This is a genomic window from Bradyrhizobium sp. MI1.3, from assembly GCF_055811695.1.
The window spans coordinates 1-49,822 of sequence record NZ_JBVVPQ010000057.1 but is presented as its reverse complement, the minus strand read 5'-3'; the positions used below and the strand labels follow the sequence as shown (position 1 = coordinate 49,822).

Annotated in this window: 50 protein-coding genes; 24 read left to right on the top strand and 26 right to left on the bottom strand. The window is 64.2% G+C overall.

Annotation, left to right across the window (positions count from 1 at the left end; all coding sequences use genetic code 11):
- Window positions 1–207 precede the first annotated feature (207 nt).
- Genes AC0L3A_RS30595 through AC0L3A_RS30585 form a run of 3 tightly spaced genes read right to left on the bottom strand, consistent with a single transcriptional unit; the run spans window position 208 to window position 1,433 of the window.
- On the bottom strand, window positions 208–624 hold the full coding sequence (locus AC0L3A_RS30595; protein ID WP_007602439.1) for a GFA family protein: 417 nt from the start codon (window positions 622–624) through the stop codon (window positions 208–210).
- Window positions 625–636: 12 nt separating this feature from the next.
- Window positions 637–1,101 (bottom strand): SRPBCC family protein, encoded by a 465-nt coding sequence (locus AC0L3A_RS30590; protein WP_007602441.1) that lies wholly within the window; start codon window positions 1,099–1,101, stop codon window positions 637–639.
- Window positions 1,098–1,433: an ArsR/SmtB family transcription factor gene (locus tag AC0L3A_RS30585; protein ID WP_007602444.1), complete on the bottom strand. Its 336-nt coding sequence runs from the start codon at window positions 1,431–1,433 to the stop codon at window positions 1,098–1,100. The genes AC0L3A_RS30590 and AC0L3A_RS30585 overlap by 4 nt, the downstream gene beginning before the upstream one ends.
- Window positions 1,434–1,542: 109 nt before the next feature.
- Between AC0L3A_RS30585 and AC0L3A_RS30580 the strand changes: the two genes are divergently transcribed.
- From AC0L3A_RS30580 to AC0L3A_RS30550, 7 genes are all read left to right on the top strand, one after another.
- Complete coding sequence (locus AC0L3A_RS30580) at window positions 1,543–2,238, top strand: TetR/AcrR family transcriptional regulator (RefSeq protein ID WP_007602445.1); 696 nt, start codon at window positions 1,543–1,545, stop codon at window positions 2,236–2,238.
- Window positions 2,235–3,176 (top strand): HlyD family secretion protein, encoded by a 942-nt coding sequence (locus AC0L3A_RS30575; RefSeq protein WP_007602447.1) that lies wholly within the window; start codon window positions 2,235–2,237, stop codon window positions 3,174–3,176. The genes AC0L3A_RS30580 and AC0L3A_RS30575 overlap by 4 nt, the downstream gene beginning before the upstream one ends.
- On the top strand, window positions 3,173–4,105 hold the full coding sequence (locus AC0L3A_RS30570) for an ABC transporter ATP-binding protein (protein WP_007602449.1): 933 nt from the start codon (window positions 3,173–3,175) through the stop codon (window positions 4,103–4,105). The genes AC0L3A_RS30575 and AC0L3A_RS30570 overlap by 4 nt, the downstream gene beginning before the upstream one ends.
- Window positions 4,102–5,265: an ABC transporter permease gene (locus AC0L3A_RS30565; protein ID WP_007602451.1), complete on the top strand. Its 1,164-nt coding sequence runs from the start codon at window positions 4,102–4,104 to the stop codon at window positions 5,263–5,265. The genes AC0L3A_RS30570 and AC0L3A_RS30565 overlap by 4 nt, the downstream gene beginning before the upstream one ends.
- Window positions 5,266–5,296: 31 nt before the next feature.
- The gene (locus AC0L3A_RS30560) at window positions 5,297–6,604 is read left to right on the top strand and encodes an adenylate/guanylate cyclase domain-containing protein (protein ID WP_007602452.1); all 1,308 of its coding nucleotides are present in this window, start codon (window positions 5,297–5,299) and stop codon (window positions 6,602–6,604) included.
- Between the two features lie 384 nt (window positions 6,605–6,988).
- On the top strand, window positions 6,989–7,213 hold the full coding sequence (locus tag AC0L3A_RS30555) for an amidohydrolase family protein (protein WP_473255748.1): 225 nt from the start codon (window positions 6,989–6,991) through the stop codon (window positions 7,211–7,213).
- A gap of 210 nt (window positions 7,214–7,423) precedes the next feature.
- Window positions 7,424–8,338 (top strand): PhzF family phenazine biosynthesis protein, encoded by a 915-nt coding sequence (locus tag AC0L3A_RS30550; protein WP_007602456.1) that lies wholly within the window; start codon window positions 7,424–7,426, stop codon window positions 8,336–8,338.
- 115 nt (window positions 8,339–8,453) lie between these two features.
- Here the strand turns inward: AC0L3A_RS30550 and AC0L3A_RS30545 are convergent, their stop codons facing one another.
- On the bottom strand, window positions 8,454–8,915 hold the full coding sequence (locus AC0L3A_RS30545; protein WP_007602457.1) for a DUF488 domain-containing protein: 462 nt from the start codon (window positions 8,913–8,915) through the stop codon (window positions 8,454–8,456).
- Window positions 8,916–8,937: 22 nt separating this feature from the next.
- Window positions 8,938–9,759, bottom strand: coding sequence for a DUF72 domain-containing protein (locus AC0L3A_RS30540; protein WP_219684948.1), 822 nt, complete (start codon window positions 9,757–9,759; stop codon window positions 8,938–8,940).
- A gap of 115 nt (window positions 9,760–9,874) precedes the next feature.
- Here AC0L3A_RS30540 and AC0L3A_RS30535 point away from each other — a divergent pair, with 115 nt between their 5' ends.
- The 4 genes from AC0L3A_RS30535 to AC0L3A_RS30520 all read left to right on the top strand — a co-directional run bounded on the left by AC0L3A_RS30535 (window position 9,875) and on the right by AC0L3A_RS30520 (window position 13,480).
- Entirely contained in the window at window positions 9,875–10,255 is a 381-nt protein-coding gene (locus AC0L3A_RS30535; RefSeq protein WP_007602461.1) for a hypothetical protein, read from the top strand.
- A gap of 88 nt (window positions 10,256–10,343) precedes the next feature.
- A complete protein-coding gene (locus tag AC0L3A_RS30530; RefSeq protein WP_007602463.1) occupies window positions 10,344–10,547 on the top strand; it encodes a hypothetical protein in 204 nt (67 codons plus the stop codon).
- A gap of 290 nt (window positions 10,548–10,837) precedes the next feature.
- Window positions 10,838–11,971, top strand: a complete 1,134-nt coding sequence (locus AC0L3A_RS30525) for a glycosyltransferase family 2 protein (RefSeq protein WP_007602465.1) — start codon at window positions 10,838–10,840, stop codon at window positions 11,969–11,971.
- Between the two features lie 6 nt (window positions 11,972–11,977).
- Window positions 11,978–13,480: a glycosyltransferase family 39 protein gene (locus tag AC0L3A_RS30520; protein ID WP_007602466.1), complete on the top strand. Its 1,503-nt coding sequence runs from the start codon at window positions 11,978–11,980 to the stop codon at window positions 13,478–13,480.
- Window positions 13,481–13,506: 26 nt separating this feature from the next.
- On the opposite strand, the gene AC0L3A_RS30515 is transcribed toward AC0L3A_RS30520, so the two are convergent.
- Both AC0L3A_RS30515 and AC0L3A_RS30510 read right to left on the bottom strand, forming a co-directional pair.
- Window positions 13,507–15,396, bottom strand: coding sequence for a CHASE2 domain-containing protein (locus AC0L3A_RS30515; RefSeq protein ID WP_219684949.1), 1,890 nt, complete (start codon window positions 15,394–15,396; stop codon window positions 13,507–13,509).
- 76 nt (window positions 15,397–15,472) lie between these two features.
- Window positions 15,473–15,997, bottom strand: coding sequence for a FecR domain-containing protein (locus AC0L3A_RS30510; protein ID WP_219684950.1), 525 nt, complete (start codon window positions 15,995–15,997; stop codon window positions 15,473–15,475).
- A gap of 647 nt (window positions 15,998–16,644) precedes the next feature.
- Between AC0L3A_RS30510 and AC0L3A_RS30505 the strand changes: the two genes are divergently transcribed.
- Window positions 16,645–17,718: a DUF2778 domain-containing protein gene (locus AC0L3A_RS30505; RefSeq protein WP_219684951.1), complete on the top strand. Its 1,074-nt coding sequence runs from the start codon at window positions 16,645–16,647 to the stop codon at window positions 17,716–17,718.
- Between the two features lie 31 nt (window positions 17,719–17,749).
- Here AC0L3A_RS30505 and AC0L3A_RS30500 read toward each other — a convergent pair whose 3' ends face one another.
- From AC0L3A_RS30500 to AC0L3A_RS30490, 3 genes are all read right to left on the bottom strand, one after another.
- Window positions 17,750–19,102 (bottom strand): caspase family protein, encoded by a 1,353-nt coding sequence (locus AC0L3A_RS30500; RefSeq protein WP_219684952.1) that lies wholly within the window; start codon window positions 19,100–19,102, stop codon window positions 17,750–17,752.
- A 111-nt stretch (window positions 19,103–19,213) separates the two neighbouring features.
- Window positions 19,214–19,852 carry a glutathione binding-like protein gene (locus AC0L3A_RS30495; RefSeq protein ID WP_219684953.1) on the bottom strand — a complete coding sequence of 213 codons (639 nt, stop codon included), beginning with the start codon at window positions 19,850–19,852 and terminating at the stop codon, window positions 19,214–19,216.
- A 13-nt stretch (window positions 19,853–19,865) separates the two neighbouring features.
- Entirely contained in the window at window positions 19,866–20,459 is a 594-nt protein-coding gene (locus AC0L3A_RS30490) for a cysteine hydrolase family protein (protein WP_219684954.1), read from the bottom strand.
- Window positions 20,460–20,591: 132 nt separating this feature from the next.
- Here AC0L3A_RS30490 and AC0L3A_RS30485 point away from each other — a divergent pair, with 132 nt between their 5' ends.
- Both AC0L3A_RS30485 and lepB read left to right on the top strand, forming a co-directional pair.
- On the top strand, window positions 20,592–21,425 hold the full coding sequence (locus tag AC0L3A_RS30485; RefSeq protein ID WP_035995675.1) for a LysR family transcriptional regulator: 834 nt from the start codon (window positions 20,592–20,594) through the stop codon (window positions 21,423–21,425).
- Between the two features lie 107 nt (window positions 21,426–21,532).
- A complete protein-coding gene (gene lepB / locus AC0L3A_RS30480; protein WP_219684955.1) occupies window positions 21,533–22,279 on the top strand; it encodes a signal peptidase I in 747 nt (248 codons plus the stop codon).
- A gap of 237 nt (window positions 22,280–22,516) precedes the next feature.
- Here the strand turns inward: lepB and groL are convergent, their stop codons facing one another.
- Together groL and AC0L3A_RS30470 are read right to left on the bottom strand one after the other, a co-directional pair.
- Window positions 22,517–24,157: a chaperonin GroEL gene (groL, locus tag AC0L3A_RS30475; protein WP_007602475.1), complete on the bottom strand. Its 1,641-nt coding sequence runs from the start codon at window positions 24,155–24,157 to the stop codon at window positions 22,517–22,519.
- A 44-nt stretch (window positions 24,158–24,201) separates the two neighbouring features.
- Window positions 24,202–24,516, bottom strand: a complete 315-nt coding sequence (locus tag AC0L3A_RS30470; protein WP_007602476.1) for a co-chaperone GroES — start codon at window positions 24,514–24,516, stop codon at window positions 24,202–24,204.
- A 377-nt stretch (window positions 24,517–24,893) separates the two neighbouring features.
- On the opposite strand from AC0L3A_RS30470, the gene AC0L3A_RS30465 reads away from it, so the two are divergent.
- Both AC0L3A_RS30465 and AC0L3A_RS30460 read left to right on the top strand, forming a co-directional pair.
- The gene (locus AC0L3A_RS30465) at window positions 24,894–25,181 is read left to right on the top strand and encodes an usg protein (protein WP_007602477.1); all 288 of its coding nucleotides are present in this window, start codon (window positions 24,894–24,896) and stop codon (window positions 25,179–25,181) included.
- A gap of 148 nt (window positions 25,182–25,329) precedes the next feature.
- Window positions 25,330–25,869 carry a cupin domain-containing protein gene (locus AC0L3A_RS30460; RefSeq protein WP_007602478.1) on the top strand — a complete coding sequence of 180 codons (540 nt, stop codon included), beginning with the start codon at window positions 25,330–25,332 and terminating at the stop codon, window positions 25,867–25,869.
- A gap of 12 nt (window positions 25,870–25,881) precedes the next feature.
- Here the strand turns inward: AC0L3A_RS30460 and AC0L3A_RS30455 are convergent, their stop codons facing one another.
- Window positions 25,882–28,008 carry an O-linked N-acetylglucosamine transferase, SPINDLY family protein gene (locus AC0L3A_RS30455; RefSeq protein WP_473255745.1) on the bottom strand — a complete coding sequence of 709 codons (2,127 nt, stop codon included), beginning with the start codon at window positions 28,006–28,008 and terminating at the stop codon, window positions 25,882–25,884.
- 121 nt (window positions 28,009–28,129) lie between these two features.
- Window positions 28,130–29,089 (bottom strand): LysR substrate-binding domain-containing protein, encoded by a 960-nt coding sequence (locus tag AC0L3A_RS30450; protein ID WP_473255744.1) that lies wholly within the window; start codon window positions 29,087–29,089, stop codon window positions 28,130–28,132.
- A 114-nt stretch (window positions 29,090–29,203) separates the two neighbouring features.
- Between AC0L3A_RS30450 and AC0L3A_RS30445 the strand changes: the two genes are divergently transcribed.
- Complete coding sequence (locus AC0L3A_RS30445; protein ID WP_219685645.1) at window positions 29,204–30,124, top strand: amino acid ABC transporter substrate-binding protein; 921 nt, start codon at window positions 29,204–29,206, stop codon at window positions 30,122–30,124.
- Between the two features lie 27 nt (window positions 30,125–30,151).
- Window positions 30,152–31,222 (top strand): threonine aldolase family protein, encoded by a 1,071-nt coding sequence (locus tag AC0L3A_RS30440; protein ID WP_007602486.1) that lies wholly within the window; start codon window positions 30,152–30,154, stop codon window positions 31,220–31,222.
- 126 nt (window positions 31,223–31,348) lie between these two features.
- Here AC0L3A_RS30440 and AC0L3A_RS30435 read toward each other — a convergent pair whose 3' ends face one another.
- Complete coding sequence (locus AC0L3A_RS30435) at window positions 31,349–32,599, bottom strand: NupC/NupG family nucleoside CNT transporter (RefSeq protein ID WP_007602488.1); 1,251 nt, start codon at window positions 32,597–32,599, stop codon at window positions 31,349–31,351.
- Window positions 32,600–32,757: 158 nt separating this feature from the next.
- On the opposite strand from AC0L3A_RS30435, the gene AC0L3A_RS30430 reads away from it, so the two are divergent.
- Window positions 32,758–33,996, top strand: a complete 1,239-nt coding sequence (locus AC0L3A_RS30430) for an MFS transporter (protein WP_219685650.1) — start codon at window positions 32,758–32,760, stop codon at window positions 33,994–33,996.
- Between the two features lie 154 nt (window positions 33,997–34,150).
- Here AC0L3A_RS30430 and AC0L3A_RS30425 read toward each other — a convergent pair whose 3' ends face one another.
- From AC0L3A_RS30425 to AC0L3A_RS30405, 5 genes are all read right to left on the bottom strand, one after another.
- On the bottom strand, window positions 34,151–34,909 hold the full coding sequence (locus AC0L3A_RS30425) for an SDR family oxidoreductase (RefSeq protein WP_007602492.1): 759 nt from the start codon (window positions 34,907–34,909) through the stop codon (window positions 34,151–34,153).
- A gap of 26 nt (window positions 34,910–34,935) precedes the next feature.
- Window positions 34,936–35,694: a proteasome-type protease gene (locus AC0L3A_RS30420; protein WP_219685646.1), complete on the bottom strand. Its 759-nt coding sequence runs from the start codon at window positions 35,692–35,694 to the stop codon at window positions 34,936–34,938.
- A 123-nt stretch (window positions 35,695–35,817) separates the two neighbouring features.
- On the bottom strand, window positions 35,818–36,666 hold the full coding sequence (locus tag AC0L3A_RS30415; RefSeq protein WP_219685647.1) for a transglutaminase family protein: 849 nt from the start codon (window positions 36,664–36,666) through the stop codon (window positions 35,818–35,820).
- 109 nt (window positions 36,667–36,775) lie between these two features.
- A complete protein-coding gene (locus AC0L3A_RS30410; RefSeq protein ID WP_007602499.1) occupies window positions 36,776–37,720 on the bottom strand; it encodes an alpha-E domain-containing protein in 945 nt (314 codons plus the stop codon).
- A 4-nt stretch (window positions 37,721–37,724) separates the two neighbouring features.
- Window positions 37,725–39,143 carry a circularly permuted type 2 ATP-grasp protein gene (locus tag AC0L3A_RS30405; RefSeq protein ID WP_007602500.1) on the bottom strand — a complete coding sequence of 473 codons (1,419 nt, stop codon included), beginning with the start codon at window positions 39,141–39,143 and terminating at the stop codon, window positions 37,725–37,727.
- A gap of 277 nt (window positions 39,144–39,420) precedes the next feature.
- On the opposite strand from AC0L3A_RS30405, the gene AC0L3A_RS30400 reads away from it, so the two are divergent.
- The 3 genes from AC0L3A_RS30400 (at window position 39,421) to AC0L3A_RS30390 (ending at window position 41,444) form a co-directional block, all read left to right on the top strand.
- The gene (locus AC0L3A_RS30400) at window positions 39,421–40,158 is read left to right on the top strand and encodes a competence/damage-inducible protein A (protein ID WP_473255741.1); all 738 of its coding nucleotides are present in this window, start codon (window positions 39,421–39,423) and stop codon (window positions 40,156–40,158) included.
- A 33-nt stretch (window positions 40,159–40,191) separates the two neighbouring features.
- Window positions 40,192–40,719 (top strand): xanthine phosphoribosyltransferase, encoded by a 528-nt coding sequence (gene gpt / locus AC0L3A_RS30395; RefSeq protein ID WP_219685723.1) that lies wholly within the window; start codon window positions 40,192–40,194, stop codon window positions 40,717–40,719.
- Window positions 40,720–40,826: 107 nt separating this feature from the next.
- The gene (locus AC0L3A_RS30390; RefSeq protein ID WP_007602506.1) at window positions 40,827–41,444 is read left to right on the top strand and encodes a hypothetical protein; all 618 of its coding nucleotides are present in this window, start codon (window positions 40,827–40,829) and stop codon (window positions 41,442–41,444) included.
- Here AC0L3A_RS30390 and AC0L3A_RS30385 read toward each other — a convergent pair.
- Window positions 41,441–41,704 carry a hypothetical protein gene (locus tag AC0L3A_RS30385; RefSeq protein WP_245286113.1) on the bottom strand — a complete coding sequence of 88 codons (264 nt, stop codon included), beginning with the start codon at window positions 41,702–41,704 and terminating at the stop codon, window positions 41,441–41,443. The genes AC0L3A_RS30390 and AC0L3A_RS30385 overlap by 4 nt on opposite strands.
- The gene (locus tag AC0L3A_RS30380; RefSeq protein WP_219685718.1) at window positions 41,673–42,695 is read right to left on the bottom strand and encodes a methionine synthase; all 1,023 of its coding nucleotides are present in this window, start codon (window positions 42,693–42,695) and stop codon (window positions 41,673–41,675) included. The genes AC0L3A_RS30385 and AC0L3A_RS30380 overlap by 32 nt, the downstream gene beginning before the upstream one ends.
- A gap of 110 nt (window positions 42,696–42,805) precedes the next feature.
- Between AC0L3A_RS30380 and AC0L3A_RS30375 the strand changes: the two genes are divergently transcribed.
- Both AC0L3A_RS30375 and AC0L3A_RS30370 read left to right on the top strand, forming a co-directional pair.
- Entirely contained in the window at window positions 42,806–43,414 is a 609-nt protein-coding gene (locus AC0L3A_RS30375; protein ID WP_219685719.1) for a 2-hydroxychromene-2-carboxylate isomerase, read from the top strand.
- Window positions 43,414–44,391 (top strand): NADPH:quinone oxidoreductase family protein, encoded by a 978-nt coding sequence (locus AC0L3A_RS30370; protein ID WP_219685720.1) that lies wholly within the window; start codon window positions 43,414–43,416, stop codon window positions 44,389–44,391. The genes AC0L3A_RS30375 and AC0L3A_RS30370 overlap by 1 nt, the downstream gene beginning before the upstream one ends.
- Before the next feature lie 105 nt (window positions 44,392–44,496).
- On the opposite strand, the gene AC0L3A_RS30365 is transcribed toward AC0L3A_RS30370, so the two are convergent.
- From AC0L3A_RS30365 to AC0L3A_RS30350, 4 genes are all read right to left on the bottom strand, one after another.
- A complete protein-coding gene (locus AC0L3A_RS30365; protein ID WP_377789178.1) occupies window positions 44,497–45,387 on the bottom strand; it encodes a crotonase/enoyl-CoA hydratase family protein in 891 nt (296 codons plus the stop codon).
- A gap of 98 nt (window positions 45,388–45,485) precedes the next feature.
- On the bottom strand, window positions 45,486–46,907 hold the full coding sequence (locus AC0L3A_RS30360) for an amidase (RefSeq protein ID WP_219685707.1): 1,422 nt from the start codon (window positions 46,905–46,907) through the stop codon (window positions 45,486–45,488).
- Entirely contained in the window at window positions 46,900–48,072 is a 1,173-nt protein-coding gene (locus AC0L3A_RS30355) for a M20 aminoacylase family protein (RefSeq protein ID WP_473255737.1), read from the bottom strand. The genes AC0L3A_RS30360 and AC0L3A_RS30355 overlap by 8 nt, the downstream gene beginning before the upstream one ends.
- A 13-nt stretch (window positions 48,073–48,085) precedes the next feature.
- Window positions 48,086–49,591 (bottom strand): M81 family metallopeptidase, encoded by a 1,506-nt coding sequence (locus AC0L3A_RS30350; RefSeq protein WP_354128111.1) that lies wholly within the window; start codon window positions 49,589–49,591, stop codon window positions 48,086–48,088.
- Between the last annotated feature and the right edge of the window lie 231 nt (window positions 49,592–49,822).

Genomic DNA, 49,822 nt, shown 5'->3' with positions numbered 1-49,822 from the left:
GCCGATATGCCATCCCCAGATCCTCTTCAGATGTCTCTTAGAGAATCGCAGATTCGCGATTTACGCAAAGCCCTCGCTTGCGGGAGAGGTCGCGCCAAAGGCGCGGGTGAGGGCTCTCTCCGCTTGGGGATTGTCCCGTTGCGGTGGCACCCTCTCCCCAACCCTCCCCCGCAAGCGGGGGGAGGGAGCGCACCGTTTGCGCGGCAGCTATCCCCCCAGCGGCATGCCTGCGAACTTCGGCAGGTCGGGATCGAGGCGATCCCAGGCATGTCCGCGCGCGGCATAAGTCACCACTTGCGGCTCGTAGCGGGCGGGTTCGTCGAGGCTTGCGGCGCGGATGGTGAAGATGTCGGGCATGGCCGCGAAGGTCAGGTAAACAGGCAAGCCGCACTGGGCGCAGAAACCGCGCGTCTTCAAATTGCCGCTGTCGCCAACCATGTCCCAATGCTTCGCTTCGCCCGTCACGGTGACGCCGGCGCGCGCGAACGTCATGTACGAGCCGTGGCCGCTGCCGCTTTCGCGCTGGCAGTCCCGGCATTGGCAGTGATTGCTGAACAGGGGCTCACTGGCGATCGAATAGCGGATTGCGCCGCAGGCGCAGCCGCCGGTAAACGGTTTGGTCATTGCGATAACTCCTTACCTGTCTTCGCCGCTGATCTCGTCGAGCTGGCGGACGACCTTCTTCCAGCCGCCGCTCATGCCCGTGTAGGCGGATTCGTTCCTGGGTATGACGAAGCCCGCATGGACCAGGCGGATCCGCGTGCCGGCCTCGACCGGGGTGAGGGACCACGTCACGACAGTGTCGAGCGGCGCACCGTAGCCGGTGTTGCGCTCATTCCCGCCCTTCCAGGCGTAGACGAGGCGCCGGTTCGGCATGACTTCAAGGACGCGGCAATGGATGACGCCATCCCAGGCGCCGCCCGGCGTGGTCTGATAGGTGAAGGTGTTGCCTTCGACAGCCTCGAAACCGCTCGGCGGCATCAGCCAGCGCGCGATCAGTTGGGCGCTGGTCAGCGCCTTCCAGATCGTCTCCGGCGCGTGTGGGAGCACCTCGTCGATGACGATGTCCTTTATTTCGGCTTTCAATTCGGCAGCACTCACGGATCGATCTCCTTCAAGAGGTCACGCAGGTTCTGGAAGCGCTCGCGCCAGAACACGCCGTAATGGTCCATCCAGGAGACCAGCGGTTCGAGGCCTTGCGGCGCGGCACGGTAATAGACGTTGCGGCCCTCGGCACGCTCGGCGACGAGGCCGGCCTGCTTGAGGGACTTCAAATGTTGCGAGATCGCGCCTTGCGTCACGCCGCTTCCCCGCGTGAGCTCGGCGACGCTGATCTCCTTGCTCTCGAACACGCGCTCGAACACGGCGCGGCGGGTCGGATCGGCAAGGGCGCGCATCACGGTGGTCATGGGATTTGGGGCGGCTTCAATCATGAGTGTTAGATTAGTGCATGCTAATGAATTAGTCAAGACTAATTTGTTGGTCAGATTGGGTCTGCCGTGTTGTCTTGACTATGACTGACCGGTCAGTCATATCGTGTAGATGGCCAGAAAGCCCACCAAAGCCGCCACGCCGCCCGCAGTTCGCGCCAACGCAAAGGACTCTGCGCACGCTGGCAACGATGCGGTGCCCGCGTCGAGCCGCGCCACGCGTGCGGCGGAACGGCGTGCGGCGATCGTGGACGCCGCGATGGAGGAATTCATCGCGCGCGGCTTTGCCGCCACGCGGCTCGACGACATCGCCAAGCGCGCGGGTGTCGCCAAGGGCACCATCTACCTGCACTTCAAGGACAAGGAATCGATGTTCGAGGAGCTGGTGCGGACGGTGATCGTGCCTGTCGTGACGCGGTTGACGGCATTGCCGCCGCCCGCGGGCTCGGTGCGCGATCTCGTCGAGACGTTTGCCAGCAACTTCCTGAAGGAGGTGATCGGCACCAGACGCGGCGACCTCGTGCGTCTGATCGTGGCCGAGGGGCCGCGGTTTCCCTCCGTGGCCGATTTCTACTACCGCGAGGTGGTTTCTCGCGGCATCGCCGCCATGCGCTCCCTGATCGAGCTCGGCATCGCCCGCGGCGAGATCCGCCAGAAGAACCTGGCGCATTACCCGCAGATCCTGGTCGCCCCCGCGATGATCGCGGTGATCTGGCAGAGCCTGTTTGCACGGCACGCGCCGCTCGACGCGCAGGACATGCTGCGCGTCCATCTCGATTTGATTTTTGGCGAACGGAGCACGACATGAGGTCGTCCCAAAACATCCCTCACCTCATCCTGAGGAGCGCGGCATGCGCGTCCCGAAGGATGAAGGCCCGGCTTTGGCCCTTCGCCCTTCGAGACGCCGCTTCGCGGCTCCTCAGGGTGAGGGATCGACGACCGTGGCTGCCGCCAAGCGCGATCCAGTTTTTGCCGCGCCTCTGTTCGATCGCGGTTCTGGTCCTCGCGACCGGGCTTGCCGGGTGCAAGGACAAGCGTGAGCCCGGCTTCCAGGGCTGGGTCGAGGCCGACATGATCTTCGTCAGTCCGGACGAGGCGGGCCGCGTGATCAAGCTCAACGTCCGCGAGGGCGACGAGGTCAAGGTCGGCGATCACCTCTATTCCGTCGACGACGATCTCCAGCTTGCCGATCTCAACCAGAACAAGGCGACACTTGCCAATGCGCAGCAGACCTATGACCGCGCGGCCTCGCTGAGCAAAACCGGCTCGGGCACGCAAGCCAATCTCGACTCGGCCGTCTCCGCCCTGCGCGTTGCCGAGGCGCGGGTGGCGACCTCGGAGACGCGGATGGCGCGGCGCAAGGGCTTTGCGCCCGTGGCCGGCACCATCCAGCAGATCTATTTTCGCGAAGGCGAGATGGTGGCGGCGCAGCGGCCGGTGCTCTCGATCATGCCGCCCGGCAACATGAAGCTGCGCTTCTTCGTGCCGGAGACCGAGCTGCCGAAGCTTGCGATCGGCGATACCGTGCGGATCGCATGCGACAATTGCGCCGCCGATCTCACCGCGAAGATCTATTTCATCGCAACTTCGGCCGAATACACACCGCCCGTCATCTACAGCCTCGAGGAGCGCAACAAGCTCGTCTATCTGATCCAGGCGCGGCCATCGCGCCCCGATGCGCTGCGTGTCGGACAACCCATCGACGTCCATCTCAATCCAAAGACTCCGGTGGCGGACAAGCGATGAACGGCGGCAATGGCATCGCGATCGACGTCAAGGGCCTGACCAAGTCGTTCGGCGGCCGCGAGGTCGTGCACGATTTGTCGATGCAGGTGAAGCGCGGTTCGATCTACGGCTTCCTCGGCCCGAACGGCTCGGGCAAAACGACGACCATCCGCATCCTCTGCGGCCTGCTCACGCCCGACAGCGGCGAGGGCACCTGCCTCGGCTACGACATCAGGCGCGATGCCGAAAAGATCAAGCGCCAGGTCGGCTACATGACCCAGCGGTTCAGCCTCTATCAGGATCTCTCTGTCCGCGAAAACCTCGAATTCGTCGCGCGGCTGTACGGCCTTCGCGATGCACGCGGCGCCGCGCGCGACATGATCAAGCGGATCGGGCTCTCGGGGCGCGAGGAACAGCTCGCCGGCGAACTCTCCGGCGGCTGGAAGCAGCGGCTGGCGCTAGGTGCCTGCACATTGCCCAGTCCGAAGCTGCTGCTGCTTGACGAGCCGACCGCCGGCGTCGATCCAAAAGCGCGGCGCGATTTCTGGAACGAGATTCATGCACTCGCGGCCGACGGTCTCACCGTGCTGGTCTCGACCCACTACATGGACGAGGCCGAGCGCTGTCACGAGATCGCTTATATCGCCTATGGCCATCTGCTCGTGCACGGCACCGTGGACGAGGTGATCGCGAAATCCGCGCTGACGACCTACACCGTGACGGGCGAGGACCTGAACGAGCTCACGGCTGCGCTCACCGGCAAGCCGGGAATCGACATGGTGGCGCCGTTCGGCACGTCGCTGCACGTCTCCGGCCGCGACGTCGCCGCGCTCGAAGCCAGCATCGCGCCGTGGCGCGAAAAAAGCGGACTGCACTGGCACAAATCATCGCCGTCACTGGAAGACGTGTTCATCGAATTGATGAGTCGTTCCAAGGACAATTTCCAATGAGCGCGGTCGATCGTCACGAACCCCAGCACGCGATCCGGGAGCGCTTCGGCTTCTGGAGGCGCTCCTATGCGATGCTGATCAAGGAGTTCATCCAGCTCAAGCGGGACCGTGTGTCATTTGCGATGATCGTGATGCTGCCGGTGATGCAGCTGCTCTTGTTCGGCTACGCCATCAACACCACGCCGCACAATCTGCCGAGCGCGGTGCTGCTTCAGGAGGATTCCGATCTCGCACGCTCGATCCTGAAGGCGCTGGAGAACACCGCCTATTTCCGCTTCCTCTATGAAGTCCACGACGTCGAGGATTTCGATAATCTCCTGAAATCCGGCAAGGTTCTGTTCGGGGTCGAGATCCCGCGCGGCTTCGAGCGGGCGGTGCGGCGCGGCGATAAGCCGGCGCTGCTGGTCGCGGCCGACGCCACCGATCCAGTGGCGGCGAGCGCGGCGATCGGCTCGCTCGGCATGGTCGTGCAGACCGCGCTCAAGCACGATCTCTACATCGGAGATCCCCCGGAGATGCCGTTCGAGATCCGCGCGCACGCCCGCTACAACCCCGCCGCCGCGTCGAGCCTCAACATCGTGCCGGGCTTGGTCGGTACCATCCTCACCATGACCATGCTGATCTTCACCGCGCTTTCGGTCACGCGGGAAGTCGAGCGCGGTACCATGGAGGCTCTGCTGTCGATGCCGATCAGGCCGGTCGAGGTGATGTTCGGCAAGATCATTCCCTACGTGCTGGTCGGGTTCGTGCAGGCGTTCCTCATCATCGGCATCGGCGTCGGCCTGTTCGGCGTGCCCGTGCTCGGCAATCTGTTCCTGCTGGCGCTGCTTTCGACGCTGTTCATCACGACCAATCTGGCGATCGGGTATACGATCTCGACGCTGGTGCAGAACCAGCTCCAGGCGATGCAGATGTCGATGATGTTCTTCCTGCCGAGCATCTTGCTGTCCGGCTTCATGTTCCCGTTTGCCGGGATGCCGGCCTGGGCGCAATATGTCGGTGAGTGCCTGCCGCTGACGCATTATTTGCGCATCGTCCGCGCCATCATGCTGAAGGGCGCGAGCATGCAAAATTTGCGTTTCGACGCGTTGGCGCTGGCGGTGCTGATGCTGCTCGCCATGACCATCGCCGTGACGCGCTTCCGCCGCACGCTGGATTGAGGCAAGATGCCCCTGGAATCAAGGGGGCGGAATGGTCAGCTTTGCGAGCAGGAAGGCCCGGCAGCATGCCGTGATGTCCGAAGACTTCGAGCGCGAGCTGACGCGGGAGGTGCTGCGGACCGAGCTGTTGCGGGTGAGGGCGTTGATCATCACGGGCTGCGTCATGATCCTGTTTCTCACCGCAACCTATCTGATCGACCCCGCCATCGTGAACCGGGTCTGGCGCGGGACGGAGGGCCTGGTCCGCGAATACGGTCTCTTGGCAGGCTTCGTCCTCTTCGAAGTCTGGGTCCACAGCCAGATCAGGCGATACCTCAAGCTCGATCGCGACCTTCCGGTGATAAGGCGCTATATCGGCGCAACAATCGAAACGTCGCTGCCAACGATCATCCTGATCCTGCAGATTCACAGCATGGGCGCGAGCCAGGCGCTCGGGTTCGTGCTGCCACTGGCCTATTTCATCTTCATCATTCTTTCGACGCTGCGGCTTGATTTCTGGCTGTCCACCTTCACGGGATTTGTGGCCGCAGCCGAACTCCTGGCTGTCGCGCTGTATTACAACTCGGTCAGCGAGTCCGGTGAACCCCTGATCTACTTTCACGCGGTCCGCAGCACCATCATCCTGATTTGCGGCGTGCTGGCGGGCGCCGTCGGCGCGCGATTGCGGCGGCAATTTGCGGCGAGCATTGCGGCAGCCACTGCGCGCGACCGGGTGACCAACCTGTTCGGCCAGCACGTCTCGCCGCAGGTTGTGGAGCGGCTGATGACGGAGGGGACGGGTGCCGCCGGCGACCTCCGCCGAGTCGCCGTGATGTTCGTCGACTTCCGCGGCTTCACCGCCGGCGCGCAGTCGCGTACTCCCCAGGAGGTGGTCGACCGGCTCGACGGCGCCTTCGCCGTGCTGGTCGACATTCTCGACCGCGAGGGTGGCATCGTGAACAAGTTTCTGGGCGACGGCTTTCTCGCCCTGTTCGGTGCGCCGCTCGAGGCCTCCGACGCCGCGCATCGCGCAGTCGCCGCGGGCCGCGAGATGCTGACCGCGATGGAGCGCATCAACGCGCAGACGAGCTGGCCCCTCAAGATCGGCATCGGCATCCATTTCGGCGAGGTCGTCGCCGGCAATATCGGCTCGCCCCGGCGCAAGGAGTACACTGTGATCGGCGACACCGTGAACTTCGCCTCACGGCTAGAGGCGCTCAACAAGGAGTTCGGCTCGCAGCTCCTGATCTCCGCGTCTGTCCGCGACGCGCTGGGCGCCGACGGCGACGATGCGGTCTCGCTCGGCGAGGTCGAGGTGCGCGGCTACGAGCAGAAGGTGGCGGTGTTTCAACTGGGGTGAGGGCCGCCTCCTGCGCCTTCACTTGTGAGTCGCGTTTCGTTGAAGCGGCTCGCGTTTCGTTGAAGGCGCGTGATGAAATATCCTTGGTAGCTTTTGGGTCTTGCACGGTGGAAGCCGAAAATCTCAGCTTCCCTTTGTCACCCGGAGAAAGCCAATGACTCGATCGATCCCTGTTGCAGCCGCCCTGATCGCCGCTGCTGTCACCCAAAGCCAGGCCGCATCGGCGCGGGACAGCGTGCCGCGCCGCGCCGCAACTCACGTGGCGACCGACTGCGTCAGGGCTCCCGCAGCAGGCGCGTATGCCTCTGCGCCTTACACGCAGCCGCCTTGCCTCCCCAATACGGCGTCCGCGTACTAACTCGCTGCAGAGACGAAGCCGGGCCGGTGAAGTCCGCCAGCCCGGCGTTGCGAACGCTGATGGCGGACTCCGCGGGATCTCGCGCTGGAGGTAGCCGAGTAGATTCGGCGCCGTATCGCAACGGCGCGGCCGGCGAAGATTTTGCGAAGACGGCCTACCCGCTGCTGCGCAACGCGTACGGCCTTGATCGACTGCTCTGGGGCAGCGACTGGCCGCACACGCAGTTCGAGAAGGCGCAAAGCTACGCGTAGAACCTGCGATTTATCGATGGGCTGATCGTCGATCAGAGTGAACGCGCGCAAGTGCTAGCATCGCCACGTTCGCTCTGCCGCTTTTGATCCGTCTTCCGCGATTGCTCCGATTGCACTCTATTTTGGGGCATGACGGGCGATGTCGCCGGCTTGTAGAGTGCCGGCGATGCAGCCGACCGCGGCTGCGCTTGCGTGAAGAGGAAGCGAAAGATGCAGCGCCGCTACATCACCATCGACGTGTTCACCGACCGCGCCTTCGGCGGCAACCAGCTCGCCGTGGTGCTCGATGCCGGCGGGCTCTCCACACAGCAGATGCAGGCGATCGCGACCGAGTTCAACTATTCGGAGACCACCTTCGTGCTGCCGCCGCGCGACAGGGGCAACGACGCCGAGGTGCGCATCTTCACACCGGTGAGGGAAATGCCGTTCGCCGGCCATCCCAATATCGGCACCTCCTTCGTGCTGGCGAGCCTCGCGAAAGAGCCGAAGCCGCGCCTTTTGTTCGAGGAGAAGGCGGGGGTGGTGCCGGTCGATATTTTTCGGGAGCAGGGAAGGGTCATCAGCACCGAACTCACCGCGCCGCAGCCGCTGTCGCGATTGGCGCAGGTTTCCGCCGCTGACGTTGCGGCCTGCATCTCCTTGACCGCTGATGACATCAGGATCGATCACCACGCGCCGCAGGTCGTCGGCGTCGGAACGCCGTTCCTGGTGGCGGAGGTGCATTCGCGCGATGCGCTGAAACGGGCCAGGCCCGACGCGGCCGCGTTCGGCAGGGTCTTGCCGCGCGACGACGCCCGCTCGGTGTGGTTCTATACACGCGACGTGCCCGCGGCGGAGGCGCCGTGCGAACGGCAGGCGCGCATGTTCATGCGCGGCGCCAGCGGCCTCACCGAGGATCCCGCCACCGGCAGCGCCACGGTTGCAGCCGCCGCGCTGTTTGCCGAGCTCGATGCCACGCGAGATGGCGAATTGAAGCTCACGGTCGGCCAGGGCTTTGACATGGGTCGGCCGAGCCTCCTGCTGACGCGCGTGCGCAAGCAGGACGGCAAGATCGTCTCAGCCCATGTCGGCGGGTGCTGCGTGCAGATGATGGAAGGAACGTTCAGGCTCGCGGGGGAGGGGTAATGGTCATTCCGGGGCGCGCGTGGCGCGAGCCCGGAATCCATTCATCCACCAACTCTGCGGCCCGATGGATTCCGGGCTCGCGCCAAGAGGCGCGCCCCGGAATGACGGTCGGAGGTTAGATCTGCCGTCCCGCCAAATTCTTCACCGTCACGCCGTTACGCTCCTCGATGATCTCAGCGATCATCTGGCGATGGCAGTGGGTGTGATCGCGTTCATAGCAAAGCAGACAGACCGGACCTGCTTTCTTCACCAACGCGGAGAGCTCGTCCATCTGCTCCCGGGCCTCCGGCGTCTTCAGGTGCTTTGAGAAAATCTTCTCCAGCACATCGTATTGCCCGCTGCGGGCGGCGAGGCGGCCTTCCTTCGGCGTTCCGAGCGCGGCGAGGTGGACATAGGCGATGCCGCGTTCGTCGAGGCCCGCGGACAACTGCTTCTTGGAAAAGCCGGGCCGGCGCGACGACGTCACCGCGCGCACATCGACGACCAGCTTGACTCCGGATTGCTCCAGCTCGTCCAGTACGGCCTTCGGCGGCGTCTGCTCATAGCCGATGGTGAAAAGTTTTTTCAGCTTTGCCATGACAGACCTTTAGCGAAACACCTCAGCTCACCCGCGCGATCAGTTCCATGGCGCCGGCCGGCGCGCGCACCTTGCCTTCGTGGATGACATAGGCGAACACGTCGCGCGGCTCCTTCTTCGGCTTGGACTTGTCGACCTTCGGCAGGTCGTCGGGTTCGCTTCCCTCGGCCCAGTCCTGAAAACGCCTGGCCCAGGCATCGAGTTGCTTCGGCGGATAGCAGGTCTTGATCTCGTCATTGCCTTTCTGAAGCCGGGCATAGACGAAATCGCCGGCGACGTCGGCAATCGCCGGATATTTGCCGTGCTCGGCGAACACGACAGGCGTCTCGAATTCGCGGATCAGCGCGACGAAATCCGGCGTGCAGAAACTGTCGTGACGGACCTCGACGACATGGCGCAGCGCGCGTCCCTCGAGCTTGCGTGGCAACAGCTCGAGGAACTTGCCGAAATCGGCGCCGTCGAATTTTTTGGTCGGCGCGAACTGCCACAGCACCGGCCCAAGATGATGGCCGAGTTCCAGCACGCCGGAATCATAGAAACGCTTGATGGAATCGCCGGCCTCGGCCAGCACGCGCCGGTTGGTGGCGAATCGCGGCCCCTTGACCGAGAACACGAAGCCATCAGGCACCTCGCTCGCCCATTTGCGAAAGCTCTCCGGTTTCTGCGAGCCGTAATAGGTGCCGTTGATCTCGATCGAGGTCAGCTTCGAGGCGGCGTAGGACAGCTCCTTGGCTTGCGTGAGCTTCTCCGGATAGAACACCCCACGCCATGGTTCGAAGGTCCAGCCGCCGATGCCGATGTAGATGTTGCCGGATTTTTTAGACGCGGTTTTTGCTTTGGCCACGGGAGGATCTCGGATGCGGGAGGAGGGCCTCCATCCTAATCAAACCAGTTGTGATTGGCCAGTTGCGACGTCCCGTCTAAGCTCGCGACGGGATCTGCGAAAAAAGGAGAACAAGATGCGGATGCTGGTGGTGGGAGCGGCGCTCGTCATGATGACATCTGCTGCCATGATATCTTCAGTCATGGCCGACGATGACGATGCCAAGGGTGCGCAGAAGCTCGCCATGCAGGGCCGCGACGATTATTGGCATTGCCTGGCGCGGGAATATTCGCGCGACGGCAATCAGGGCCTGTCGGAACAGGACTTTGGCCGCTCCGTCGCCGGAGCCTGTCCGTCAGAGCGACAATACTACCGGGTGGCACTGCTCGATTATCTCACCACGCAATATCCGGGTATCGATGCCGGCGCTCATCTCGCGACCGCGAACAGAGCGGTGGAGGCGGCGCAGAAGGACATCGTGACGGCCTTCGTCAAGCACAAGCCGCCGCAGAAATAGCCCATCGACCCGTGCGTCCGGCAAGCCCTTCCGGCAGCGCGCTCATCCATGGTATCACTGGGCGCATCTGGAACAGGAATGGGTTTCCATGTCGTCTGAGTCGGTGGGGGGCATTTTGGGCGCGATCGTCGCGGCGATCGTGCTTGCGGTCGCCGTCGTCTTCGGGCCGATCGGCCAGTACGGCAAGCCGCCCAAGCCTGCGAAGGCCGATCCGGCCGCCATTACGGCGCCGGCGGCCCCTGCCGCGCCCGTGCCGCGAGGGCCGGTGATCAAGGAAGTCCCCAACCAGTAAGGGCATGAAAAAGGGCCTCTTTCGCTCCTTGCAAAGCGGCTTTGTCGTTCCTATTTAGCTTCTAACGGCGACGTTGAGCGAAAACTCCGGCGCTGGAACGACCTTGGAATAGCACAGGCTGCGCCGGATGTACGCGCCGCCCGCCGTTCCGGGGTCGTTGGCATTTTAGGGCCCCTTTTGGGCCGCCCCCCAGAGAAACCCCGGCTTGCCAGCGCAAGTTCTTGGCAGCACAAGTTCTTGGCAGCACAAGTTCTTGGCAGCACAGGACGCGGCGGATATACGCTGCCGTCATGAATCAAGCGATCAGACCGGGCTCCGATACCCCACAGGCGGCTTCGCCGGCGCCGGAATTGTCGGTCGTCGTCCCGACCTTCAACGAGCGCGACAATGTCACGGTGCTGTACCGGCGGCTGGAGGCCGTGCTGGCCGGCATCGCCTGGGAGGTCGTGTTCGTCGACGATAATTCGCCTGATGGCACCTGGGATGTCGTGCGCGCGCTGGCACAGCGCGACAGCCGCGTGCGCTGTGTCCGCCGTATTGGCCGCCGCGGCCTGTCGGGGGCCTGCATCGAGGGCATCCTGGCTTCCAGCGCGCCCTATGCGGCCGTGATCGACGCCGATCTTCAGCACGACGAGACGCAACTGCCGAAGATGCTGTCGCTGCTCGCGAGCGGGCAGGCCGAACTCGTGGTCGGCAGCCGCTACATCGAGGGCTACAAGAGCGAAGGCTTCAACAAGCAGCGCGCCGGCGCCAGCGCGCTGGCAACGGAACTCGCCAGGAAAGCGCTGCGGGTCGAGATCGCCGATCCCATGAGCGGCTTCTTCATGGTTCGCCGCGACCGCTTCGAGCAGCTGGCGCCGAAACTTTCCGTGCACGGCTTCAAGATCCTGCTCGACCTCGTCGCCAGCGCCAACGGCACCTTGCGCGCCATCGAAATTCCCTACACGTTCGGCGAGCGCCAGCACGGCGAAAGCAAGCTCGATTCGATGGTCGCGCTGGATTTTCTCGGCCTGGTGCTGGCGAAGTTCACCAACGATGCTGTCTCGTTACGTTTCCTGCTGTTCGCGATGGTCGGCGGGATCGGCCTCGTGGTGCATCTCACCACCTTGTTCATATCGCTCGAGCTGTTCAAGGAGCCGTTCGCGGAAGCGCAGGCCTCCGGCGCCATCGTCGCGATGACCAGCAATTTCGTTCTCAACAACTTCCTCACCTATCGCGACCAGCGGCTGAAGGGCTTTGCACTGCTGCGCGGGCTGATCGCGTTCTACATCGTGTGCAGCGTCGGCCTGCTCGCCAATGTCGGCGTCGCCTTTTCGGTCTACGACCAGGAGCCGATCTGGTGGCTTGCCGGTGCGGCCGGGGCGCTGATGGGCGTGGTGTGGAACTACGCGATGTCCGGACTGTTCGTCTGGCGCAAGAAATAGCTCACGATGGGCGGGACTGACGCGCGGATCGTCCGCAATACGGCGTTGGTAATCATTGCGCTGGTCGGCTTGCGGCTCGTCGCGGCCGCCGTCACGCCGATCACCTTCGACGAAGCCTATTACTGGATGTGGTCGCAGAACCTCGCCGGGGGATATTACGACCACCCGCCGATGGTTGCCTACGTCATCCGCGCCGGCACCCTCATCGCCGGCGACACCGAACTCGGCGTCCGCCTGGTCTCGATCCTGCTCGCGCTGCCGATGAGTTACGCGATCTATCGCTCCGCTGCGATCCTGTTCGGCGGTGCGCGGGTAGCGGCGACCAGCGCCATCCTGCTCAACGTGACGCTGCTGGCCTCGGTCGGCACGCTGATCGTCACGCCCGATGCGCCGCTTCTGGTTGCCTCCAGCTTCGTGCTGTTCTTTCTCGCCAAGGTGCTGGAGAGCGGCCGCGGCGTCTGGTGGCTCGCGGTCGGCGCAGCCGTCGGCGCGGCGCTCCTGTCGAAATACACCGCTATGTTCTTCGGGCTGGCGATCCTGATCTGGATCGCGGCCGTGCCGAAACTGCGGCACTGGTTTCTCTCGCCCTGGCCGTATCTCGGCGGTTTCGTTGCGCTCGCGCTGTTCTCGCCGGTGATCCTCTGGAATGCCGATCATCAATGGGTCTCGTTCGCCAAGCAGCTCGGGCGCGCCAGGATCGAGGATTTTCGTCCGGTCTTCATTGCCGAACTGATCCCGACCCAGATCGCGTTCGCAACCCCGCTGGTGTTCATCCTCGGCGCGATGGGGCTGCACGCGCTGACCTGGCGCCGGGCCGGCGCGCTGGCCTCGCGCGTGCTGATCGAGACGATGTTCTGGACCATCGTCGCCTATTTCGTCTGGCATTCGCTGCATGCCCGCGTCGAGGCCAACTGGTTCGCGCCGGTCTATCCGCCTTTCGTCGTCGCCGCGGCCGCCGCCGCCAATCTCGTGCAGTGGAAGCCGCGCCAGCGGCGCCTCGCGGATTTCTGCCTGCGCTGGGCCGCACCCACCGGCATCGTGATGTTTGCCGCGCTGATCGTGCAGGCCAATACTGGCTGGCTGTCCGGCTATCGCCGCGATGCGACCGTGCGCAGCGTCGGCGTCGGCTGGCGCGAGCTCGCTGCCGAAATCGAAGCGGTGCGCGTCCGCAATGGCGCGACCTGCGTGCTTGCGCCGGACTACGGCACGACAGGCTGGCTCGCCTTCTATCTGCCGCGCGGCAGCTGCGTGGCGCAGCAGAACCAGCGCATCCGCTGGGCCAACATGCCCGAGCCGGATCCAAAGCTGCTTGCGGGCAAGCTGATCTATGTCGACGAGCTGCGCTCTGACGGCCATCCCGCCGTCCACGACCTCTTTGGGAAGGTGACGCAGGTCGCGCAATTGCAGCGCAAGCGCGGCCCGCTCGTGATCGAGACTTACAGCATGGATCTGCTCGAAGGCGCCAAGGGCGACGTCCTGGACCGCTCGCCACCGCCGGAAGCGCGGTAGCTCTTCCTCGGAACGACGACGAAGGTTCAGTCGATCATCTCGGCCTTGGTCGCGGCCTGGTTCGGCCTGTCCTGGTCGCGCCAGAACCAGACGGTCACGACGCCGGAGCGGCCGCGGACCTGCGTGAGCAGGGGGCCCGACAGAACGCCGTCGGGACCGCTCTGAAAGTCGGCCGCATCCAGCAGCGTATCGCTGAGCGCGAGCCGCGCGCCGTTCTGGGCGGCGACCTCCATCAACCGGCTCGCCACGTTGACGGTGTCGCCTGTCGCCGTGATGTGCTGATGACTTTCGCCGAGGCGGGAGGCGACGATCGGGCCGAAATGCGCGCCGATCTTGAAGCCGAGCTGATTCCTGATCGCGGGCGGCAACGATGCGATCCAGCGTTCAACGCCGCGGTGCAGGTCGATCGCGCATTTCAGCGCGCGTGCGGCGTCGTCGGGCATTGCGCCGGGCAGGCCGAACAGGATCATGGCGCCGTCGCCGAGAAAGCCGCTGATCATGCCGCCGCAATCGATCGCGGTCTTCTCGATCAGCGCGTGAAACGCCTTTAGAATGTCCTGGAGCTCGCTTGGATCAATCCGCTCGCTCAACGCCGTGAAGCTGGAGAGATCGATGAAGACCATTGCTGCGTCCTGCCGGACGGGTGTCGACAGGAAATTCGGATCGCGCGCCAACCACTCCTGCACGGCCGGCGCCTGGAATTGCGCGAGCGACCGGCTCTTGGCTGCGAAATATTGCGTGCGGCGGCCTCCCGCCCACAATTGCACGCCGGCAAAGACCGCAACCGGCGGCACTGCTGCGGCGAGCGTGGTCGCGGCGTTCAGCCAGGCGCCGTGCGTGAACGCGAACAGATTGAAGCCGGCCCAGGCGATCATCACCGCGGCCGCGGTGACGATGCCAAGCGCGCTGCGCCGCCAGGCGAGCAGGCCTACCAGCAGCATCGGCAACAGGATCGCGATGAGCGCGTCGGCGATGTGGACCTTGCGGTCGCGCACGATGCTGTCGCCGGCGACGAGATGGGTGATCGCGGTGGAGACCACTTCGACGCCGGGCATCAGGGAATCGAACGGCGTTGGGTAGAAATCACCGCCGCCGGCGACCGAGGCCCCGATCACGACGATCCGGTTCTCGATCGCCGCGCGACTTAACGTGCCGTCGAAGATGCTCTGTGCGCTGACGGTGCGGATGGTCCGGCGCGGGCCGTAATAGGTGATCGGCAGCGCGAAATCGGTATCGGTCGGCACCGCGCGGTCGCCGAGCATCAGATGGTCCGGCGCGATCGTCAGAGACCTGTCGAGCGCGCGCGCCGCGACCCGCAACGGAAAGGACAGCTCGACCTTGTCGCTGGTCCGGAACAGCATCGGCACCGAGAGCGGCGAGCCTGATTGTCCGGTCGCAACGTTAACGACGCCGACCTCGGCATGATCGGCGAACGCCGGCAGAGGCAGCAGGAAGCGCTCGGCCTGCGGCAGGGCGGCGAGGGGGCCTTGGCCGCTGGTCTCCACGGTCTCGCTGGCGGACGGGAAGATCGCCGCGGCGGCAAGGACGATGGGACCCGTCGCCAGCGTATTTGCCAGCGTGGCGTCGCCGATCGCAGCGCTGCGGTCGACCAGCAGCAGGTCGATCGCGACGACCTTCGGCTTGAACTGCACGATGGTGTCCACGACGCGGGCGAGATCGGCGCGCGGCAGCGGATAGCTGCCGCCGCGCTTCACGACGGTGTCGTCGATCGCGACGATGGTGACGAGATCGGGCGGAACCCGCACGCCGCGGACCTGCGTCCGCCAATCCGTCAGCGTCGCCTCGAGGCGATCGAGAAAGCGCAGATGACCGTTGGCATGGCCGGCATAGATGCTCACGCCCCACAGCGCGGTGAGGACGAGTGCCACGAGGATCTGAACGCGTCGGCTACTCATGTGGTCGTGTTGCAATTCTCTCTATCGTCCAAATGCTGTTGGCCGAGCCCCGGTGACCCGAACTTATCGGCCTAGTCTATTGACCTAGTCTTGTCATCAACGCGTCGACGCGCGGCTGACCCCATGTCTTCACCGTCAACGGGCCTGTCGCTTCCACGTCGACGCCTTCGCCGCGGCCTAGTACCACGCCGCGCCCGCCGCTCCTGCGGCTCACGCCGACACGACCGTCAGCCACGAAGACGGAGGTCTTGGCCTCTGCGACATCGACCGCCCATTTCGTGCCGCGCACCGCGGCGATCGCTTGCGGCGTCAGCACCTTGAAGGGATTGCCGCCGGGCTTCTTGGGCACCTCGACCAGCAGCGCTTTGCTGCTCAACTCCACCGAGTCTATATGTCCGTCGCGGTTGGCGTCCTTAAGTTCAAATCTGGCGCCGTTTTCCGCAACGATGGTGATGCCGTTATCGCAGCGCCAGGTCTGCGTACCGGCAGCGGATGGCGATGCCGTGCAGCCAACATTGGCAGCGGGCTGGGCAATCGCATGTCCGGTCAACAGAAGCGACCCCGCCAGAGCGAAAAACCCCGCGCGCGCGAACTCTCTCATGCCAGCCTCCGTTTGCGTGCCAGGCACAGTTCAAGGCGATGTTGATACGGTACCGTATCACACGCAGAGGCTGCTGAAAAGTGCCGACATCGCAGCTATTTTCTCGGCGCGGGCTTTGCCAGACCGGCTCGATCAACTTTCGGTCAGGGCGCCGTGCCGTGCGAGGGCCCTGTGCGATGCGTAAGCGGCGTGCCACGAGACGTGGAAGCGGGCTATTGCACACCAGCCTCGCGCAATGATTCCCCGTTAACGTCCGGGTATTGAAGACCACGAAAACGACTTGGTTGGTGCGTCTAGAGAGGCGGCCAAAGACGTTCGCCGACCGCAGCGATCCGGCCGAGAATTATAGTTAACAGACGCGCCTAAGTCCGTAGTCCTGCGGGCTTTTTCCCAAAATGGGACGACCCGAACGGGTTGCCCCACATCCGCCCGAACTTAATCCGCATTTAACTAAAAGTGGCCTTAATGACGCTCCGACCCTCTGCGAGATGCTGTTCCCGGATCGTGACCAGCGGCGCTTCGAAGGGGGACTGAGTGACACCGTTCTGGACGCAAGGCGAATGAGTACGAGTATCGCTGCGCAAGGCATCGCGGCACGAAAGTCCAAAGGATTCTCGAGCACTTCTTATCGGAAGCCTTCCCGGAAAATGACCACGCAAAACGTGCTTGGCGCCGCCGCGATCGGCTGCGTCGTGCTTGGCGCCGGCTGGACCATCTACAGCAACATCTTTGCCGCCAGCGTCTATCCGACGGTCGGCAGCAGCGGCTACGACGAGCCCGTGATCAAGCGCGCGCCCAGGGTCGCGCTGCGCGAGGCCGGTGAGGCCGTCAAGGAAGCCTTTGCGCTCTTGCCCGACCGGTTGCAGGTGGCAGCGCCGATCTCACGCGAGATGTTCAACGATCGCTTTGCCGCGGCTGCGACCCAAGGCGTGACATCGAATGCGGCGAGCGCCGCGCCCGCAGCCAAGATCGCGGAAGCCAAGGACGCGCCGAAGCCGAGCGTGATCGCGAGGGTCGCGGAGGTCCTGAAGCCAAGTCCCGCCAAGATCGCTGACGCTGCGAAGTCCAAGCGCGGCGCCGACGCGCCGGTGCAGCTTGCCTCGGCAGATCCGGCCGAGATCGTGCCGGCGCCTGAGGCGAAGCCAAAATCGATCGCCGATCGCGCCAAGGCTGCAGTGATGTCGATCACCGGGCCGCGTCAGTCGATGGTGGAAAAGCTCTGGGGCAAGCGCGAGCCCTCCGGCGGACTGCTCGCCTATGCCTCGGCCGACGCCAGCGTGACCGCTTCCATCGCGCCGAAGGAGCAGAATCCCATGCTCGGCGGTTCGGCGCCCTACGACCGCTCCACCGCGGTTTACGACATCAGCGCGAAGACGGTGTATCTGCCTGACGGCACCAAGCTCGAGGCACATTCCGGCCTCGGCTCCAATCTCGACGATCCCCGTTCCTCGCGCATCCGCATGCGTGGCGTGACGCCGCCGCACATCTACGACCTGAAGCCGCGCGAAGCGCTGTTCCACGGCGTTCCGGCGCTGCGCCTGACCCCGATTGGCGGTGAGAGCGCGATCTACGGCCGCGACGGCCTGCTCGCGCACACCTTCATGCTCGGGCCCAATGGCGATTCCAACGGCTGCGTGTCCTTCAAGGATTATTACGCGTTCCTCGACGCCTACCGCAACAAGGGCATCCGCAAACTCGCGGTGCTGGCGCGGGTGGAGTGAGGCGCAATGCGCCTCACCGCTTTTTGCACGATCAGCGCTTGACGAAGACCAGGCCGCAGGCGCGCGCCTCGTTGCGCTTGCCGGTGCCTCGGGTGCGATCGAACTGCGCATCGACCGTAAAGGCGTAGGGCGAGCCGGGCGCGAGATTGTTGAGGGTATAGGTGCTCGCCCCCGTCGTTCCGCGCGCGCTCAAAGTGGTCTTGCCGTCCGCGGGGATCTGGCCATCGATCTCCAGGCGATTGACGGCGCCCTGGCTCTGAGCGTCAGCGTGAAACACGCCGTTCGCAACCGTGGCAGACAGAGCCCGGGTGAAGCCCTGCGCCTTGCCGGTAGGCGGGCAGTTCAACGTCACGTCCCAATTGCCGTCGAAGTCCTTCGCGGTACGGGCGTTGCCGGTTGCCGGCGCGAGCGCCACCTTCTGCTTCAGGCCCTCGATCCGAGCTTTGGCGAGCGTGGCGAAGATGCAATTCGGAAATCTCGCGAGGTGATCCTCGAAAGCACCGAGCGTGCCGATGCCGTCCGCGGCCTTCCAGTGCGCTTCTGCGGCGGCGCAAGGATCAGGCCGAGGTGCGGCTTGCGGCGCGGCCGGGGCCACCGTGACCGACACCGGCCCGTTCAGATAGAACTTGCCGATGATCGACAGCGACAGCTCCGGGAGCTGGGTCCTGCCACTGGAATCGTAGACGTCGCTGCTGATGTCGCGAAAGACTTCGCCGATCTCCTGCGGCTCCTCGATGTGCTTCAGGAACGCCGTCGTGTAGGGGCTGTTGCGGCCGCTGCCATCGGCCGCGGTCTGCCCGGACTGGGTTGAGAACGACACGATCGTGCCGCGCGGTGCTTCGACTTTCGATAGGCCTCGACCGATCGAGGCGCCGCGCGTCATGCCGGCGGAGCGTTTCAAGGATTCGGCCAGCGGATTGTCGCGACAGGAATCGAGGATGAGGATGCGCAGGTTCTTGGCCTGCTGCAGATCGTTCACGATGTCGTCGACCCGCACGAAGCGCTTCAGGTCGGCTTCGTCGCTCAGCACGGCGTCGACAGGCATCAGATAGTTCACGCCGTTGTACTGCATCGCATGGCCGCTGTAGTAGAACATGGCGACGTCGGCTTTGCTCGCGGCGCGCGCGAAGCGGATGGTGAGGTCCTGCATGTCGGCCTGGCGCAGGTCGATGCCCTGGAGCACCTCGAAGCCGCTGCGCTTGAGCGAGGCGGCGACGTCTTCGGCATCGTGCGACGGATTGAGAAGCTTCGCCGTACTGGCATAGGCGCCGTTGCCGATCACCAGCGCGACCCGCGTTTCCGCCGATGCAGGCTCGGGGCATAGCCACCACGCGAAGAGGGCGACGCAAAGTTTGGCGAGGCAAAAACTGGAAAGAGCACGCATGAATGCCTTCCAAGGAAATGTCGAAAAATATCCCTCCAGATTAGCGCATGCCGCGCCGACATCAATGCCCTGCCGGAGACAACGCTCAGGTTTCGCGGCCGTGACATCCTGTCACGCCGGGCTCGCCGCCATCGTCTTGCGCACCGCCATTTCGGTCGCAATCGCATCCCGCACGGTGGGCCGGGCCTGCATGCGCGCGAGATAGGCCGATAACGATGGCCATTGCGCGATGTCGACGCCTGCGGGACGGAGCAGCAGCAAAGCCCAGGTGAGGTGGGCATCTGCCACGGTGAAGCTGTTGCCGACGAGGAATTCGCGGTCCGCCAGATGCGTGGCAGGGATCGATAAGCTCTGCGCTATCCTTGTACGCGGCTTGGCAAGCGAGGCGTCGTCCTTGTACCAGAAGGTCGGAAACAGGAACGCCTTGTGGATCTCGGCCCCGATGAAGCTGAGCCATTCCTGGAGCCGATAGCGATCGGGATCTCCGAACGCGGGTGCAAGCCCCGCCTGCGGCTTCAGATCGGCGATGTATTGCAGCACCGCGGCGCATTCGGTCAGCCGCTCGCCATTCTCCAGCACCAGGACCGGCACCGCGCCCTTTGGGGAAACGCCGAGGAAGTCGCTGCCGTCGTCCACGACCTGCTTGGTCTGGAGATGGACCGGATGATAGCGGGCATCGAGGCTCGCTTCCATCAGCGCGATGCGGCTCGCAAGCGAGCAGGCCATCGGGGAAAAATAGAGTTGCAGCATCGCCCACGCTCCTTCAGGTCAGCGCCTCGGTTTGCGCGATGATCGCAAACCGGTCCGACAATTCGGCCAGGGCGACCTCGTGAATGGTCTTCGCGGAGAGCGCTCCGCCGCGGCCATCGGGAAGATCGCGTGTCGCACAGGCATCGGCTGCGATCGTCGTGCGCAGGCCGAGGTCGAGCGCGGCGCGGGCCGTCGAGCTGACGCACATATGGGTCATGAAACCGGCCAGCACGATGTTCGTGCGTCCGGTTGCGGCCAGCCGGACCTGCAGGTCGGTGCCGGCAAAAGCGTTCGGCAGCGCCTTTTCGATCACGGCTTCGCTGGCGAGCGGCGCCACGTTCTTGACGATCGCGCCGCGCGCGGCCTCGCGGTCGAACAGGCTGCCGGCACGTCCCTTGTGCGCGATATGGAAGATCGCAGCGCCGCTCGCCCTCGCGCGGGCGAGCAGGCGCGCGGCGGCGGCGATCGCGGGCTCCGCATCCGGCAAGGCGAGCGGGCCGGCGCAATATTCGTTCTGGATGTCGATCAGCACGAGGCAGGAATCGCCGAGCCCGGGCGGAGTGAGATCGGCGCCGGACAATTCAAGCAGGGTTTTAGGGGCGGTCATGCGGGTCGGGCCTTCCTGGGGAATATCGGATGGCGCGACAGTAGCGCGGTGGCGGCCTGCTAATGTGCAGGACTATTGCAGCATGTGGCTGCAAATTTGCAGGATTCGGTCGTGCCTGCTAGGTTCATCGCCATGAACTGGGACGATCTGCGCATCATCGCCGCGGTGAGGGACGAAGGCACCTATGCCGGCGCCAGCGCGCGGCTGCGCATCGACGAGACCACTGTCGGACGCAGACTCGCACGCATCCAGCGCGATCTCGGGGTGCCGCTGTTCGATGCGGTGGACGGTCAGCGCCGGCCGACGCGGAGTTGCGAGGCGGTGCTGGCGCATGTCGAGGCGATGGCCGCACATGCCGCCGAGATCGGTCGCGTCGGCGAGAGTCTGGCAGGTCCGGTGGGACGCCTGCGTATCGCTTCCACCAACACGGTCGCCGAGGAGGTTCTGTCGCCGCGGGCGAGCGACTTCCTGCGCACCAATCCCGGCCTGACATTGCAATTCCTCACCTCGAGCGAGAACGTCAAGTTCTCGCGCTGGGAAGCCGATCTCGCCATCCGGCTGCGCAAGCCCGACAAGGGCGACTTCGCGATCTCCAGGCTCGGTGACGTCAAGCTCTATTATTTCGAGCCTGTTACGACGGAGGGCGAGCCGATGCTGTGCGCCTATCCCGACGAGCTCGGTGCCATTCCCGAGATGCAATTCCTGCGCGCGAAGAAAGCCCGCGCGCGCTGCGTCACCGACAATGTTCGGGTCATCCGTAACCTGATCCGCGCGCATCAGGCCGCGGGCGTGTTACCGGAGCACGTCTGCGCGGACTTGCTCGGCGATCGCCGCCTGCGCGCCACGCTGCTGCCTGGCCGCCGCGACGTCTGGCTGCTGGTGCAGAACCACCTCAAGCGGGATCCGGCGACGCGGCTCACCATCGAATGGATCCGCCGTTGCTTCAGCGATCTCGCGCGCGGCTGATTGCGGCGTGAACGCGATCCGTGCGCGGCGCGACCAAGTTATGGGATTGCGCGCGCGCAAAGGTTGCGTAATCTCGCAACGAGCACGGGCTTGATCGGGGCAGGCGCATGAGCACTCTTCAGGAAACCATCCACCCGCAGGCCAAAGTGCGGGAATGGAAGGCGATCGTCGTCCTGATCCTCCTGACTCCGGTGCTGTGGTCGCCGCCGTTCCTGTTTCGCATCTTCCTGTTTCAGCCGTTCAACATCCCGTCCGGCTCGATGACGCCGACGCTGGTGGTCGGCGATTACGTCTTTGCCGCAAAATATGCCTATGGCTATGGCCGCTATTCGTTTCCCTTCGCGCCGTCATGGATCTCCGGGCGTTTCCGGGCCGCTGAGCCCGAGTATGGCGACGTCGTCGTGTTCCGGACGCCGAAGGACACCTCGGTCGACTATGTCAAGCGCGTGGTCGGGCTGCCCGGTGATCGCATCCAGATGCGGCAGGGCCAGCTCGTCCTCAACGACCGCCCGGTGACGCGCGTCGCTCTGAAGCAGGTATTCGCCGGCTCCAGCTGCGGCGTGGACGCCGCTGCGAAGGCCAAGCGCTGGCGCGAGACGCTGCCGAACGGCGCCTCCTACGTCACGCAGGACTGCGTCGACAACGGCTACTACGACAACACCGACGTCTACACCGTGCCGCCAGGCCATTTTTTCGTGCTCGGCGACAATCGCGACAACTCGAGCGACAGCCGCGTGATGTCGTCGATCGGATTCGTGCCGATGGACAATCTGGTCGGCAAGGTGACGCGGATATTCTGGTCGCTCGACCAAGAGGGCGAGCCGCACATGGAGCGACTGGGGAAGGTGTGGTGAGGCCGCTCCGCCATTCCCGGGGCAGTGCGCGGCGCCTGCATGAATTGAGTTCGTAGCCTGGATGGAGCGCAGCGTAATCCAGGAGACTGCTCGCGCCGGATACGGTGCCCCGGATTGCGCTCCGCTCCTTCCAGGCTACGGACTATGATCGCGGGGCGCGTGAAGCGATCCTCCAAAAACAAAACCCCGGCATCGCTGCCGGGGTTTCGCATTTTGTCGTTTGCCGGAATGGCTGGATCAGAAATCCATGCCGCCCATGCCGCCGCCCGGGGGCATCGCCGGACCGGCGCCGCCCTTCTTGGGCAGCTCGGCGACCATGGCTTCCGTGGTGATCAAGAGAGCCGCAACCGAGGCTGCGTTCTGGATCGCGGTACGGACCACCTTGGTCGGGTCGATGATGCCCTTCTTGACGAGGTCGACATATTCGCCGGTCTGGGAGTCGAAGCCGTAGGCGTACGACTTGTTCTCGAGGACCTTGCCGACGATCACGGAGCCGTCTTCACCGGCATTGATCGCGATCTGGCGAGCGGGCGCGGAGAGCGCCTTGCGCACGATCTCGACGCCGGTCTTCTGGTCGTCGTTCTTGGTGCGCAGGCCCTTGAGCTGCTCGGAGGCACGGAGCAGGGCGACGCCGCCGCCCGGGACGATGCCTTCCTCGACCGCGGCGCGGGTCGCATGCATCGCGTCATCAACGCGATCCTTGCGCTCCTTCACCTCGACCTCGGTCGCGCCGCCGACGCGGATCACTGCGACGCCGCCAGCGAGCTTGGCAAGACGCTCCTGGAGCTTCTCACGGTCGTAGTCCGAGGTGGTTTCCTCGATCTGCGCCTTGATCTGAGCCACGCGCGCTTCGATGTCGGCCTTCTTGCCGGCGCCGTTGACGATCGTGGTGTTCTCCTTGTCGATCATCACCTTCTTGGCGCGACCGAGCATGTTGAGCGTGACGTTCTCGAGCTTGATGCCGAGATCTTCCGAGATCGCCTGGCCGCCGGTCAGGATCGCGATGTCCTGCAGCATGGCCTTGCGGCGATCGCCGAAGCCCGGAGCCTTGACGGCCGCAACCTTGAGGCCGCCACGGAGACGGTTCACGACCAGGGTCGCAAGCGCTTCGCCTTCGACGTCCTCGGCGACGATGACCAGCGGCTTACCGGTCTGCACCACGGCCTCGAGCAGCGGCAGCAGCTCGTTCAGCGAGGAGAGCTTCTTCTCGTTGATGAGGATGTAGGCGTCGTCCATCTCAACGCGCATCTTGTCGGCGTTGGTGACGAAGTAGGGCGAGATGTAGCCGCGGTCGAACTGCATGCCCTCGACGACGTCGAGCTCGGTCTCGAGCGACTTGGCTTCCTCGACGGTGATGACACCCTCGTTGCCGACCTTCTTCATGGCGTCGGCGAGGAACTTGCCGATCTCCGCGTCACCGTTGGCCGAGATGGTGCCGACCTGGGCGATCTCGTCGTTCGAGGTAACCTTCTTGGAGTTCTTGACGAGGTCCGCAACGACGGCTTCGACCGCGAGGTCGATACCGCGCTTCAGGTCCATCGGGTTCATGCCGGCGGCAACCGACTTGGCGCCTTCGCGCACGATCGCCTGGGCCAGCACAGTGGCGGTGGTGGTGCCGTCGCCGGCCGCGTCAGCGGACTTCGAAGCGACTTCGCGCACCATCTGCGCGCCCATGTTCTCGAACTTGTCCTCGAGCTCGATCTCCTTGGCGACGGTGACGCCGTCCTTGGTGATGCGGGGAGCGCCGAACGACTTGTCGAGCACGACGTTGCGGCCCTTCGGACCGAGCGTGACCTTCACCGCATTGGCGAGAATGTCGACGCCGCGGAGCATCTTGTCGCGCGCATCAACGGAGAATTTAACTTCTTTTGCTGCCATCTGGATTTTTTCCTTAGGTGTTTAGCTGGATAAGAGAGGGGCTCTTAGGCCGCCTTCTTCTTGGAAGCGGGGACGTCGAGGACGCCCATGATGTCGCTTTCCTTCATGATCAGCAGATCGATGTTGTCGATCTTGACCTCAGTGCCGGACCACTTGCCGAACAGCACGCGGTCGCCGACCTTCAGGTCGATCGGGATCAGCTTGCCTGCTTCGTCGCGGCCACCCGGGCCCACGGCGACGATCTCGCCCTGCGAGGGCTTTTCCTTGGCCGTGTCGGGAATGATGATGCCGCCAGCGGTCTTCTCTTCTGCGTCGATGCGCTTGACCACGACGCGGTCGTGAAGCGGACGGAATTTCATGCAGTTCTCCTAAGCTTTTGCACGAGTTGGGAATTTGGGGTTGTTAGCAGTCTGCGCCCGCGAGTGCTAGCACGGGCACAGCTGAGATAAGGCAGGATTTTGGCGGGAGCAAGGGCTTGTAGCAGAAAAATAGCACTCGGAAGCGCCGCCTGCCAAAATCTCTTCCCATCGTTAATCGCGCCGGCGCCCGTATTAGCACGGAGCCGCATCTGCTGCTAACGCATTGAATTTCAACAGCTTGTTAAACTTTTGGGCTTGAGATGGATTGTCAGTTTGCGTCACATTTCACTCATGTGAGCGCATCTCCGCCGGGTGGCTCGTAGGGCGCGTACCGGAAAGCCATCCCTTGAATATGCGCTCCTGCAAAGGAGGTTGGCATGGTCTCGCGAGTTGGGGTTGTTTCCGACGACTTCCGGAAACAGGTGCTGGGTTACGGGCTGACGACGGCCGAAATTCTCTACCGGATGCCGGATCATCGCTCGCTGCTCCAGACCTATGTCTGGCAGAACTACGACATGTTTCCGAAATTTCCCGCGCTGACGGATTTCCTGGCGTTCTGGCAGAAGAAGCTCGACGGGCCGCTATTCTCGGTCACCGTCGCGCATTCCAAGCTGATCAAGCCGGCCGAGCTGCGCGCGGTGGACGGCGTGTTCCGGCTGCATTGAAGGCGGAGCTGTGGGGTGGGTTAGCGTCAGCGTAACCCACCATGCTTCAACGGTTGCGGAAAGAAGAGGTGGGTTACGTTCGCGCTGACCCACCCCACGATTTCGCTTCTGTGCTAGCCTCTCCCCATAACAACAGGGGAGGCCGCTCATGGCCAAGAAAGCAAAATCGCGTAGCGCATCGCAGGCGGCGGTGAAGAAGCAAAGCGGGGCCAAACCCGCAGCACGATCCACGGCGCGCAAGGCGGTGAAGGCAAAAGCCCCCACGACAACGGCCAAGTCATCCGTCAAGAAAACCGCGCGGCCCAAGCAGCGCATCGCGATCAGCCATCACCGCGAGGAAGATTTCAAGGCCGACGGCCTGCGCACCTACGCGAAGTATCGCGATCTCGGCATCGCCGCCGCGAGCCACGGCCTCGCGCAAGCGCACGTGATCCGGCTGCAAGGCCCCTGCAATCCGGACGAGGTGTCGAAGCTGCACTTCCACGACGTCGAATTCCAGATGGTCTACGTGCTCAAGGGCTGGGTGAAGACCTATATGGACGGAGAGGGCGAGACGCTGATGAAAGAAGGCAGCGCCTGGACCCAGCCGCCGAAGATCAAGCACATGATCCTCGACTATTCGGACGACGTCGAACTGCTGGAGGTGATCCTGCCGGCGGAGTTCAGGACGGTGGAGTTGAAGGCGTAGGCGACGCGCAGATCAGCCGCCGTCGTTGCAATAGCGTTTCCACATCGCGCGATAGGCATCGTCCACCGCTTGCGCGTATGAGACGGGGTTGCCGGCGGCGGCAGCCTTGATTTGTCCGGGCAGTTCGCCGCGCAACTTATCGAGCTCGCCGATCTGCGACCCACGGCTCGCTGCGATTTCGACATACGCCTCATCGCTATCCGCGACCCAGTCCGGCAGGCCCAGCGCGGCAAGGATGGAGGCGGCAGCACGGCTCGGCAGGCTATGACCGAGCTTCGCCACCACCGGCACGCCCATCTGCAAGGCTTCCCAAGTGCTGACGCCGCCATTCTGCGGGAATGGGTCGAGACCAATATCGACCCGATTGAACGTTGCCAGATGTTCGTCGCGCGACGTGGCTCCGAGCAGATCGACGCGTTCGGCCGGCAATCGGCAAGCGGCAAACCGCGCCAGCAGGTTGTCGCGGACCAGCTGAGCGTCCAGCGCGGTATCCTTGATCAGCAGTCGCGAACCCGGCACCCGCTCGAGAATCCTGGACCAGACTTCCACTGCCTCGTTCGAAATCTTGCTGATGCGGTTGAAGACACCGAACGTGACGAAGCCGTTCGCAATCGCCGGCGTCGGCGCCCGCGCAATCCCCGCCGGCAGCGGCGCCAGCGTCACAAAGCACGGCAGGTCAACGATGGTCTCCGCAAACAGATGCCGAACCGCGACAGGAATCGCGACCGGGTCTGAGAATAGATAATCGATCGTCGGCAGCCCGGTGCCGGTACCGTGGCCCCAGCCATGCGCCTGAACAGGTGCGGGCTTGCGCGCAAACACACCGAGGCGGTTTCCGCTGGTATGGCCGGACAGATCGATCAGGATATCGACGCCATCGGCGCGGATCTGAGCGGCGAGACGATCGTCGGACCATTGCGAGGCGTCGCGCCAGCGATCGGCGATCCCCTGAAATTCGCGGGTCGTCGCATCCGCTTTCGCTGAACACGCGTAGCACACGATCTCGAACTGTGCCCGATCATGGTGCTGCAAGACCGGCTTGAAAACGAACGCCGCCGAATGTGCGTGAAAATCCGACGAGACATAACCCAGCACCAGACGGCGATCCGGATCGCGGCTGTTATCATGCGGTCCCGCCGCTGCTGAGGCGATCTTCGCACCGATCTGCTCCCACCATACATGTCGCGCTTGCTGATGCTGCGCAACGCTGGCGTCGGCCACAAAATCGAGGGTGAATATCTTGCTGGAGATCGTGCTCTGATCAGGCTCGATGTCGAGAGCTCTGTCGAAACTGGCGAGGGCTTCGTCAACCCGGCCAAGTGCCGCGAGACATTGGCCGAGCAGGCTGTGGGCCTGAGAGAAGCCGGGATCGGTCGCGAGAGCCATCTCGCAATCGGCCAATGCTTCAGCAACTTGCCGGGTCAGGAGCAGGATGCTGGCCCGCCGGAGCCACCCATTCGCGTCATCGGGTGCCAGGGCGATTGCTCGATTGCAATCCGCCATGGCTTCGTCAAATCGCTGAAGTTCCCGCAATGCAACGGCGCGGGTCGACAGCGCCGAGGCATAGTCAGGCTTGATCGATAGCGCGCGGTTTAAGCTTGCGATAGCCTCGTCATAGGCGCGCAGACGGCAGAGCGCCCAACCCCGGTCGTTATGGGCTTCGGAAAGTTTTCCGTCGATTGCGAGCGCCTTGTCGTAGCTCTCGAGCGCTTCCTGGTAAAGTTCAAGGGCCGCGCTCGCGTTCCCGAGATTGGACAGGGCTAAGGCGTAGTTGGGTCGGAAGGCGAGGGCCTTTCGATAGCTCTCGCGGGCCTCATTGTGACGTTTGAGCCCGTTGAGCGCGACGCCCAGGCTCATATGAGCTTCGGCAGATCGCGGATCCACGGCAACCGCTCGGCTCAGCAGAACTTGCGCTTGCTGATAGTTTTTGGCTTCAGACTCCAAGACGCCCAGCAAATGAAGCGCGATGAATTGGTTGGGCGCGAGCTCCAGGAGTTCGCGATAGGCCGCCTTGGCCTCGCGGAGAAGTCCCGCTTTGTGCAGCTGGAGGGCGCGCGCGAGCAACGGCGTCACCTCGGCTTTTTGCCGTTTCTGAAGCCGGGCATTTTGAAATGCCCGCTGGCCTGCGCTGTTGCTCATGAATCAATTCCACCCGAATCTCCTGAAGAGATTAACATGGAAGGATTGTCCGGATTGCGCTGCGCTCTATCGGAGCTGCGACGGCACCAGCCTCACACAAGCTTCACGCCGGATCGACCCACTACCGCTTGAGATAGCCCAATTCCGCGCTCATGACCTTGCGAGCATATTCGCTGAAGGCATCAATCAACCGGGCGCGCGCGGCATAAGGCGGATAGAGCAATGCGATCGTAACGGGGACAGCCGGGTTGAAGGGGCGCGTGACCAGAGCCGCGCCAGAGCTTTCGTCATGCGCGGCAATCGGGTTGATAATGCTGATGCCGAGGCCCGCCGCGACCAGGGCACAGACCGACGCGCCCAGATCGGTCTCCGCAACAATGCGGCGCGCGACGCCCGCCTGCGCGAAGATCGTATCGATGCGATCGTATAGTGGGCTCCCCGTGGCGAAGGAAATGAAGGCCTCGTCGGCGAAATCGGCGGGACGCAACGTCTTCTTCTGCGCAAGACGATGCGCCTTCGGCATGATCGCGACGCAACGGGTCTTGAGCACCGGCTCGACATGCACCCCGGCAACCTCGCCGTAGAGCATCGCCAATCCGGTGTCGCAAAGCCCGGAACTGACCCAGTCGTGCACGGCGCTCGCCGTGCCGGATCGGATCGAGATCATCACATGCGGATAGTCCACCTTGAAGCGTGCCGCGATGCGCGTCAGCAGGCCGCCGGCCAGGCGCGGCATCGCCGCAACGCTTAACCGACCCATACCGAACGAGCGGATGCTGGCTGCGCTGGCCTCCAGTCCTGCCAAGGCGATGAAAGTCTTCTCGACCTCCTGGAAAAAGCGCGATCCGTCCACCGTCGGGCGGAGGCGGCCGCCACTGCGGTCGAACAGCGGGAATTGTGTGATCGCTTCCAGCTGTCCGATCAAGCGGCTGATCTGGGGTTGCGAGGTATGCATGCGCTGAGCCGCCTGCGTCATCGATCCCGTCACGAAGACCGCCCGAAAAGCCTCCACATGCTTCAGGCCCATGCGTCTGGTGGCCATATCAAATCCGTATAGGAGAGTATGAAACTGGAATTTCATCAGATCGGGCTTTTCGACGATAGTCCAGAGCATGAAGCCGTTCGTACGGAGCTGTCCTGTGGTTGCTCACCCGCCGTGGAGGGCGTCACCGACATTCGCGACAAGAGGGGACATATGAAAGCGACAATGATCAAGGCACTGGCCGCGGCGACCGTCGCTGGTGTTCTTCTTTCCAGCGAGGCCATGGCCCAGGGTGCGAGCAGGCTCGACAAGATCCGTGAGAGCGGCTCGATCACATTGGGGTACCCCGAGACCTCGGTGCCCTTCGCCTATCTCGACGGTAACCAGAAGCCGATCGGTTACACCGTGGAAATCTGTGAACAGGTGGTGCAGGCGATCAAGACGGCCCTCAAGCTCCCGAAGCTCGAGATTCGCTATAACCCCATAACCTCGGCGACACGGATTCAGCTGCTCGCCAACGGGACGATCGATCTCGAATGCGGCAACACGACCAACAATGTCGAGCGGCATAAACTCGTTGCCTTTGCTCCCACCACCTTCGTTGCGCAGGTTGTCCTCGTCGCGCGCAAGGATGGGGGGGTCGATGTCAACGAGCCGGCTTCGTTTCGCGGCAAGGCCATCGCCGCCCAAGCCGGCGGCCAGACTTTCAAGGTGATTACGCTGATCAACGCCAGGGACAATCTCGGCATCACGGTGGTGCCAGCCAAGGACACCGCCGAGACCTTCTTGTTGGTGTCGACGGGCCGTGTGGCCGGCACCGCCAACGATGACGGTCTCGCCTATGCCACGGTCGCATCGTCCAGAACGCCGGATGACTTCCTGATCGGTAGCAAGAGTCTCGAGACGGCGCCCTATGGTATCGTCCAACCCAAGGATGACCCTGCTTTCAAGAAGATGGTCGACGATGCCGTGATCGATCTGATGAAGAGCGGGCAGGTTGAGGCGCTCTACGACAAATATTTCAATTCACCGATCCCGCCGCATGGCCTCAACCTGAAATTTCCGATGAGCGCCGCCCTGAAGCGGGCGCTGGCCAACCCGACGGATTCCGGCGACCCGGCAGTCTACGAATGACGCGACAAGCGCTCTAGAGGTCTCGCAATGGCACATCAACACGACACGAGTCCGGCGGGCGCCGGGTTGCCACCCATCGACCTGCGCAGCGATACTGTCACCAAGCCGACCGAGGCGATGTATGGCCGCATGGCCTCTGCGCCGCTCGGCGATGACGGGCTGGACGGTGACCCGACGGTGCAAGAGCTGGAGGCCGTCACAGCTGCGGCGTTGGGCAAGGACGCCGGCCTGTTTGTGCCGAGCTGCACCATGGCCAATCTGCTGGCGACGCTGGCGCAGTCGCAGCGCAGCGAACAGATCGTGCTGGAATCGAATGCCCATATGTACACCTCGGAACGAGGGGCGGCGACGTTTACCGGGCAGTTCTATCTTGCAATAGCCGGCACCGCCGGAGCTATGGACCTGAATTTGTTGGAGGACGCCCTGCAGGGCGAAGGGCTCAAGCTCGGGACCGCTCTTGTCGCAATGGAAACCTCGCACAACAACGCGAGCGGCGCCGTATTGCCGCTGGATCATATGCAGGCCGTGCACGCCATGGCCTCAGCCCGCGGTGTGCCGGTGCATCTCGACGGCGCGCGGCTGTTCAACGCCGCCGTCGCCCTTGAAACGACGCCGGCCGAGGTTGCGAGACATTGCGACACGGTGTCTCTGTGTCTGTCGAAGGGCCTGAGCGCACCCGCCGGTGCCGTGCTCGCCGGGCCGCGCGCGGTGATCGACAGCAGTCGCAGGTTTCGCCGCATGCTCGGAGGCACGCAGCGCCAGATCGGCGTCCTCGCCGCGGCCGGCCTGGAGGCGGTTCAGGTCATGGGGCCGCGTCTGGCGGAGGATCACCGGCGTGCGCGAGCCCTGAGTGATGCGTTGAACGCGATGCATCCAAACATCAGCGCGACAATCCCGCAGACGAACATCGTGCAGGTTGATGTCTCTCTCTCCGGGCGCGACAGCGCCGTGTGGTCGGGGGCTCTCGAAAAGGCGGGCCTGCGGGCGAGGCCTTGGGGCAAGCATCGCTTGCGTTGTGTGACCCATCGCCATATCGATGATGCGGATATTGATCGTGCGGTCATGGCATTTCGCACCGTGGCTGCGGCTTTGGTTTAGACATCTGCCGATGTGAATCGGGTCTCTTGTAGCCCGGATGGAGCGAAGCGAAATCCGGGGCCGCTGCTTGCGACCGATAGGCTTTCCCGGATTGCGCTGCGCTCCATCCGGACTACGAGATCGTTACTACGTCAGCACGCCCACCACCGCCCCCATCAGACACGTCGTCAGCGTCCCCGACACGATCGACTTCAGCCCGAGCGCGTTGATTTCCTCGCGCCGTTCCGGCGCCATCACGCCGAGACCGCCGATCATGATGCCGAGGCTGGCGAAATTGGCGAAGCCGCACATCGCATACAGCATGATCAGGCGCGAGCGCGGATCGAACGTGCCGGGCGGCAGCTTCGAGAAGTCGACATAGGCGATCAGCTCGTTCAGCACGGTTTTCGTGCCCATCAGGCTACCGGCGGTGATCGCCTGGTCCCACGGCAATCCCATCAGCCAGCACACCGGCGCCATCACGAGGCCGAGCAGGCGCTGCAACGAGATCGCGGCGCCGCCGATATCCGGCAGCAGGCCGAGGATCGCATTGACGAGGTAGACCAGCGCCACCAGCACCAGCAGCATGGCGACGATGTTGATCAGCAGCTCGATCCCCGCGCCGGTCCCTTTCACGATCGCATCCATCGTGCCGGAGACTTCCATGTCGGGATCTTCCAGTGCGCCGCCGGTGCGCTTGTCGGATGTCTCGGGCACCATGATCAGGCTGACCAGGATCGCGGCCGGCGCACCCAGCACCGAGGCGATGACGAAATGCGCGGCTGCATCGGGAATGAGGGGAGCAAGGAGCGTCGCATACAGCACCAGCACCGTGCCGGCGATGCCGGCCATGCCGCCGGTCATTACAAGGAATAACTCGCTGCGGGTCATCTGCGCGAGATAAGGTCGCACGAACAGCGGCGCCTCGACCATGCCGAGAAAGATGTTGGCGGCGGTCGAGAGCCCGACCGCGCCGCCGACGCCGAGCGTCCGCTCGAGCAGCCAGGCCATGCCGCGCACCACCGGCGGCAGCACGCGCCAATAGAACAAGAGCGTCGTCAGCACGCTCATGACCAGCACGATCGGCAGCGCCTGGAACGCCAGGACGAAATCGGCACCCGGTGCTTTCAGGTCGAAGGGCAGGGGACCGCCGCCGACATAGCCGAACACGAAGGAGGAGCCGGCGCGCGAGGCCGCCGAGATCGCGCCCACGGCGTCGTTGATGGTACCGAAGGCGCGCGCGACGACGGGCACCTTCAGGAGAACGATCGCGGTGACGAAGGTAGCGATGAGGCCGATCGCCGCCTGGCGCAGCGAGGCCGCGCGGCGATTCTCGCTCAGGACCAAGGCGATCAACAGCAATGCGAAAATGCCGAGTGCCGATTGCAGCCGCAGCATGATGTCCCCAAACCCCGATGATTATGGCCACCCCTGCATTGCAAACGCAATGCCGGAAAATTGTCGGAGCGTCCCGCTGTTGACAAGCAGGTCCGCGTCAGCCACCCGGAGCACGTCGCCATCAGGAGCCGGATAGTCCGAACGTGACCGAAGAGGCGATGCCAAGCCAGCCAATATCGGGAAACCCGCCGGTCAGCGCCCGCGCGCTCCTCTCCCATCGCGCCTTCCTGTTCTTTCTGCTCTCGCGCAGCTTGTCGCGTTTCTCCAGCCAGATCGCGGCGGTCGCGATCGGCTGGCAGATTTACGATCTCACGGGCTCGGCCTTCGATCTCGGCATGGTCGGCCTCGTGCAATTCCTGCCCACCGCGCTGCTGGTGTTCGTCGCCGGCCATGCCGCCGACCGCTACGAGCGCAAGCGCGTGGTCCAGCTCTGCCAGCTCGTGGAAGCCGCGACCGCGCTCTATCTCGGCGTCATCACCTATCTCGGCTTGGTCAGCGAACTTCAGATTTTCGTGGCAACCTTCGTGCTCGGCATTGCCGGAGCCTTCGAAAGTCCGACCACTGCCGCGCTGCTGCCGGCGATCGCGCCGCAGGGCTCGCTCCAGCGCGCCACCGCCGTCTCCAGCGGTGCGGCGCAGGTCGCGACCATTACAGGGCCGGCGCTCGGCGGTTTTGCCTACGCGGTTGCGCCGCATCTCGCCTACGCGGTGATGGTGCTGTTCTGGATCTTCGGGATGATCCTGACCGGCTTCATCCGGCCGCGCCCGCAGGCGATCGCCAAGGATATGGCGGGAGCCGACGATATCTTCGCCGGCGTCCGCTTCATCCGCAGCAATCCGGCGATCCTCGGCACCATCTCGCTCGATCTGTTCGCGGTGCTGTTCGGCGGCGTCACCGCGCTGTTGCCGATCTATGCCCGAGATATCCTCCAGACCGGTCCGATGGGGCTCGGGATCCTGCGCGCCGCGCCCGCGGTCGGCGCGCTGCTGATGACCATGGTGCTGGCCCGACACGCCATTTCGCGGCATGTGGGCCTGCGCATGTTTCAGGCCGTGATCGTGTTCGGCGTCGCAACGATCGTGTTCGCACTGTCGTCCTGGATGTGGCTGTCGGTGCTCGCGCTCGCCGTTCTCGGCGCGGCCGATACGATCAGCGTCGTGATCCGCTTCTCGCTCGTGCAGCTCGCGACCCCCGACGAGATGCGCGGCCGGGTCGGTGCGGTGAACTTCCTCTTCATCAACGCCTCGAACCAGCTCGGCCAGTTCGAGAGCGGGGTTGCCGCCGCACTGTTCGGCGCCATGCCAGCTGCCGTGCTGGGCGGCGTCTGCACGGTCGCGGTGGCGCTGTTGTGGATGAAGCTGTTTCCGAGCCTGCGGCAGGTGGAGAGTTTGGAGTAGGGGAAGGCCTCGTGTCCCGGACGCGGTGCGGCACGAAGTGACGCGCTGCTGAGCCGGGACCCAGAACGCCAAGAACGAGGTCGCGGATGCGTGGGCCCCGGCTCAGCAGCGCGTCATTGCATGCCGCGCTGCGTCCGGGGCACGAGAGCGGCGTTCAACCCCGCCCGACGAACGGCATCTTGGTTGCCATGACGGTCATGGTCAGCACGTTGGCATCGAGCGGCAGGCCGGCCATGTAGGCGACGGCATCGCCGACCGCTTTCGCGTCCATGCGCGGCTCCTGCTTCGACGTGCCGTCGGGCTGCAGCACGCCGGGACCGTTGACCATGCGATCGGTCATGGGAGTCGCGGCATTGCCGATGTCAACCTGGCCGACTGCGATGTCGTACATGCGGCCGTCGAGGTTGGACGCCTTGGTGAGGCCGGTGATGGCGTGCTTGGTCGAAGTATAGGCCGCCGAGAACGGCCGCGGCGCATGCGCCGAGATCGAGCCGTTGTTGATGATGCGGCCGCCGCGCGGGCTCTGGTCCTTCATGATGCGGAAGGCGTGCTGGGTGCACAGGAACGGGCCTGTGAGGTTGGTGTTCACTACCGCCTGCCACTGCTCGAGGCTGAGATCCTCGAAATTCACCGGCGGTGCGCCCATGCCGGCATTGTTGAAGAGCACGTCGAGCCGGCCATAGGTGGCCTTCACCTTGTCGAACAGCGCGGCGATCGAGTCCGGCTTGGTCATGTCGGCGGTGACGCAGAGGCTTTTTCCCGCAGGACCGAGCTTGGCCGTCTCCTCGAGCATGTCGGGCCGGCGCCCGACCAGCACCACGGTGAAGCCGGTGTTCATCAGCGCCAGTGACGCCGCGCGCCCGACTCCGGTGCCGGCGCCCGTCACCACCGCGATCTTTTTCGCTTCACTCATCGTTTCCTGCCTTTTCTCTTGATCTGTCAGGTTTTGGAGTCTTTTTCGTTCTTGTAGGGCGGCCGCGGAATGTTCTGATGTGCGGCGCGCAAGGCCGCCGACCAGCGCGAGCGCAAATCGTGGAAATAGGGCTCCCCCGCCTCGATGCGGTGGTTGAGATCGGCCTCGCAGGCGTCGGCGCGCACGACCAGTACGTCGATCGGCAGGCCGACGCCGAGATTCGAGCGCATGGTCGAATCCATCGAGATCAGCCCGGTCTTCAGTGCCTCGTAGAGCTCGACGTCGTAATGCATGGCGCGGTCGAGCACCGGCTTGCCGTATTTGTGCTCGCCGATCTGCAGATAGGGTGTGTCGGTGGTGCATTCGATGAAATTGCCGGCGGTGTAGACCATGAACAGGCGCATGCGCGCGCCGCTAATCTGGCCGCCGAACAGGAAGGAGACGTCGAACGACACGTCCTCGGATCTCAGCGCCGGGCCCTCGGTCGCGTGCACGGCCCGGATCGCCCGGCCAATGCGCTGGGCGGCCTGGAACATGGTCGGCGCGTTCATCAGGGTCTCGATCTCACCCGTGTTGGGGTCTTCGAGGCCCTCGGTCAGCGTCGAGAGCACCGACTGGCTGACGGCGAGGTTGCCGGCGCTGGCGATCGCCATGATGCGGTCGCCGGGCTTGGAGAAGATGTGGAGCTTGCGGAAGGTCGAGACGTTGTCGAGGCCCGCATTGGTGCGGGTGTCGGCGATCATCACCAGACCGTCCCGAACCAGAATTCCGCAACAATAGGTCATTTCCAGTCCCCGAACGCGTTTGCGCGGAATTACTAGCCAATTTCAAGGGCCGCTCCAACCCCCGATTGCCGCGGGGCGGCAGGGTGGAAACCGACTGTGGGTGAGGGGCGCGCGCGGCGCGGCTCAGCTCTGCCGCTGGGACTGCGATTGCGACTGGCCGCCGCGGCCGGCCTGCTCGACCTTGACCGCCACCGACAGCGTCTCCGCGCCGCCGCCATAGCGGGTGCCGCGCACGGGCGCTGCGCCGAGATAATCCAGCCCGATCGCGACGCGGACATGGGCGTCGGTGGCGCAGATGCTGTTGGCGGGGTCGAAGCCGACCCAGCCGAGACCGTCGACATAGGCCTCCGCCCAGGCATGGCCCGCGTCCTGATGCACCGTGCCGTCTGAGCGCAGGAAGTGGCCGGAGACAAAGCGCGCCGGCACGCCCCCGCTGCGCGCGCAGGCGATGAAGATGTGCGCGTAGTCCTGGCAGACGCCGCGCTTGAGCGTGAACGCTTCCGCCGCCGACGTGCCGCTGTTGGTGGGGTCCTCGTCGAACGTCATGTGATCGCTGATTTGCGTCATCAGCGTGTGCAGGAAGCCGAGCATGTCGCTCTCGGCCTCGCTGCGCAGCTGGCGCGCGACCGCATTCATCGCCGGATTGACCGCGGTGAGGTCGGTGGCGCGCAAGAACATGCCGGCCGGAAAGCGCTCGTCGGCGCCGCGAAGAACGCCGCCGGTGTCGTGGGTCTCGATCAGGCCCTCGGCGGTGATCTTGATGTCGCCGACGGGTCCGCAGGACAGCACATGGGTGACGTTGCCGAACGCGTCCTCGTGGGTGTCGAGCTTGGTGTCGGTCGACACGTCGATCTGCCACTCCGCCACATATTGCCCGTCATGGCTGCCCGGCGTCATGCGCAGGATCTGGATCACGCTCGTAGCCTGCGGCTCGTAGCGATAGGTCGTGGTGTGCAGGATTCGCAGGCGCATGGTGGACCGTGATTTCTAAATGGTCATTCCGGGGCGATGCGTCAGCATCGAACCCGGAATCTCGAGATTCCGGGTCTGGTCCTACGGACCGTCCCGGAATGACAGAAGGTCAGATCAAATACTGCTTCGTGATGATTTCGCCCAGCCTGGAATTGTCCGAGATGAATTCCTGAATGAATTCATGCACGCCATGCTGGAAAATGTCGTTCATATTGCTGTGTTCCAGCCGGTTGCGGATGCCGCGGGCATGGCGCTGGGCCGGGCCCTGGCGGCCATAGGCGACCCCGATCTGATCGAGATTGCGCACGAGGTTGCCGTAGCAGCTCGCCAGTGAACGCGGCAGCGTGTCGTTGAGGATCAGGAGGTCCGCGATTAGCCAGGGTTTCAGCGTCTCGCGATAGACCCAGTGGTAGGCCGTCAGCGCCGAAACCGAGCGCAGGATCGAGGTCCACTGGTAGAAATCGAGAGGGCCACCGACGTGCTCCTCCTCGGGCAGCAGCACATGGTATTTCACGTCGAGAATACGTGCGGTGTTGTCGGCGCGTTCGAGATGCAGGCCCATCCGCGAAAACCAGTACGCGTCGTTGCGCAACATGGTCCGGTAGGCCGAGCCGTCGAAACGCAGCGAGGTCTCCTGCACGAAGCGCAGGAACTTTGCGAGATCCTCGCGCGTGGAGGTCCCTCTGCTCCAGACCTCCTGCAGTTCGATCCAGGCCGAGTTGATGGTGTCCCACATCTCGCTCGTCAGCGCTGTGCGAACCGAGCGCGAATTCAGCCGCGCCGCCTCGATGCAGTTCCTGATCGAGGACGGATTGTCCGCGGAGAACGAGAGATAGTCGACGACGTTGTGCTCGTTGGCTTCTTCATACTGCTGATAGAAGCTCGCGGCGACGCCGGCGGTCAAAAGCGCCGAGTCCCATTCGTTGGTCTTGCCGATATAGGCGGCGGGAAGCGCGGTGACGCGCAGCGTCGCATCGATGGTGCGCGCGAGATACTCGGCCCGTTCGACGTAACGGGCGAGCCAATAGAGGTTTTCGGCGGTACGCGACAGCATCTCTCTACTCGTCCAGGATCCAGGTATCTTTGGTGCCGCCGCCCTGGCTCGAATTCACCACCAGGGAGCCTTCCTTCAGGGCAACGCGTGTCAACCCGCCGGGCACGATCGTGGTGCTCTTGCTGCCGGTGAGCACGAACGGTCGCAGGTCCACGTGGCGCGGCGCAAGGCCGGATGCCGTGCAGGTCGGGCAGGTCGAGAGCGCCAGCGTCGGCTGCGCGATGAAGCCTTCGGGCTCGCGCTTGAGCTTTTCGCGGAAGGCTTCAATCGTCGCCTTGGTCGCGGCAGGTCCGATCAGCATGCCGTAGCCGCCGGAGCCGTGCACCTCCTTCACGACGAGTTCGTTCAAATTGTCCAGCACATAGGCGAGATCCTTCGGCTCGCGGCAGCGCCAGGTCTGCACGTTCTTCAGAATCGGCTCCTCGCCGAGATAGAATTTCACGATCTCCGGCATGTAGGAGTAGATCGCCTTGTCGTCGGCGATGCCGGTGCCGACGGCGTTGGCGAGCGTGATGTTGCCGGCCGCGTAGGCCGACATCAGCCCGGGCACGCCGAGCGCCGAGTCGGGGCGGAATGTGAGGGGGTCGAGGTAGTCGTCGTCGACGCGGCGGTAGATCACGTCAACACGCTTCACCCCTTCCGTCGTGCGCATGAACACTTCGTTGTTCTTGACGATGAGGTCGCGGCCCTCGACGAGTTCGATGCCGAGCTTGTCGGCGAGGAAGGAGTGCTCGTAATAGGCCGAGTTGTAGACGCCCGGCGTGAGGAGCGCGACGGTCGGCTCGCCGGAGGCGCTTTGCGGCGCCACCGAGCGCAAGGCGGACAGCAGCTCGTCCGGATAGCGTTCGACCGGCGCCACCCTGTGACGGGCGAACAGATCCGGAAACAGCCGCATCATGATCTCGCGGTTTTCCAGCATGTAGGACACGCCCGAAGGCGTGCGCGCATTGTCCTCCAGCACGATGAAGTCCTCGGCATCGACCCTGATGATATCGATGCCGGCGATGTGCACGTAGACGTCGTGCGGCACCTGCTGGCCATTCATCTCAGGACGGAACACCGGGTTCTGGAAGATCAGATCGGCGGGCACGATCTCGGCGCGCAGGATATCGCGGCCGTGATAGATGTCGCGCAGGAACATGTTGAGCGCGCGCACGCGCTGCTTCAGGCCCTTCTCCAGCAGCGACCATTCCTTGCCGGACATGATCCGCGGGATCACGTCGAAGGGGATCAGGCGCTCCGTGGATTCGGAGTCCCCGTAGACCGCGAAGGTAATGCCGATGCGGCGGAAGAGGAGCTCGGCCTCCTGGCGCCGATATTCGAGCGCCTCGGGAGGCGTCTCCTTGAGCCAGCGCGCCAGCTCCTGATAGGCGGGGCGAAGGTCCCCACCGGGAATGTTCATTTCATCAAACGCGACTGCCATAGATCCCGACTTGTCTCCGCAAGGCGTTGCGCCATTCGACAGGCCGCCAGGCCTTGGTGAAGACCGCAACGTCCTGGCCATGCGGCAAGAGTGCATGACTTTCATGCGGTAGCAAGGGCCGGGCCAGCGCGATAAGCATGGGGAGAGGACATTTGCCGGGGATGGCCGGCGGCTTGCCTGAAAAAATGGCTGAGGACTGCTTATTTCGGCAGCAAAACCGCGTGACTTCAACGCGTTACCTCGGCAAAGTCGCGCCGATAGGTGAGGGACTTGAGGTATGAGCGAGATCGTCACGGCGGGTATTCTGGTCATTGGGGACGAAATCCTGTCCGGCCGGACTAAGGACAAGAACATCGGCTTCATCGCCGAATACCTGACCAATATCGGCATCGACCTGAAGGAGGTCCGGGTCGTCTCCGACGACGAGCCCGACATCATTGCCGCGTTGGATGCATTGCGGCATCGCTACACCTATGTCTTCACCACAGGTGGCATCGGGCCGACCCATGACGACATCACCGCCGACAGCGTCGCCAAGGCGTTCGGCGTCGGCATCGACCATCACCCGGAGGTGGTCGCCCGTTTCCGCGAGCGCTGGAGCGAGCAGGACCTCAACGAGGCCCGCCTGCGCATGGCCCGGATTCCTGATGGTGCCGAGTTGATCCAGAGCGCGACCATCCTCGCCCCCGGCTTCAAGATCGGCAATGTCATCGTGATGGCGGGCGTGCCCTCGATCATGCAGGCGATGATGGACATTGTCTCGCCCAAGCTGAAATCGGGCGTGCGCATGCTCTCCGAATCGGTCCGCGCCAATGCGCGGGAAGGCGACATCGGCGGCCCGCTGCGGGCGATTGCCGCCGAACATCCCGACACCATCATCGGCAGCTATCCCTTCACGGATGAAGAGCAGAAGCCCAACACCAATCTGGTGGTGCGCTCGCGCGATGCGGACAAGTTGGCGGCGGCGATGGCCGCGGTGAAGGCAATGCTGGCGGGATTGAATATCAGCCGCTAACAACCAAGCTGCCGGCAGACGAAGGAGACGACAATGGCTGCTGAAGCACCGGAACTAAGTCCGCAAGAACGGGCGGGCCGCCCCTTTCCGGTCTCGTGGGACCAGTTCCACCGGGATTGCCGGGCGCTGACCTGGCGGCTCAACGAGGTTGGTCCGTTTCATGCGGTGATCGCGATCACCCGGGGCGGGCTTGTGCCAGCTGCGATCGTGGCCCGCGAGCTCGGCGTGCGCGTGATCGATACGGTCTGCATCGCCAGCTACGACCACGACAAACAGGGCGACCTCAAAGTGCTGAAGGGCATCTCCGAAGACGTGATGAAGCTCGGCGGCGGCACCGGCAAGGGGCTCCTGATCGTCGACGACCTCGTCGATACCGGCAAGACCGGCAAGCTGGTGCGCGCGATGCTCCCCGATGCGCATTTCGCCACCGTCTACGCCAAGCCGAAGGGACGTCCGCTGGTCGATACCTTCATCACCGAAGTCTCGCAGGACACATGGATATTCTTCCCCTGGGACACCGCGCTGTCGTACCACCCGCCGCTTCGCGACGGGGCGGCGTGAGTATCACCGTCATTGCGAGCGCAGCGAAGCAATCCAGAAATGTGTCCGCGGAAATAGTCTGGATTGCTTCGTCGCTTCGCTCCTCGCAATGACGGGCAGAAGCGACCATGCCCCTGCAAAACCGCGTCACGCCGACCGGCGAGATCATCGCGACACCACATCGCGGCCTATTCACCGGTAACCGCGGCATCATCCATGATCCCGCGACCAAGACGCTGCTGAAAAAGCGCTGGTCGTCGCCGGCCTGGATCACCTGCCTATGTGAATTCCGCGGCTGGCGGCGGCCGGTGATGGCGCGGCGGAGTTGGACCGAACTGTTCTTCCTGGACGAGGCCACCGCCTTTGCCGCAGGCCACCGTCCCTGCTTCTTCTGCCGCCGTGACGATGCGAAGCGCTTTCGCAATGCATGGGAAGCAGGGAATGATGCAAGCGGCATCAGCGCCAAGGCGATGGATGCCGTACTGCATCGGGAACGACTCGAGCGCGGCAAGAAACGGCTGCATGCGCTGCCGAGGCCGCTCGCGGAATTACCGGACGGCGCGATGGTGCAGCAGGGGGATGACTGCTTCCTCGTCGCGCAGGGCAAAGCGCTGCTGTGGTCATTCGCGGGCTACGCCGCGTATCCGAGCGCCCTCGATCATCCGATGCTGTTGACGCCGCCTTCCACACTCCGCGCGATCAACTCCGGATATCAGCCTGTGCTGCATCCGACCGCGCGCCGCTAGCGCAGCGGATTGCCGTCTTCATCCACTGTCGTGCGCGCATCGCGCAGCGCCCATTCGCGGATCACTTGACGGCACCGGATCAGTTCGACTTCGTTGGCGGCGTTCGCCTCCCTCGATGCTCGCTCCACCATCGCCTTGCAGGTGAGGAGCACCGAGCGATCCTCACCGCGCGCCGGCAGTGCGATCGCCGCAAGCGTCGCAACAACGAAAGCGGATCGGACCACCGCCTTAACCCAGCTTCTCGCGTGCCAGCGCAGCACCGGCCCCAAGCGCCATCAGCTTGGCTTCGGCGATCTCGCGCCGCATCGGCGCCATGCCGCAATTGGTGGTGGCGATGATGTTGCTCTTGGGCACGAATTTCGACACCGCGTCGATCACCTGCACGACGTCATCGGCCGTCTCCACCGTGTCGCTGGCGACGTCGATCACGCCGGCCTGCACGATCTTGGTCTTGAGCAGGGCAAGCAGGTCGAGCGGCACCTTCGAGTTGCGGCATTCGATCGCGACCTGCTGGATCGGGCTGGCGTCGATCGCGGGAAAGATCTGCTCGTACTGCCGCCATTGCGCGCCGAGCGTTTCCTTCCAGTCGGTGTTGGCCTTGATGCCGTAGCCGTAGCAGATGTGCACGGCGGTGGCGCAGGTCAGGCCCTGCGCGGCGTGCTCCAGCGCCTTGATGCCCCAATCGTTGACCTCGTCCATGTAGACGTTGAAGGCGGGCTCGTCGAATTGCACGAGATCGACGCCGTCGGCCCGGAGCGCCTTGGCTTCCTCGTTCAGGAGTTCGGCGAACGCAAAGGCCATCTTGACGCGATCGCCATAGTAGCGATCGGCAATGGTGTCGATGATGGTCATCGGGCCGGGCAGGGTGAATTTCAGCTTCTTCTTGGTGTGCGTGCGGGCGACGCGCGCTTCGTCGGCGTGGACGCGTCCTTTGAGCCGGAGTGGGGCCACGACCTGAGGCACCATCGCCTTGTAGCGATCCTTGCGGATGCCCATCTCGACCTTGTGGGCGAAATCGATGCCCTCGATCTTCTCCAGGAAACCGTGGACGAAATGTTGCCGGGCCTGCTCGCCCTCGGTGACGATGTCGATCCCGGCATCCTCCTGGACCTTGACGGCAAGCATCGTCGCATCGCGCTTGGCGCGGACGAGCTCGTCGCCTTGCGACTTCCAGGGCGCCCAGAGCATGTTGGGTTCGGCGAGCCATTCCGGCTTCGGCAAGGAGCCGGCGATCGTGGTTGGAAACAGCATGGCGGCCCTCTCGGCGAGTTGTGATTGCGCCCCTTCCTGCCATGTCTTAACGTCGAGGTACAGAACAACAAAAGTCGCCTTGAAACCGGCGGCGTCGGACCGGAAACGCCATGATCGAATTCTTCTTCGACTGTTCCAGCCCCTGGACCTATCTCGCCTTCCACAACATCCAGCCGCTGGCCAGGGAGGTTGGCGCGGAGATCATCTGGCGGCCGATCCTGGTGGGCGGCATCTTCAATACGGTCAACCCAAGTGTCTATGCGCAACGTGAGACACCGGTGCCGCTGAAGGCGCGCTACATGAAAAAGGACCTTGCCGACTGGTCGCGCTCGGCCGGTCTCGCGATCAAGATGCCGCCGACGGTGTTTCCGGTCAACAGCGTCAAAGCGATGCGCGGCTGCATCTGGCTCGGGCAGGAAACGGTGCCTTTCGCCACGGCGGTGTTCGAGACCTATTGGGGCGAGGACAAGGACATCTCGCAGGACGCAGTGCTCGCCGAGATCTGCAGGAAGGTCGGCGTCGATGAGCAGAAATTCTTCGCGGGCATTTCCGGGCAGGGAATCAAGGATCAGCTCAAGGCCAACACCGAAGAAGTCGTCGCCCGCGGCGGCTTTGGCTCGCCGACGATCTTCGTCGGCAAGACCGACATGTATTTCGGCAATGACCGCCTGCCCTTGATCCGCGAGGCGCTGCTGCGCGGCAAGGCGAGCGCGGCCTGATGGTGCGGGCTGTCGTCTGCCGCGCGCTCGGCGCGCCCGAAAAATTGCAGATCGAAAAGTTTCCGTCGCGCGCCCTGAAGCCGGGCGAAGTGCGCGTCGCGATCCGTGCGGCTGGGTTGAATTTTCCAGACGTGCTGATGGCGGCCGGCGAGTACCAGCTCAAGCCGGAGCTGCCGTTTACGCCGGGAATGGAGGCGGCCGGCGACGTGACCGAGGTCGGCGCAGAGGCGAGCGGCGTCGCCGTCGGCGACAAGGTCATCGTCAAGATGCGGCACGGCGCCTTCACGGATGAAGCCGTGGCGACGCCGTCGCAGCTCACGTCGATGCCATCGACGTTCGACTATGCGGAGGCCGCGACTTATCTCGCCGGGCACGGCACCGCCTATCACGCGCTGATCGATCGCGGCCGGGTCGAGCCGGGCGAGGTGCTGCTGGTGCATGGCGCCGGCGGGGGCGTGGGCCTTGCTGCCGTCGAGATCGGGAAGATGCTGGGCGCGACCGTGATTGCGACGGCCTCCAGCGACGAAAAGCTCGCGATTGCCAGGGCGCGGGGCGCCGATCATCTCGTGCGCTACGACCGCGAGCCGTTTCGTGATGCCGTCAAACGTATCACCGACGGTCGCGGTGCCGACGTCGTGTTCGATCCCGTCGGCGGCGAAGTGTTCGAGAATTCGATGCGTTGCATCGCCTGGGGCGCACGGCTGCTGGTGATCGGCTTCACCGGCGGCATCGGCTCGGCGAAAACCAATCTCTTGCTGATCAAAGGCGCCAGCGTGCTCGGCGTGCGAGCGGGCGAAGCGGTACGCAAAAATCCCGCGCTCGGTGAGGTCAGGCTGAAGGCGCTGCTCCAATGGGCCGAGGAGGGCAAGCTGCGGCCCAACGTCTCGCACCGCCTGCCGCTGGAGGAGGTTGCGAAGGCGATGCGGTTGCTGATCGACCGCAAGGCGATCGGGCGCGTGGCGTTGGTGATGGAGTGACAGTGCCGTAGGGTGGGCAAAGGCGCGTGAGCGCCGTGCCCACCATTTATCGGCAACCGTGACAAGAATGGTGGGCACGCTTCGCTTTGCCCACCCTACGATGCCCTACTTGTATTCCCGCTCTGTCCACCACGGGAAATAATCCGGCATGTCGCTCGATACCTTGTTCTTGAACTGCGCAGGGCGCTTTTCCAGGAACGACACCACGCCTTCCTTCACATCGTCCGAGCGGCCGCGGGCGTAGATGCCACGGCTGTCGACCTTGTGGGCCTCCATCGGATCGTCGGCGCCCATCATGCGCCACATCATCTGGCGGATCAGCGCCACTGACACGGGCGCCGTCTTCGCCGCGAATTCCTTGGCGAGCGCGCGGGCGGTCGGCAGCAGATCATCAGGGGCTACGACCTTGCTGACGAGGCGACCGGCGAGGGCTTCCTGCGCCGGGAAGACGCGGCCCGAATAGCACCATTCCAGCGCCTGCGAGATGCCGACGATGCGCGGCAGGAACCAGCTCGAGGCAGCTTCCGGCACGATGCCGCGCTGGGAGAACACGAAGCCGAACCGCGCGGCATCGGACGCGATGCGGATGTCCATAGCGAGCTGCATGGTGACGCCGATGCCGACCGCGGGTCCGTTCACCGCGGCAATCACCGGCTTCAGGCACTTGAAGATGCGCAGCGTCACCTGGCCACCGCCGTCGCGCACCTGGGAATCACTGTAGTCGACCTTTCCGTCGGCGAAGCGCTTCACCGGCCCGCGCCGTGCGTCGCGATCAAAGGTGTCGGCACCAGACGAAAGGTCTGCGCCCGCGCAAAAACCGCGGCCGGCGCCTGTGACGATGATGGCGCGGACGTCGTCGTCCTTGTCGGCGGCGTCGAACGCGTCGATCAGCTCTCCTTGCATCTGCGCGTTGAAGGCGTTGAGCTTGTCGGGCCGGTTCAGCGTGATGGTGAGGATCTGCTCGGCGATTTCGTATTTAATCGTCTCATACGCCATGGTGGTTTCCTTCCCTGTCCTGAATTCTGTCTCGAAGAGACGTCATGCATGGCTGCCAGCGTCCGTTTTGCGCGGACTGGGCGTGTGGTGGCCAAGCTCTACTTCGCCGGCGGGCTGGGCCAGGGCTTCTGCGGGCCGCGCAGGCTCTCGAACGCCTTGGCCATGCCGAGCACGCCGATATCGTCGAAGCGGCGGCCGACGATCTGCACGCCGATGGGAAAACCCTTGGCGTCGAAGCCGCCGTTGATGGAGATCGCCGGATTTTCCGACATATTCCACGGAACGGTATAGGCGATATGCTCGAAAGGCTTCATGGGATCGTTGGTCGGCGAGGCCCACTCCGCCGGATAGTTCACGTTCGGCGCGGTCGGCGAGATCACATAGTCGAGTTCGCAGAACAGCTTCGATGCCGCGGCGCGGATTGCCATAGTCTGGTTGAAGCCACGGATAACGTCGACACCCGAGAGCTTCGCGCCGGACTCGCCCCACTTGAAAATGTAGGGCAGCACCTTTGCCTGTTCGGCGGGCGTCAGCTTCGACAGATCATCCCACATCCGCGCGCGCCAGAAATTGTCGAGGCCGTCGAGCATCTCGCGCGTGAGGATGCCGTCGACTTCGGTGACGACGGCGGCTGCGGATTCGAACGCTTTCGCCGCCTTCACAGCGACCTCGCGCACCGGTTTCTCCAGCGCCAGGCCAACGCCGGGATCGAGCATCAGTCCGATGCGGAGTTTGCGCGGGGATTTCTCCAGCCCCTTCCAGTTGAGGGGCTCCGCGGGCAGGCTCGTGCCGTCGCGCCGGTCGGGTTTTGCGATCGCGCTCATCATCAGCGCGCAATCGTCGACGGTGCGGGTCATAGGACCGGCGACGCGGCCGACATAGGCGGGATCGATCGGCACGCGTCCAAAGCTCGGCTTCAATCCGACGAGGCCGCACCAGCCCGCGGGCAGGCGGACCGAGCCGCCGATATCAGTCCCGAGATGCAGCGGGCCATAGCCGGCCGCGGCCGCGGCGCCCGCGCCGGCGCTGGAGCCGCCGGGATTTTTGGAGAGGTCCCAGGGATTACGCGCGAGCGCATGGAAAGAGGACAGCCCCGAGGACAGCATGCCGTAATCGGGCATGGTGGTCTTGGCGAAGATGATCGCACCGGCCTCGCGCAGCCGCGCGGCGGGTGGTGCGTCCTTCTCGGCCGGCACCAGCTTGACGCTGGCCGCGCCCAGCGGCACCGGCACGCCTTTGGTCGCGATGTTGTCCTTCACCGTCACCGGCACGCCGTCGAGCGCTCCGGACGGCTCGCCCCCGGTCCAGCGTGCGGTCGAGGCCTTCGCGGCCTCGCGCGCGCCGTCGGGATCGAATGCATAGAGCGCCTTGAGGTGCGGCTCCCAAGCTGCGACGTGCGCGAGCACGTCTTCCAGCACCTCGCTCGGCGAGAACTGCTTGGCGCGATAGCCCGCGATTAGATCGACCGCGGAGAGATCGTGCAGCGAGGTGACGTCCTCTTCGACGCTCTTTTTATGCATGGGCACCCACCGGCATCCGGGTCTCGATGATCCGGGCGAACATGCTGGCACCGATCGGCAGGATCTTGTCGTCGAGCACGAAGCCGGGATTGTGCACGGGCACCGAGCCGTCGTGGCCGACCCAGAAATAGGCGCCGGGAATGGTTTGCAGCATGTCGGCAAAATCCTCGCTGCCCATCTTCGGCTGGGCGCGGGTGATCACGTTGGCGGGGTCGACGATGGTGCGCGCGACGTCTTCGACCACCTTGGACTGCTCGACCTGGTTGACCAGCACATCGAAGGTGTCGCGGACGTCGACGTCGATCACGCACTGATAGGCGCTCGCGATGCCGGCGCAGATCGTGCGAATGCGTTCGCTGATCAGGGTGCGGACTTCTTTCGAGAAAGTGCGGATGGTGCCGCAAAGATGCGCTTCGCCGGGGATGACGTTGTACGCCGAGCCGGCGTGGATCTGCGTGATCGAGACGACTGCGGCCTGCAGCGGCTCGACGTTGCGGCTGACGATGGTCTGGATCGCCTGCGCCAGCGTGGTCGCGATGATCACAGCGTCCTTGGAGCGTTCGGGCATCGCGCCGTGCGCGCCGTAGCCGGTGATGCGGAGGTCGAAGAAGTCGGCGCTGGCCATCGCAGGGCCGGGAAGGATCGCGATCTCGCCGTGGTTGAGGTCCGGCGCATTGTGCAGGCCGTAGAGCTCGTCGCAGGGAAACTTCTCGAACAGCCCGTCCTTGATCATCGCGCGGGCGCCGCCGAGGCCTTCCTCGGCCGGCTGGAAGATCAGGTGTACGGTACCGTCGAAGTTCTTGGTCTCGGCGAGGTAGCGCGCGGTGCCGAGCAGCATGGTGGTGTGGCCGTCATGGCCACAGCCGTGGAAGCGGCCCGGGATTTTCGAACTCCATTTCAGATTGGTGTTCTCCTCCATTGGCAGCGCGTCCATGTCGGCGCGAAGCCCGATGCGCTTGCCGCTCGACCCCTTGCCCTTGATGATTCCGATCACGCCGGTGCCGCCGAGACCGCGATGCACCTCGATGCCCCAGCTCTTCAGCTTGTCGGCGACGATGCCGGAGGTGCGCACTTCCTCGAAGCCGATTTCCGGATGGGCGTGGAGGTCGCGCCTGATAGCGGTGAGTTCGTCGGCATAGCCGTCGATGCGGTCAATCGTGGGCATGTGTTCTGTCCAGTTAGCGTGAGGAGGGAGTGAAAACCGGGCCGTTCGGCTTGATGCGGATGCCCGGCCGCAGGCGTGTCCATGGCAGCGTGGCTGTGTCGGCCGGCATCGCGCCGGGGGCAGCGCAGATCATCAGCTTTTCCGCGATCGGCTCGAAATCCGCGCGGAAGTGCACCGAGCTCTTGTTGACCAAAATCTTCTCTTCGGTCGGCTCGATGCCGACATAGCGGTACATGGCCTGATCGGCGAGCTGCGCCTTGTGCGAGGAGACGACGATTCGGACGTCGCCGATGCGAAGGCAGGCGGACGCGCCCATCTCCATCTCGCGGCCGCCATAGTAGGGCCCGGGCGCGATGAAGCGGCCATCGGAGAGCTTTTCAACGACGAAGGTCTCACGATAGGGCTCATCGCCGGGAATGCCGGACTTGCCGCCGAGCGACAGCGTCACGGTGGCGCCGACGCCGGCTGCATGCGCGGCCTTGGCCGATTCCGGATCGTAGATCGCACCGGTCGCGGCGCTGGCCTTGTTGCGGACCAGCGCTCGTAGCATTCCGGTGGTGTCGGAATCGCCGCCGGCGCCGGGATTGTCCTGGGTGTCGGCGATGATGATCGGCTTGCTCGCGCCCTTCGAGAGTTCCATCGCGTGGCGCACGCCGTCATCGGGTGACCAGATCTTGCCGTCGAAATCGTCCTCGTGGCTTTCGATCAGCTTCACGATCGCATCCGCCGCGCGATCGGCATCGGCTTGCGTCTTGCCAAAGGCGAACACGCTCGGCCCGCAATCGCGGAAATCGGCGGCGGGGAAGCCGGGTGCGAAGGACAATGTCGGAACCGCATCGCTCTCCAGCGCGGCAAGCTTTTCGTAGATGCCCTTGGTGGGCTGGTCGTTGGTGCACTGCCAGCTGATCGGGATCAGGAACGGCAATTGCCGGAAGGCTTTTGCGAAACGCTGCTTTGTCTTCAGCAGCAATGCGAGATGTTGCGCGCAGGCGCGGCCGGTCTCGGCCATGTCGACATGGGGATAGGTGCGGTAGGCGATCAGCGCGTCCGCATGCTCCATCATCTCGGGGGTGACGTTGGCGTGGAGATCCAGGCTGGTGACCAGCGGAATGTCCTTGCCGATGACGCGGCGCACGCGCGCCAGGATCTCGCCTTCGCCGTCGTCGAGATGTTCCGTGACCATCGCGCCGTGCAGATCGAGATAGACGGCGTCGATCGGGCCGGCGGCTGCAATTCCGTCGACCATGACCTTCACGATGCGCTCGAAGGCGTCCCTGGTGACATGCGCCGAGGGGCTCGCGCCGCAGGCAATCGTCGGAACGAGTTCCCAGCCGTGGGCCTCGGCGCTGTCGACGAAACCGGCGAGGCCGACATTGATTCGGCGCATCACCTTCAGCACGTCGGGACCTTGCGTCATTGCCGGCCAGCCGCCGCCGTGCTGGAAGTCCGCGAAGGTCGCCTTCGTCGGAGCGAAGGTGTTGGTCTCGTGCAGGAAGCCGCCGACGGCGATACGTGTCATCAACTCAAGTCCAGCAATTGAAAGTGCGCGACGTTAGCCCTGTGCTTGCGGCGAGAGCAAGCCGGGAAGCAATCGCGCCATGCATGGCGTCAGGCCGTTTTGGGAATGCTTGTCGCAACCGCCGTGGATTGGGGGGCCACCCAAGAAAAAAAAAAAACACCCCCCGGGGACCGTGGGGTTTTTTTAGATGGGGCGGCAAAGCGCAGGGGTTGGTAATGGCGGAGCCCCCCC

Bases quoted from the DNA above. Each gene is read 5' to 3' on its own strand.
- AC0L3A_RS30445 (WP_219685645.1), top strand. From the start codon at position 29,204: ATGAAAGCGACAATGATCAAGGCACTGGCCGCGGCGACCGTCGCTGGT.
- AC0L3A_RS30360 (WP_219685707.1), bottom strand. From the start codon at position 46,907: ATGCATAAAAAGAGCGTCGAAGAGGACGTCACCTCGCTGCACGATCTC.
- AC0L3A_RS30485 (WP_035995675.1), top strand. From the start codon at position 20,592: ATGAACTGGGACGATCTGCGCATCATCGCCGCGGTGAGGGACGAAGGC.
- AC0L3A_RS30420 (WP_219685646.1), bottom strand. From the start codon at position 35,694: ATGACCTATTGTTGCGGAATTCTGGTTCGGGACGGTCTGGTGATGATC.
- AC0L3A_RS30400 (WP_473255741.1), top strand. From the start codon at position 39,421: ATGAGCGAGATCGTCACGGCGGGTATTCTGGTCATTGGGGACGAAATC.
- AC0L3A_RS30365 (WP_377789178.1), bottom strand. From the start codon at position 45,387: ATGGCGTATGAGACGATTAAATACGAAATCGCCGAGCAGATCCTCACC.
- AC0L3A_RS30470 (WP_007602476.1), bottom strand. From the start codon at position 24,516: ATGAAATTCCGTCCGCTTCACGACCGCGTCGTGGTCAAGCGCATCGAC.
- AC0L3A_RS30575 (WP_007602447.1), top strand. From the start codon at position 2,235: ATGAGGTCGTCCCAAAACATCCCTCACCTCATCCTGAGGAGCGCGGCA.
- AC0L3A_RS30410 (WP_007602499.1), bottom strand. From the start codon at position 37,720: ATGCTGTCGCGTACCGCCGAAAACCTCTATTGGCTCGCCCGTTACGTC.
- AC0L3A_RS30350 (WP_354128111.1), bottom strand. From the start codon at position 49,591: ATGACACGTATCGCCGTCGGCGGCTTCCTGCACGAGACCAACACCTTC.
- AC0L3A_RS30550 (WP_007602456.1), top strand. From the start codon at position 7,424: ATGCAGCGCCGCTACATCACCATCGACGTGTTCACCGACCGCGCCTTC.
- AC0L3A_RS30560 (WP_007602452.1), top strand. From the start codon at position 5,297: ATGGTCAGCTTTGCGAGCAGGAAGGCCCGGCAGCATGCCGTGATGTCC.
- AC0L3A_RS30490 (WP_219684954.1), bottom strand. From the start codon at position 20,459: ATGACCGCCCCTAAAACCCTGCTTGAATTGTCCGGCGCCGATCTCACT.
- AC0L3A_RS30525 (WP_007602465.1), top strand. From the start codon at position 10,838: ATGAATCAAGCGATCAGACCGGGCTCCGATACCCCACAGGCGGCTTCG.
- AC0L3A_RS30440 (WP_007602486.1), top strand. From the start codon at position 30,152: ATGGCACATCAACACGACACGAGTCCGGCGGGCGCCGGGTTGCCACCC.
- AC0L3A_RS30585 (WP_007602444.1), bottom strand. From the start codon at position 1,433: ATGATTGAAGCCGCCCCAAATCCCATGACCACCGTGATGCGCGCCCTT.
- AC0L3A_RS30565 (WP_007602451.1), top strand. From the start codon at position 4,102: ATGAGCGCGGTCGATCGTCACGAACCCCAGCACGCGATCCGGGAGCGC.
- AC0L3A_RS30435 (WP_007602488.1), bottom strand. From the start codon at position 32,599: ATGCTGCGGCTGCAATCGGCACTCGGCATTTTCGCATTGCTGTTGATC.
- AC0L3A_RS30375 (WP_219685719.1), top strand. From the start codon at position 42,806: ATGATCGAATTCTTCTTCGACTGTTCCAGCCCCTGGACCTATCTCGCC.
- AC0L3A_RS30515 (WP_219684949.1), bottom strand. From the start codon at position 15,396: ATGAGTAGCCGACGCGTTCAGATCCTCGTGGCACTCGTCCTCACCGCG.
- AC0L3A_RS30500 (WP_219684952.1), bottom strand. From the start codon at position 19,102: ATGCGTGCTCTTTCCAGTTTTTGCCTCGCCAAACTTTGCGTCGCCCTC.
- gpt (WP_219685723.1), top strand. From the start codon at position 40,192: ATGGCTGCTGAAGCACCGGAACTAAGTCCGCAAGAACGGGCGGGCCGC.
- AC0L3A_RS30455 (WP_473255745.1), bottom strand. From the start codon at position 28,008: ATGAGCAACAGCGCAGGCCAGCGGGCATTTCAAAATGCCCGGCTTCAG.
- AC0L3A_RS30425 (WP_007602492.1), bottom strand. From the start codon at position 34,909: ATGAGTGAAGCGAAAAAGATCGCGGTGGTGACGGGCGCCGGCACCGGA.
- AC0L3A_RS30405 (WP_007602500.1), bottom strand. From the start codon at position 39,143: ATGGCAGTCGCGTTTGATGAAATGAACATTCCCGGTGGGGACCTTCGC.
- AC0L3A_RS30430 (WP_219685650.1), top strand. From the start codon at position 32,758: ATGCCAAGCCAGCCAATATCGGGAAACCCGCCGGTCAGCGCCCGCGCG.
- AC0L3A_RS30570 (WP_007602449.1), top strand. From the start codon at position 3,173: ATGAACGGCGGCAATGGCATCGCGATCGACGTCAAGGGCCTGACCAAG.
- AC0L3A_RS30450 (WP_473255744.1), bottom strand. From the start codon at position 29,089: ATGAAATTCCAGTTTCATACTCTCCTATACGGATTTGATATGGCCACC.
- AC0L3A_RS30505 (WP_219684951.1), top strand. From the start codon at position 16,645: ATGACCACGCAAAACGTGCTTGGCGCCGCCGCGATCGGCTGCGTCGTG.
- AC0L3A_RS30595 (WP_007602439.1), bottom strand. From the start codon at position 624: ATGACCAAACCGTTTACCGGCGGCTGCGCCTGCGGCGCAATCCGCTAT.
- AC0L3A_RS30380 (WP_219685718.1), bottom strand. From the start codon at position 42,695: ATGCTGTTTCCAACCACGATCGCCGGCTCCTTGCCGAAGCCGGAATGG.
- AC0L3A_RS30465 (WP_007602477.1), top strand. From the start codon at position 24,894: ATGGTCTCGCGAGTTGGGGTTGTTTCCGACGACTTCCGGAAACAGGTG.
- AC0L3A_RS30530 (WP_007602463.1), top strand. From the start codon at position 10,344: ATGTCGTCTGAGTCGGTGGGGGGCATTTTGGGCGCGATCGTCGCGGCG.
- AC0L3A_RS30370 (WP_219685720.1), top strand. From the start codon at position 43,414: ATGGTGCGGGCTGTCGTCTGCCGCGCGCTCGGCGCGCCCGAAAAATTG.
- AC0L3A_RS30580 (WP_007602445.1), top strand. From the start codon at position 1,543: ATGGCCAGAAAGCCCACCAAAGCCGCCACGCCGCCCGCAGTTCGCGCC.
- AC0L3A_RS30495 (WP_219684953.1), bottom strand. From the start codon at position 19,852: ATGCTGCAACTCTATTTTTCCCCGATGGCCTGCTCGCTTGCGAGCCGC.
- AC0L3A_RS30355 (WP_473255737.1), bottom strand. From the start codon at position 48,072: ATGCCCACGATTGACCGCATCGACGGCTATGCCGACGAACTCACCGCT.
- AC0L3A_RS30415 (WP_219685647.1), bottom strand. From the start codon at position 36,666: ATGCGCCTGCGAATCCTGCACACCACGACCTATCGCTACGAGCCGCAG.
- AC0L3A_RS30460 (WP_007602478.1), top strand. From the start codon at position 25,330: ATGGCCAAGAAAGCAAAATCGCGTAGCGCATCGCAGGCGGCGGTGAAG.
- AC0L3A_RS30390 (WP_007602506.1), top strand. From the start codon at position 40,827: ATGCCCCTGCAAAACCGCGTCACGCCGACCGGCGAGATCATCGCGACA.
- AC0L3A_RS30535 (WP_007602461.1), top strand. From the start codon at position 9,875: ATGCGGATGCTGGTGGTGGGAGCGGCGCTCGTCATGATGACATCTGCT.
- groL (WP_007602475.1), bottom strand. From the start codon at position 24,157: ATGGCAGCAAAAGAAGTTAAATTCTCCGTTGATGCGCGCGACAAGATG.
- AC0L3A_RS30510 (WP_219684950.1), bottom strand. From the start codon at position 15,997: ATGAGAGAGTTCGCGCGCGCGGGGTTTTTCGCTCTGGCGGGGTCGCTT.
- AC0L3A_RS30520 (WP_007602466.1), top strand. From the start codon at position 11,978: ATGGGCGGGACTGACGCGCGGATCGTCCGCAATACGGCGTTGGTAATC.
- lepB (WP_219684955.1), top strand. From the start codon at position 21,533: ATGAGCACTCTTCAGGAAACCATCCACCCGCAGGCCAAAGTGCGGGAA.
- AC0L3A_RS30545 (WP_007602457.1), bottom strand. From the start codon at position 8,915: ATGGCAAAGCTGAAAAAACTTTTCACCATCGGCTATGAGCAGACGCCG.